This window comes from Lutibacter oricola, assembly GCF_900106565.1.
GTDB lineage: Bacteria > Bacteroidota > Bacteroidia > Flavobacteriales > Flavobacteriaceae > Lutibacter > Lutibacter oricola.
The window spans coordinates 1,095,756-1,148,345 of the sequence record NZ_FNNJ01000001.1 but is presented as its reverse complement, the minus strand read 5'-3'; the positions used below and the strand labels follow the sequence as shown (position 1 = coordinate 1,148,345).

The following is a 52,590-nucleotide window of genomic DNA, read 5'->3' as shown; positions in this document are numbered from 1 at the left end:
AAAAAAAAAAAAAAAAAAAAAAAAAAAAAAAAAAAAAAAAAAAAAAAAAAAAAAAAAAAAAAAAAAAAAAAAAAAAAAAAAAAAAAAAAAAAAAAGAGCTTCCAGTTTGGAAGCTCTTTTTTATAATTAAACCAATTATTAATGCTGATTTAAACGAAAATCTGGATAAGCATCCATACCATGTTCGTGAATATCTAAACCTTCTTGTTCTTCTTGTTTTGAAACTCGTATTCCAACTGTTTTCTTTAATGTATAGATAATTGCAAATGAAGTTAACAAACAAAACGCTCCAACAGACACAACACCTACTAATTGATAACCAAATTGCGACCAACTAGCTAAATCTCCAAAAATACCTACTGCTAAAGTTCCCCAAATACCACAAATTAAATGAACTGCAATTGCACCAACAGGGTCATCTAACTTAATTCTATCTATTAAACTTACAGCTAACACAATTAAAGCTCCTGCTATAATTCCAATAACAATTGAATCCGTAACACTCATTACATCAGCTCCAGCCGTAATACCAACTAACCCACCTAAAATTCCGTTTAAAAACATAGATAAATCATATTGCTTATACTTAAATAACGAAACTAAAAATGCTGATAAACCACCAGATGCAGCAGCAATACACGTTGTTACTAATACTAACGAAGTTGCTCCAGGATCTGCAGATAAAACAGAACCACCATTAAATCCAAACCACCCTAACCATAGAATTAATACACCTGCAGTTGCAAGCGGAATATTATGACCAGGAATAACACCTATAGATCCATCTTTTTTAAATTTACCAATTCTAGCACCTAGTAAATACACAGCTACCAAAGCCGCCCATCCACCAACTGAATGCACTAAAGTTGAACCTGCAAAATCGTAAAAACCTAGTTGATCTAACCAACCTGTTCCCCATTTCCAAGAACCTACTATTGGATATACAAAACCAACATACACAATGGTAAAAATCATAAATGCTCCCAACTTAATTCTTTCAGCAACTGCACCAGAAACTATAGTTGCAGCTGTTGCGGCAAACATACCTTGAAACAAAAAGTCTGTCCAGTACGTATAATTACCATCTGCATATTCTGCAGTTAAACCATTTTCCGGTAACGATAACCCAAAAAGGTCAATAAAATAATCTGGCAATACACCATATATAAATGAACCTGGGTACATTAAATTAAACCCAACAATTGTATACAACAACAATCCTGCAGTTATAATAAATATGTTTTTAAATAAAATGTTAATTGTATTTTTTTGTCTTGTAAGCCCTATCTCTAAAAATGAAAATCCTAAATGCATAAAAAATACCAAAGCGGTACAAATCATCATCCAAACATTATTCACTGTAAATAAACTATCCATGTTTTTATTAGTTAGTTGTTAATTATTATTTTAATGATTCAAAACCATCTTCCTTTGTCCTAATTCTATACGCCTCATCAACCGGAGAAACAAACACTTTTCCATCTCCAACTTCACCTGTATATGCAGCATCTAATATTGCCTTAACAGTTCTTTCTAAAAAAGGTTCTGAAACTACAATAGATAAATATCTTCTTTGAATATCAGACGTACTATAACTAACTCCTCTATATACATGACCTTGTTTTTCGTTACCAACTCCAGTAACATCCCAATAACTAAAAAAGTTTACCTCAATTTGATGCAAAGCCTCTTTAACTTCGCCAAATTTTGATTTTCTAATAATTGCTTCAATTTTCTTCATAATAGATGTATTTAATTAATTATTTGGTTCAAAAATAAAAATATAAAATAAAACCCCCTAATTATATAGGGGGTATTTGATAATTTTTATCACTTTTTGAAAATACACCTCATTTTATTAAGGCTTGTTTATTTTTACTTTTAAAATTTAATTTATATTTTCAATTACATAAAAAATTAAACCCACTTGAATTTCAAGCAGGTTTAACCTAAATAATTAATTAACAACGATCCTGTTTTTCTATAATAATCAGAAGAAAACTGAATAAAGCGTCACCCATTCCCAGGATCAATAAACAAACAACGCCATTTCTTCTATAATACTAAAGCAGCATCGCCCTAGCACAGTAAAACCATTTCTATAATAATATTCTTAACCTAGAACGAGTAAATCGCAGCAATTAAGAAAGATGATAAATTATCCGTAGCCATACCATCAGCATCTACATAAGGAGTAGCATCACCCCAAGTATCTAACCTTAACTCAGGCTTGATTGTTAAATTTTCAACTGTGTAACTACCTGTCAACGTAGTAGCAAACACACTCGATTCTGGATTAACATCAGACATTGTTTCGAAATACTCACCTCTTAATCCTAATGAAAAATCATCAGAAACACTTAACTGAGGGTATAGTGCAGCACCATAGAATCCTTCACCATCATTATCTGCATACGCAGCGTTAATTCCTAAGAAAAATGAATCAGACACATCAAAACCACCAGTATAGTCAATTTCAAAACCTAACGCCTCTCCATTATCATAATATAAATTTAAATATTGACCTGCATACCCTAATTGAGCACCAAGAGAATAGTTACCAGTTAAATTATTATTAACATCTGTAACATTCATAAAAGCCAACATTAAGCTAAATTTTTCAGACAAAGCAAAATCAGCTTTCAAACCTACGTGAGAAAAAGGACCGCTTGAAAATAAATAAGAAGTACTGTAGTTAAAGTTTCCTACCGGAGAAATAACTTCATACCCTAAGAACGTATTAAACCTACCCATTGTTAAAGTAGTACTTTCTGAAACATTTAAATATGCATATAATTGATTTAAATTAAATCCACCAGTAGCATCATCACCTCTTGGACCAAACGTAACATCTGCAACAACACCTGTTTTTTCACCTTCGTAAGCAGCCACAATATTAGCCATACCTAAAGCAAAACCCAACTCGTCTGCAAACGACGTTCCAAAAGATTGCGCATACGTATCTGAAGACGATAAATTTGATTGATAATACGCATCTACCGAACCACTTATACTTATTTTCTTTTTCTCTGCTTCTTTTTCTTGCGCAAACATTAAAGGCGTAGCAAAAAGCATTGCTAATAAAAATACAGCTCTTCTATAATTTAATCTTGTTTTCATCTTGTTTAATTTTATTTGTTATTAATTTTTATTATTTATTCTTATTTATATTTTCGACTAGTTATAAACATTCGATTTATGTTCGTGAATATCTAATCCATCAATTTCTTCTTCTTTAGAAACTCTTAACCCTATTGTTTTTTTCAAAACAAACAACACAATAAAAGCCGTAACTAAAGCCCAAGCACCAATAGCAAAAACACCAATTGCTTGAACACCTAATTGTGCAAATCCACCACCGTAAAGCAATCCGCCATCTGTAGCAAAAACACCAACTAGCAACGTACCTATAGCACCACACACACCGTGAACAGATATAGCCCCAACTGGATCGTCAATTTTAAACACCTTATCAATAGTATCTATAGAGAACACCACTACAATTCCTCCTATAATTCCTATAATAAAAGCACCAACCGGACTTACAGCAGCACAACCAGCAGTAATAGCAACCAAACCTGCTAAAGCACCATTCAATGTCATTGAAATATCTGGTCTACCATATTTTATCCAAGTAACAACCATTGCTGTTACAGCCCCAGCAGCAGCTGCCAAGTTTGTTGTAATTAATATCCCTGCAGCAGCATTAGCACTATCTCCAGATATAGCCAACTCAGAACCAGCATTAAAACCGAACCAACCTAACCATAAAATCATAACACCTAAAGCTCCTAACACTAAGTTATGCCCTTGAATTGCATTTGATTTTCCGTTTGTATACTTTCCTATTCTTGGCCCAACTAATATTGCCCCAACAAGCGCAGCCCATCCACCCACAGAGTGAACAACTGTAGAACCAGCAAAATCGATAAAACCTAGGTTAGTTAACCAACCATCACCTTGCCATACCCAGTGACCAGAAATTGGATATATAATTACCGTCATAATAAACGAGAAAATGATATATGTTGAGAATTTAGTTCTTCCAGCAACAGCCCCAGAAACAATAGTTGCGGCAGTAGCAGCAAATACCGTTTGAAAGAATAAATTGTGCATATCTTCAGTATTACTAAAGAACAGCGTAGGCTTACCTATAAAAGCTCCGATAGACTCTCCGTACATTACAGTGTATCCAACCGCCCAGAATCCGATACTACCTATACACAGGTCCATTATATTTTTCATTATTATATTTCCAGCGTTTTTTGATCTTGTAAAACCAACTTCAACCAACGTAAAACCAGCCTGCATAAAAAACACTAAAATTCCGCAGATAACAATCCACATTAAATCTAAAACAGCATTAGCATCCATAATATTTATATTTTTTTTAATTTGTTAATTAATTTTTAATCCTAGTTAAGAGTTTCTTTACCCTTTTCTTTTGTTCTAATTCTATAAGCCTCTTCAATTGGAGAAACAAATATCTTTCCATCTCCAACTTCACCTGTATAAGCTGACTTTATAACAGCGTTTACGGTAATTTCTAAAAAAGGATCAGAAACGATAATTGATAAATACCTACGCTGAATATCGCTTGTACTATAACTGACACCCCTATAGACATGCCCTTGCTTTTCATTACCAACACCAGTTACATCCCAGTAACTAAAAAAATTAACCTCAATTTGATGCAAAGCCTCTTTTACTTCGTCAAATTTTGATTTTCTAATAATTGCTTCAATTTTCTTCATAATAAAGTGATTTATTTCATTGATTACGGTGTAAAAGTAGTATTATTTTTTTTACCCCCTAATTTTTAGGGGGTATTTTATTTATTTTTATTCTTTTTTCATTTTGAACCCCTATTTTTTTAATGGTCTATATATTTTTAATTGATATTTTATCAAAAATAAGGCTCCAAAAGCAAGGGTAGATTAAAATAAATGTGAATTATACATTAATACATTACATACTTTTGAGTGATTTAAGAGATTAAAATGATATGAATGCAACAAATTAAATGAGGTTATAAAACCCTTAAACAAAAAAAAACTCACCGAAACGGTGAGTTTTTTAACTCTCTATATACAATAGGATACGCTAAATACCCTCTATTAAACTTATTTTTAATCTAAATACTCTAGGCTTTCTTTATAATCGCTCCAAGACCATTTACCTGTAACATCTCCTTTTTCTAAAGTAAGCACGCCTGGATTTGACCTTATTATTGTTTTTAGCATAGTCTCATCTCCAAATAACATTTCGAAATTAAGATTATATTTATTTTTAATTACTTCAAACTCTTCACCCATAGAAGATGTTAACGCATAAACTATATAACCTTGTTTAATTGCCTTATCTGTAACTTCTTTAATTCCAGCAAAACCATCTAAATCACTTTTCTCAAGGTTATAAGCTACCACTAACATTACTTTATCTTTTGTTAGTATATCTTCAGTTAAATCATCACCAGCTAGAGATTCTAAATAAAAGTCGTGAATTGGCGGTTCAACATCTCCAACATATTCCATACCTGCAGGTAAGTTTTTACCAACTGCATATGGTCTAAAATCTATAATAGGTAAATGTATTAATACATAATATGTTATAAATAAAAACACAAAAAATGATAGAAAAGTTGTCCATTTAGCCAAAACTTGACTTATTAAAGGTTTCATATACGTATGCTTTAAAACTAAAAATATAATAAGCACTATTAAAACCACATTCTTATAAAATGTTCCCCAAGCCGTTAATTTAACGGCATCTCCAAAGCACCCACAATCTGTTACTTTATTATAGTAAGCTGAATACCAAGTTAAAAACAAGAACACTAAAATTATACCTAACAAGCTCCAACTTGTTAATTTAGGTTTATAACCTACTAACAGCATTACCCCTAAAATTATTTCAACCAAAATTAAAATAATTGAAAATGGAAGTGCATACGGAATTAAAAACTCTAGATTTAAAACATCTGCTCCAAAATACTCTTCAAACTTATATGTTGAACCTAGTGGATCTACTAATTTTACAAAACCTGAAAAAATAAAAGTTGCCGCAACAACTATACGTGTAATAAATACTAGAATTTTCATACAATTATTATTTATCGTTTAAATGAATTAAAGCAAACACTGCATAATTAATCATATCCTGGTAATTAGCATCAATACCTTCAGATACAATTGTTTTCCCTTCATTATCTTCAATTTGCTTTACACGTAATAATTTTTGAAGAATTAAATCTGTTAACGAGCTCACACGCATATCGCGCCAAGCCTCCCCATAATCATGATTTTTATCTTCCATCAATTGCTTTGTAATAGCCACGTGCTTATCATACAACTCTACAGCAATTTCATTTTCAAGATCTGGCTGTTCTACAACACCTTTTTCTAATTGAATTAATGCCATTACTGAATAATTTATAATTCCAATAAATTCAGAAACTTCACCTTCATCTACTTTTCGGGTAACGTTTTCTTGCAGTTGTCTAATTCGTTGCGCTTTAATAAATATTTGATCTGTTAATGATGGTAACCTTAAAATTCTCCAAGCACTACCATAATCTGTTAACTTATTAATATATAATGAACGACATTTTTCTATAATCTCGTTATATTGTTTTGAAGTTTGTTGCATGTAACTTTAATTAATTCCGTAAATTTCGAACAAATTTAAGGAATTAAAAAATCAATTATTAAATAACTGAAACGTTATTATCACCTAATTTTATTTAAATGAAGAAAATTGCAGTTTTTTGCGGCTCTAGTATTGGCTTTAACAACAACTATAAAAATGAAGCTATTAAACTTGGAAATTATTTAGCCACCAATAATATAGGTATGGTTTATGGCGGTGGAAAAATTGGAATGATGGGAGCAATTGCTGATACTATGTTAAAAAATAATGGTGAAGTTATTGGAATTATTCCTGGATTGTTAAGACATGAAGAAGTTGCTCATAACGGAGTTACCAAAATGGTAGTGACAAAAACAATGAGCAAACGAAAAGTGAAAATTAGCAGACTAGTTGATGGCTACATTGCATTACCTGGAGGTTTTGGAACTTTAGATGAAATTTTTGAAGCGCTAACTCTTGGCCAGCTTGGTATTGAACAAAAACCAATAGGTATATTAAATACCAATGGTTTTTTTAATTACCTTCTAAAACAATTAGACGTAATGGTAACAGAAGGTTATTTAAAACAATCTAATAAAGACATGCTTATTGTAAGTGAATCTGTTGAAGATTTAATTTCTGAAATGAATGCATACAAAGCTCCAAAAATGACTAAGGTTATTAATAAAGTTGTTAAGTAATGAAAAGCATAAATTGTAACGGTAAGTTAATTGACTTAAACCAACCAAAGGTTATGGGTATTTTAAACATTACCCCAGATTCTTTTTTTGATGGTGGAAAATACACCAACGAAAAAGCAATTTTAAGTCAAGTTGAAAAAATGCTAACTAACGGAGCAACTTTTATAGATGTTGGAGCATATTCCTCTAGACCCGGAGCAAAACATATTTCCGAAAAAGAAGAACTTAAACGTATATTACCTACAATTAAATCTCTTATTAAAGAATTTCAACAAATAAAAATTTCCGTAGATACATTTAGAAGTAACGTAGCAAAACAAACTATTTTAGAAGGCGCAAGTATAGTTAACGATATTTCTGCCGGTGAAATGGATAACAATATGTTTAGTACAATTGCTCAATTGCAAGTACCTTATATATTTATGCATATGCAAGGCAATCCAGAAAATATGCAACTAAACCCAACTTATACTAATGTAACTAAAGAGGTTCTTCAATATTTTTCAAAAAAAATTACGCAACTTAGAAAACTTGGAGTTAACGATTTAATAAGTGATGTAGGTTTTGGTTTTGGCAAAACTATTAATCATAATTATGAATTACTAAACAACTTAAAGCTATTTAAAAATCTTGAAATCCCAACACTTGCAGGTATCTCAAGAAAATCTATGCTATACAAGCCTTTAAACATTTCAGCAAACGAAGCTTTAAACGCTACAACAACTGCAAACACAATTGCATTATTAAATGGAGCAAATATTTTAAGAGTACACGATGTTAAAGAAGCTGTTGAAGCAATAAAAATTGTTGAATTACTAAACAAACATTAAAATGAAAAAAGTATTATACCTAATTATAATAGTAACAACTTTATTTAGTTGCTCAAAAACTGAAATAAAAGTTCCTGTGTTAGCTTATGAAGGAATTCAAGAACTACACAACCACTCACAAGTTTGGCTATTTTTTGAAATTAAAAATAACGACACTATTGCAAAAGTGAATAGAAAAAATACCATTAGCACCACACATTGGATTTTTAATATTGATAAAAAATTACCACTAAAAGCAATTACGCCAACTTTAACAAAACTTAAGTATAAGCACGCAAACGGAATTCATTCTAAAGAAGGAATGAGTAATTACTTTAGCTATTCGGATACTATTTCAAAAAAATTATCTTTTATTGAGTTTGATAAAACGGAGTATAAAACCGACAGTTTACAATCTAAATACTTTATAAAAACCAACGCTAAAGACTATTTAAAATACAATAACATTAATATTACTTTTAACCCAAACAACCTATGGATTAACGATGGTAAATTTGAAAAAGAAGATTTTAAAAAATTATTGTTGGAGTATGTAGATTTTTCTGCCGAAGGAAAACAAACAATGCTTCATACTAATTACAATCAGAATCTAACTTATCAAGATTATTTATACTACAAAACCTTACTCTTAAGCATAAACCAACCAGCCATATTAATAAATCCATTAGAATTTGTTTTTGACCCAAATAAAGTTCCAGATTGTGGCTGTGAGTAAACACCATTAAACATCATTTTTTTATTACTTTTACAAAAACAATTTGAATGCTAGATTTTTTAAACTTTAATTTTCTTGATGCTTTAGACATTGTTTTAGTAGCTGTATTGTTATACTACATATACAAACTTCTAAAAGGTACTGTTGCCATAAACATTTTTATAGGTATTGCACTTATTGTATTAATTTGGAAAACTACACAAGCTCTGCAAATGGAAATGCTAAGCGGCTTACTTGGAACATTAATTAGTTTAGGTGCCATTGCCATATTAATTGTTTTTCAACCAGAAGTTAGAAAGTTTTTACTAATGCTTGGTTCAACAAATTTTACAAGCAAACGAAGTTTTTTAAAACAGTTAAAGTTTTTAAAAACCGAAATCCACACCAATATGGATGTAGAAACTATTGTAAAAACCTGTAAAACCTTATCATCTACAAGAACAGGAGCTCTTATTGTTTTAGAACGAACTAACAATTTAGATTTTGTAAAATCATCTGGCGACAAAATGAACGCCGAAGTAAACCAACCAATATTAGAAAGTATTTTCTACAAAAACAGTCCTTTACACGATGGAGCTATTATTATAAAAGAGAACAATATTATTGCTACTCGTATAATACTTCCATTATCCAATAAAGATTTACCTTCTCGTTTTGGCCTTAGACATAGAGCTGCAATTGGTGTTACCGAAAAAACTGACGCGCTATGTTTGATTGTTTCTGAAGAAACAGGAAAACTATCTTATATAAAAGATGGCGAATTTGTGCTTTACAAAAACGATACAGAATTAATTGAAACTATTAGGTACGATTTAAATTAAGAAGCAGACTCGTTTGCAAACTGCATATCGTACAAGTTTTTATAATAACCCTCTTTACCCAACAACTCGGTATGAGAACCCTGCTCTACAATTAAACCTTTATCCATTACAATTATTTTGTCTGCATTTTTAACTGTTGTTAACCTATGTGCAATAATTATTGACGTTTGATGTTTTGTAATTTTATCTGTAGCCTCTTGAATTAATTTTTCTGAATAAGAATCTATTGAAGATGTTGCTTCATCTAAAATTAACACACTTGGATTACTAACATAAGCTCTTAAAAAAGCAATTAATTGACGCTGACCAGAAGATAACATTGCTCCACGCTCTTTAACATTGTAATTGTAATTGTTTGGCAAACTCATTATAAAATCGTGAATACCAATTTCTTTTGCTGCCGTTTTAACTTGTTCTAAAGTTATTTCATCATTACTTAAAACAATATTATTAAATATAGAATCAGAAAACAAAAATACATCTTGCAACACAACTGCAATCTGCTTTCTTAAAGAAGGCAATGTGTATAACTCTATATTATGAGTATCAATACAAATATCTCCCTTATCAATCTCATAAAATCTATTTACTAAATTTATTATAGTAGATTTTCCTGCTCCAGTTGCCCCAACAATAGCAACAGTTTCACCTGCTTTTACATTGAAAGAAATTCCTTTTAACACTTCTTCATTTTCTATATAGCTAAAATGAACATTTTTAAATGAAATATCCCCTTTAAAATTTTCAGCAATTAAAGTTCCTGTTTTTGCAATCTGACTCTCTGTATCAATTACTTCAAAAACTCTATCACCTGCAACCATACCCATTTGAAGTGTATTAAATTTATCTGCTATTTGTCTTAACGGTCTAAATAACATTTGTGACATCATAATAAAAGCAATTATTTGACTTGCCGTAGTTGTTCCAGTACTAACAATTTCTAAACCTCCATACCAAGCAATTAAACCAATTGCAATTGAAGATAAAATTTCAGCTATTGGAAAAAATATTGAATAGTACCAAACAGTACGAACATGCGCATTTTTATGTTTCTCGTTAATGTCTATAAAATTTTTATACTCTGTTTTTTCCCTATTAAAAAGCTGTACAATGTTCATTCCAGTAACACGTTCTTGTACAAAACCATTTAAATTAGCTACTTGTGTTCTAACCTCTTGAAAAGCAGATTTTATGGCAATTTGAAATATTTTTGTTGCATACACTAAAATTGGCAATATTATAAACGCAATTAACGCCAATCTCCAGTTCATCCAAAGCATAACAACCATTACCACCATCATTTTTAATAAATCGCTAATAATCATAAATAAACCTTGACCAAAAAACTGAGCTATTGTTTCGGTATCAGACACCAAACGAGTTACTAATTTACCAACCGAAGAATTATCGAAATATGTCATTTTAAAATGCAACATATGTTTCTGCAGCTGCACCCTAATATCTTTAATAATGTTTTGACCTAACCAATTTACTTTGTAAATAAAAATAAACTGTAGCAATACTTCAAAAAGCAATACTACTAACATTAATAATGAAAAATTTAACAATCCTTTTTCATCTCTGTTTTCATAATATACATCTATAATTCGCTCTAAAATAATAGGTTTTGAGACAGAAACCATCGACAAAAAAATTGCTGAAAGCGTACCAATAATAAATTGGGACTTATAATTTTTTGCAAAACTCATTAAACGCTTAAATATTTTAGCGTCAAAAGCTTTACCTGTTACTTTTTTACTCATTTATAAATATTGTTTTTGGATAAGCAACTTTGGTCAAAAACAAACCTTCAGCTGGTGCTGATGGCCCCGCATTACACCTATCCATACTTTTAATTATTTCTTCAAACTTTTCTATTGAAGTTTTTCCAGTACCCACATCTAATAATGTACCTACAATTGCTCTTACCATATTACGCAAAAACCTATCGGCAGTAACATGAAATATTAAAGATTTATTAGATAAAATCCATTCAGCACGAGTAACCTTACAATTGTAAGTTCTAACATCTGTATTTGAACGAGAAAAGCACTTAAAGTTGGTGTAAGTTACCAAAATTTTAGCCGCCTCATTCATTTTAGCAATATTTAACTTTTTATTAATAACTTGCCAAGTAGTTTCATTAAAAAAAGGATTTCTTCCTAATAATATTCTGTACTCATAACTTCTACCAACAGCATCAAAACGAGCGTGAGCATCTGCTTTAGATTTTAATATTGAATACACCACAATATCTTTAGGCAAAATAGAATTTACTTTATAAATTGTTTCATCAATATTAATTTCTTTTTCAAAATCGAAATGAGCAAATAATTGTTCCGCATGTACACCTGCATCTGTTCTACCTGCACCAACAACTTCAATTTTTTCTCTTAAAACTGTAGAAAAGGCTTTATGTATACATTCTTGAATTGAAATTGCATTGGGCTGATATTGCCACCCATGATAATGTGTTCCTTTATATGCTAATTCTATAAAATATCTCAATTGAAATGTTATTTTTGTACCCGCAAATATAATGCATATTTACTAGTTGACTTTTTATATACTATGAAAAAAATATTACTACTTTCTGACACACATAATTATATAGATAATCAAATTTTAAAATTTGTAAAGCAAGCTGATGAAGTTTGGCATGCTGGAGACATTGGAGTTATAGACGTAACTGATACTTTAAAAAAATTAAAACCTGTTAGAGCTGTTTATGGCAATATAGATAATAGTGTTATAAGGTCTGAATTTCCATTAGATCAAAAATTTAAGATTGAAGAAGTTTCAGTTTGGATGACACATATTGGTGGCTACCCAAATAGATACGATGGCAGAATTAAAAACGAAATAGCTCAAAATCCTCCTAAAATATTTATTAGTGGACATTCACATATTTTAAAAGTAATGTTTGATAAAAAACTAAATCTTTTACATTTAAACCCAGGCGCAGCAGGAAAACACGGTTTTCATAAAGTTAGAACTATGCTTCGATTTGAAATAAACAAAGATAAAATTGAAAACCTTGAAGTTATAGAACTTGAAAAACGCTAATAAACAATAGGTACAGAAATAAATACTCTACTTCCATTTTCTTCAGCGTTATTAAACTTAATTAAGCCTCCTAAAGCACAAATTCTAGCTTCAACTTGACTTAACCCTACTCCATCTTTTATTCTAACCTTATTAATATCAAAACCAATTCCGTTATCTATAACAACTATTTTTAAATCTCCATTTAATTGCTCCAACTTAATAAGCCCTTTAGATGCATTGCTATGTTTTAGCATATTATTAATAAGTTCACTAATAACGTTAAACATTTTTATTTCAAAATCTTGATCAAACCTACTAATATTAACGGCCTCTGAACTTAATCTAATTTTCGAGTTAGATGATTTTTCGCATAAATCATTAATTGAAATATCTAACCCGAATTTTAGAAGCACTGTAGGAATTAATGTGTGTGATAAATTTCTTATACTTTCTGAAGCTTCAGAAATTATACTTTGAGATTTTTCTATTTCTTCAGGGATTTCACCTTTAATTTTTTTTCTACTTGCAAACAGATGTAGATTTGCAGCCGACATCAATGCACTAATATTATCATGCAAAACACTTGCAATATTCTTTCTCTCTACCAACCTACCATCTAATGTTGCTGCTAATATTTTAGATTGCGTTTCGCTTTTAATTTTATCTAATTTACTTTGATGAACTAATTGCTTTTGTTGAATTTCAAGTTTTGCATTCTTTTTATTCAATTTTAAAATTTTATACAAAACGTAAATTCCACCAAGTAAAAACAAAATTGCAATTCCTAACGTATAGGACAGATACTCCGCTTTTTGTCTTCTTTCTTTTTCAATTTCTGCTATTTTTTCTTTGGCAGCTACATTATACTTAGACTCTATTTCTGCAATTTCTTTATATTTTAATTCTTGATGAAGCGAATCATTTAATTCTAAATAAACATCTTGATTTTCATAAGCCTCCTTATACCTACCTAACCCACTATAAGCATAAGCAATATTTATATAGGATACATTCCTAGCTTGTTTTTCTAGATCACTCTCACCATCTTTAACAATCTCAAGAGCACTTTTAAATGATTTTAAAGCTTCTTTATATTTTTCTTGTCTACAATATATAGTACCAACATTATTTAATAAACCTGCTTCTATAGATTTGTTTCCTAGCTTTTTTTGGTAATTTGCTGCAATTTTCGAATGTTCAATTGCTTTATCATAATCCTCTTTTAAGTAATAAATACCCAATAAATTACCGTGAATTTTCGCTTTTAAATCTTCGTGCTTTAAAACTTTCTTTCCAATTTCGACTGCTTTCTTGTAATTTACAAAAGCACTATCTACTGCCCCATCTCTTTGAAAATTTGCTCCTTTTTTAAAAAATACCCATTGAAGTTTTTCATAGTCATTTTTTATATAAGGCAAAATCTGATCATACATTAAAGTCGACTTCTTAAAATCTCCATTATCCTGTAAATAATCGCCCAAAACTATAGTGCCATCAACATAATTTAAAGAATCTTTTTTATTTACCTCTATATAGGTGTATAATTTCTTTAAGGCATCTATAGACCCAACACCTTTTAATGAATCTTGTATTTGCTGCAACCTCTTATCCATTGGAAACTTGTTTACAAACAAAGCTTCTTCAAAATTATTAGCTACAATACAATTAAAGCTTAAGAATAAAATCAAAAACAATCTTAGAAATTTCATAAAAATTAGAGTTATTTAAACTAGATTATTTTTAGCAGCATAAACAGCTAAACCAGCCACATTTTTTACATTTAACTTTGAAATCAATTTTTTTCGATGCGTCTCTACCGTATTAATACTTATATGAAGTTTTTCACCAATTTCTCTCGTATTAAATTGCTGAGCTATTAATTGAAGTACATCAACCTCTCTAGGAGTTAATGAGCTAAAAAACGAACTGTATTCTGAATACTCTCCTGTATTTGAATAATCCGAAGAAAAAGTAGCCAAAAGTTTACTTTGAATACTTTCACTAAAATACTGTTTTCCATTATAAACCACATTAATAGCGTCTACAATGTTTTCAGCAGCACATTTTTTAGCTAAAAAACCACTTGCGCCAATTTTTAAAACCTCTTGAATTAATTTTGTATCATCATAGCTTGATAAAATAATTACCTTTTGGTTTAATTTGCGCTTTTTAAAATTTTGCAACACAGCTATTCCATCAACTATAGGCATACTAATATCTAGTATTAATACATCCGCTTGGTTTGACTCAAACCAAGTTATAACATCTTCTCCGTTTAAAGAAAATCCAACGGTTTCAATATTATCTTCAGAAGACAGTACTGCTTTTACCCCATCAATTAATAGTTGATGATCGTCTGCAATATGAACTTTTATCTTTTTCATGATTTTCCCTTTTCAAAAGTAAATGAATATTCATTATTAAACTATAGCCAAAAGTAGTGATATTTTTCATCACGGAAAACCGTTAGAAACAAAAAACCATCTCAAGTAATTGAAATGGTCTTTGCGCACTAAATATACTAAGATGTTAGGTTTACCTTAATCTATCTACAGATTTTACAAGTTCCTCATCCTTTTTAATTGCTTTATTAGCTAGAACTACTAAAACAATTGATAAAAGTGGAATAAGCAACCCAATACCCTTCTCCGAAACCGAAATTTCTCCAGATAAGTTTTGTACATAATATATAAGTATTCCTAATAAAATAAAATTGATCAAAATTGATAAACGCCCTAAAACAAATTGTAGCTGTCTGTTTTTAAACATTAAAATAGCTATAAACGTTATAATGGCCGATACAAAAAACAAACTTGTCATTACTTTTAGTAATATACTTTCTGTACCAAAAGAATCTATTGCAAAAAACTTAATTTGCTCATTACTAACCCATAAATTTAATACAAAAATTAAGCCTCCTGAAAGTACAGTGGCTAGTAATAAATATATGGTTTGAATTCTTTGTAACATATTAAATAATAATTACTGCAAAAATACGTTTTATTTTTAGAGAAATAAAAAGAATTATATATAAAATAATTTATTATATTTGCAATGTCCTACTATTTAGCAAAATAGGAACTTCAACTAAAAATATAATTACCCTCTTTTAGTTACGATAAAATAAATTCTGTTCAGAATTATATAATAACACGATACATTAACAAAAATTACCAATAAACATAATGTTTGAAATTTCCCAATTAAAGGCGAAAACACTCGATGAGTTAAAAGAAATTGCAAAAAAGATTGGAGCCAAAAAATACAGTCAGTTAAAAAAGCTAGATTTAGTTTACGCTATACTAGATATTCAAGCTGCAACTCCTAAAGCAATAAAAAAAGAAACACCTACTGATTCTGGTGCTAAACCAAAGCGCAAAAGAATTGTTTCAAAAAAGCCTACATCAAATCAAAATAAACCTGCTCCTAAAGCAGTAAAAGAAAAACAACTTGAACTTGATGTGAAGCCTGAAGTTACTAAAACTTCAGAAAAAAGAGAAAAAAAACCTTTTCCAAAAAAACAAAAGGCAGCTACTGAGCCTGTAAAAAAAGAAGTTGTACAACCAATAAAAAAGGATGAACAACCTGCAAAAAAAGAAGTAGCACAACCAGCTGTAAAAGTTGAGCCTAAGAAGAATGAGCATAAAAAACCTGTTCATAATAATAAGCAAAACCCAAACCAGAACAAACAAAACTCTGGACAGCCACACGCTAACAAACAAAACAACAAACAAAGAGATAACAAAAATCAACAAAATAATAGAGGCCCTCAACGTAAGCAACAGGGCAACCGTTATAGAGATCCTGATTATGAGTTTGATGGAATTATTGAAAGTGAAGGAGTACTAGAAATGATGCCTGATGGTTATGGCTTTTTAAGATCTTCTGATTATAATTACTTATCTTCTCCAGATGATATTTATTTATCTCAATCTCAAATTAAATTATTTGGTTTAAAAACTGGAGATACAGTCAAAGGTGTAGTAAGACCTCCTAAAGAAGGTGAAAAATATTTCCCTTTAATTAGAGTTTCTAAAATTAACGGATTACCACCAAATGTTGTTAGAGATAGAGTTTCTTTTGAACATTTAACTCCTTTATTTCCACAAGAAAAATTTAATTTAGCAGGAAAATCAAGTACATTATCTACAAGAGTAATGGATTTATTTTCTCCAATTGGTAAAGGACAAAGAGGTATGATTGTTTCGCAACCTAAAACAGGTAAAACAATGTTATTAAAAGACATTGCGAACTCAATTGCATCTAACCATCCAGAGGTTTATCAAATTATTTTATTAATTGATGAAAGACCTGAAGAGGTTACTGATATGCAACGTAATGTACGTGGTGAAGTAATTGCTTCTACTTTTGACGAACCTGCAGACAAACACGTTAGAGTTGCTAATATTGTTTTAGAAAAAGCAAAAAGATTAGTAGAATGTGGACACGATGTTGTTATACTATTAGATTCTATTACTCGTTTGGCTAGAGCTTATAATACAGTTGCTCCTGCATCTGGAAAAATTCTTTCTGGAGGTATTGACGCAAACGCTTTACACAAACCAAAAAGATTCTTTGGTGCGGCTCGTAATATAGAAAATGGAGGTTCATTATCTATTATTGCTACTGCTCTTACAGAAACTGGTTCTAAAATGGATGAGGTTATTTTTGAAGAGTTTAAAGGTACTGGTAATATGGAACTTCAATTAGAAAGAAACATTGCTAACCGTAGAATTTACCCTGCTATTGATTTAGTTAAATCTAGCACACGTAGAGACGATTTATTGTTTGATGCTAAAACAGTTCAACGCTTATGGGTATTACGTAAATACTTAGCAGATATGAACCCTGTTGAAGCAATGGAATTTATTAAAGATAAAATGCAATACACCAATTCTAACGAGGAGTTTTTAATCTCAATGAATGGGTAAAAGATAAAATACAAATCCTAGATAATAACTTATCTAGGATTTTTTACATAAAAAAAGCGAGCTAAAATTAGCTCGCTTTTTTTATGACTTATATTTTCTTTTTACTAAAAGAATTTTGCTCTGTTGTCAACAACATCTGCAGTTTCTGTTAGTACTTGATTTAATTGGTATGATCTACCTTTTAATTGACCAACTAACTTTTTACGGAAATTATCGTAGTTATCTAATTTAACAGCATCTTCACGCTTAGTAACTTTTACAATAAATACTCCTTTAACACCTTCAATTAATTCTGATGTAGCATCAATTGGTAATGTAGACATTGCTCCAACAACTCCAGGCTCATTTCCAACTCCAGAAAGTAAAGGACTTGATAATGTAACTGCAGACGCATTACGCACAACAGTAGCATTCGCTTTAGCTATTTCTTCTAAAGAAGAACCTTTCATTTTATCTTTAATTATTTCAGCTTTTTTCTGATTTACTAAAATAGGGCGAACTTGAGAAATAATACTACTACTTAATTCAGCACCATCTTTTTCAGTTTTTCCAGTTAAAGCAACAACAGCATAACCTCTTTTACCATTTAAATCAACATCGAATCTTTTAGAATCTCCAACTTCAGTATTTGTATTAAATGCCCAAGTTACTATTTGACGTTGGTTATTTAATCCTGGTACATTTTCTTCTAAAGCTTTTAAGTTTAAACCAGAAAGTACGCTATAGTTTTTCTCTTTAGCTAAATCGTTTAAATCCTTACCACTAGCTAAACCAGCAGCTAAAGTTTCAGCATTTTCAAAAATTATATTTTCTGTTTCTTCTGAAGCTTCAATTAGCATACCGTACGTAACTAATTTTACAGCATCTTCATAGCTAGTTTGCTCGTCAATTCTAATAACATGAAAACCAAATGCAGTTTCTACAACTTTTACACTACCAGCTTTATTTTTGTAAATAAAATCAGCAAAGTCTTTATCAAATCCTGCGCTAAACGCTTGGTCTTTTCTTACCCAACCAATTTCTCCACCTTTACCTTTAGTACCATCAGAATTAATAGCATCTGCAATTTCAGTAAATTTAGCTTTGTTGTTTTTTACTAAAGCATAAACACTATCAATTGTTTTCTTAGCCTCTTCTTTTGTTTTAGTTGAAGTTGAACGAGTAGTTCCAGCATAAGGCACAACAATATGACTAGATTTTACTGAATCTGGTAATTTAATAGTTTCAACTACTTTAGAAATTTTAAAGTACTCACCTTCTTTATAAGGTCCTACTACCGCATTTAAATCTGCAGCAAAAACTTCATCAGCAACTTCTTTAACTAATTGACTTTTAAATTTATAACTATTATCAATAGCTAAATCTGATTTGTTATCATTTAAAAAAGCAACATAATCTGTAGCATTTTTTAAACCTGCTAATTGAACTTTAGATTTAGCAGCATTACTATACTCTTCTCTATCATTAATAAAACCAGCAACTTTTTTGCTTACTTCAGCTTCATCAGCTTTAGAAGGCTCTATATTAAACTTTACAAACTGTACAGAACGAGTAGCTTCGGCTTTATACTTTTTAGCATTATCACTAACGTAGTTTACCAATTCACTTTTTTTAATTTTAGCGATACTATCTGGAATACTAGCGTAAGGAACATACACATATTGCGCATCTACTTTAGCATTGTTAAAAGCATAATCTCTTTCACCTTCTTTTAATGAAGCTCCTAATCCAGCAGATACTAATGAAGTATATGCTTGACGTTGTAAGTTTTTCTTTACATTAGATTCAGTTTGCAACCAACCAATCCAAGCAGCATCATCCCCATCTTCAGCGTCTGCTTTCATATTAGCGATATACTCTTTTAATTTTTCTTCATCAAAAAGATTAGCTTCGTTTTTAAATAATGGCGAGTTTTGAACGTCTGGCATAGAAACCATTGCATCCCAAATATCTTTTTCACCAACAACAATACCGGCTTTTTCTAATTGATCTTCAAATATTTTTTCGCCTAACATACTGTTCCAAACAGTATTTACAGCTTGCATTTGAGAAGTTCTTCCTCCAGATTGAGATCTGTAAGATTCTACTTGACGTGCAAATTCTTCTCTATCTATATCTTCACCATTAACGGATCCAATAGAGTTTATTTTTGAAGAACTAAAAAAGCTTTGAATTGAGCTTGGATCCAATACAAATGCAAAAAGTGCTAATCCTACAATAAGGATTAAAAACATTGATCGATCTCTAATTTTTGATAAAATTGCCATTCTTATTATTTCTTTTAATTATAGTGTGCGAAAATACAATTTAGTATTTAATAATAAAAGTGAAATAAGTATAATTATAGGGTAAAAAAGAAGATTTTTAATTTTTAATTGGCTTTATCCAAAACTTTTACATAAACCTCCATAATTCTAGATGAATCTACCTTGAGCATTTTGCAGTAAAGGTTGTCGATTTCAATAATTTCATTTTCTTTTGGAATGTCTTCATTATGATAAACAATAAAGCCTCCTAAAGTTTCGTAAGCCTCATTTTCTTCAAGGTTTAGATCGTATGTTTCGTTTAAATAATCTACCTCTAACCTTGCCGAGAATTCATACTCACGATTGTTTATTTTGTTTTCTAATAGTTTAAAAGTATCGTGTTCATCAACAATTTCACCAAAAAGTTCTTCAACAATATCCTCTACGGTAACAATACCTGCAGTACCCCCAAATTCATCTAAAACAACAGATAAACTTTTTTTCTTTTTAATTAAGGTATCTAACACGTTATTTATCATCATACTTTCTGGTATAAACTCTACAGGAAGTAATATAGATCTTATATTTTTAGGCTTTTTAAATAATTCAAAAGCGTGTGCATACCCTAAAACATCGTCTAAAGAACCTTTATATACCAAAATTTTTGAATAACCAGTTTCTACAAAAAGCTTTTTTAAATTAGGTATTGTTTCATTTATATCTACTGCAACAATTTCTGTTCTAGGAATCATTATTTCCCTAGCTTTTACATTGTCAAATTCTAGTGCATTCTGAAATATTTGAATTTCAGAATCTACTTCTTCGGTATCTTTTGAATTTTCTAGCTGCTCCGTAATATAATTACCCAGTTCTTGTTTGCTAAACTCTTTCTGTTCTTCTCCTTTAGTAGTATTAAAAAATGTTTTTAAAAAAAAATCAGATATTGACGAAATAAAAATAGAGATAAAATAGAATAACAAATAAAAAACATATGCCGGAACTGCAAAAAATTTAAGCATTTCATTTGCATAAATTCTAAATATTGCTTTGGGTAAAAACTCTGCTGTTACAAGTATTATTAGTGTTGATATAACGGTTTGAATAAGCAGTATAGTAAACTCATTCCATTCTGCTATTGGTAAAAACCCAACAATTAGTTTTCCCATAAAAAAACTATAAATTACCAACGCTATATTGTTTCCAACAAGCATTGTTGTAATAAATTTAGAAGATTCTGAAGTTAATTTACCAAGTACTTTTGCTATAAAGCCTTCTTTCTTTTTCTCTAGCTCAATTTGAAATTTATTTGCCGAAACATAAGCAATCTCCATTCCTGAAAAAAAAGCGGAAAGCAATATTGAAATTAATATGATAGCAATTTGAAATTCCATTTATTTCTTGGGACGATTTTCGAACTTTTTTCTAAATCTTTTTCTAAAAAAGTACATAAACACAGCCAACGCAGAAAACAATAGCATTAAATAAGCTCTTTCTCTATTTTCTGTCCAATTTAAAACTGTTTCAACTAAAAAAATTATTGCCACAATTAAATAGCCATATTCAAATATTTTCCAAACTTTTTTCATTATTGTCTAACTCGTATTACCCCACTTTGGTTTTTAACCCACCATTTTTTTAAATCTTCTGAAGCTTCAAACCCTACACCTGTTATAGTATCCATTTTAGTGTAAAACGTAAACTTACTTTCTGTAAAAAAGTAATGTGTTTTCTGATCCCAATAAATTTGGTCGGTTATTAACTTATGATTTTCTGCATAGTTGAAAATTACAACATTATTTTTAATTTCAGAAACTTCTGTTTTAGTGAAACTTTTAGAGTAATCTCCTTCTATAGTTAAAGAATCACCATTCTTTTCTATAGTTGTAATTTTTATCCCTTCTGGAAACTCCGAATATGGATGTTTTTTTCTATTACTAAAATCTAGCATTATTGGTGCCTTCATTTTAATATCTACCCTTCCAGAATCTGTATGCTTATGATTTATATTATATGCTTCACCAATAGGTAAATTTTTATCAGCTAAAAAATCTTTAACTTCTTTTACACTATTAGTACATGAAAAAAACATTGCGGCTGAAAATACAACCGCAATGTTTAAATATTTATGTACAATTGATTTTGTCATTCAACAAATATATCAATTTTTAATATGTTATTAGTCTTTTGTTCTAACTCTAACAGATTCTCCAATCCAACAACCAATTCTGTGAGTTGATCCCGCAGTAATTCCTTTGTCTGAAGTAAATAAATCTTTTTTAGATGGCATATTAGCTGTATAACTTCTAATGTATTTATTAGCTAAGCTACTAATACTTGGATCTACTTGTTTTGCTTTTAATGCTTTGTTTGCAGCAGCAACATATACTAATCTTTTTGTTACAACATCTGTTCCACAAGAGTTAGCACTTGAAGCATACATACCTGCAACTAATAAATAAGCTTTACCCATTGTTGGTGCAAATTCTAATGCTTTGTAAGCATTTGATCTTGCTTCAGATTTTCTTCCTTTTTTACTTAAAATTTGAGCAACTTTTAACAAGTTTTTCGCTTTTTTATAAGGATCTGTTTCTTGATCAATTGCTTGATTAAAGTAATCCATTGCTTTATTAGTTTCTCCATTCTTCATTAAGATACCTGCGTAAAATACAGATGCTTGTGGAGATGGATCAGCTTTTACATAAGCTTCAACTAAAGTATCGTAAAAAGGATCATCTGTACATTCTTTATTATACATTCTTGATACTGCTCTTTTTAACCAAACTGGATCATTCTGCTTATCTGCAAAATACTTTTTATTTAAAGGTATTAAGTTTTCGCAAGTAGATATTTCAGAAATTTTAGCATCTAACCCTGTTTCAGCAATTGTTAAATTTGTTAAAATTTGTTGGTATATTCTTCTATTTTTTTGGTCTCTAGAACTTAATGTTGTAGAATCTTTAGCATTAATTGCTTCAATTTTTTTACCGTAAGCTGCTCTTTTTAATTCTACACCTTCTCCAACCTCGTCATAAGTATCAAATACTACTTGTGGATTCGTACTTTTATTACGTTGCATAATTACATCGAAATACTTGTACATATTTTTCACAGACATTGCTGTAGGATCTTCTTTAAATGATTTTTCTAATAATTCAAAAACCTCATTTTCAGATGCTCCATTTAACTGTCTAAAAGTAGCCCAATCGCTATACACTTTACCTAAATCTTTTGGGTAATGCTCTAAACGTTGTGTAAATACTCTTTCTACAACAGCTCCTGCAGCAGCTTTTTCTCCAGCGGCAGCTTTTGTATATTTATCCATTGCTATTTTGTAACCATACTTGTATATGTTTACAGATAATTTTGGACAGTTATCCATACACCACAACCAGTTTTCGTATGCTGCATCGTATTTTTTTGCTGAATAGTCTCCTTTAAACAAATTGTATTTAATACTACAATCTGCATTTGCTTGACCAAAAGCTACTGGTGTAAAAACCATTATTGTTAATAGTGCTAAAAGTAGTTTTGTTTGTTTCATCGTCTTTCTTTTTTATTAAAATATTTCTCGTTTTTTAAACCATTTATCGTTTAACGACAGGCCTAATCTAAAGTTTACGTAATTCTCTTGTATTAATCCATTTTTGGCTTTTCCTCGTTTACCAAACTCAAATCCAAAATTTAAATTTGATAATTGTTTGCTAACTGGTAATCCTACTCCAAAAGATATGCCAAAATCGTTTATTTCAGAAAAATTAGATGAACTTCCTGAAGGATCAATCATTAATCCTGTATTTTCGAATTTAACACCAGCTCTATAAGTTACTCTTTGCCAATAACTTGTAATTGAATTCATTTTTGGTATGTAATAACCTCCTAAAGATATTCTTGAATAATCTGTATACTTAACTTTTGTATAGCTATTAAAAAATGTACCTTCTAATTCAATTGGTTTCTGTTTAGCATAATCTAATCCCAAATACCATTTGTTCTCTTTTCCTAAACCTACACCTACTGTAGTTTTTAATGGGTTTTTAATATATCCTGTTCCTTCTTCACTTAAAATAGTATCCTTAGCAACACCTGAACTTCTAGAAATAGAATATAAATACTCATTTCCTTTGGCTCTAATTTCATTACTTAATTCAAAATTACCACCCACACTTAATTCAAGATCATTTTTTATTTTTTTCTTATATAAAAATCCTGTATTAACCGCAAAAGAGTTTAAACTAGAGTTTGATTCATACTTTGTAGCTAGCGAATTAGTAATATTCTCATTTAAAATTGAGTTTTCTATATCTCCAAATATATAATTACCTTGAACACCAACACTTAATCCTTTTACTACTTCATACCCAAAACCAAAGAATACTTTATTCGATCCGCCATTACCTTCATAAAGAGTTCCTTTAACAACATCTCCATCATCATTAAGTTCATCATTACTTATTAAAGAGTAACCAACAGTTGTATTTGGCATTAAACCAAATGTAAATGAAGCACCTTTTCCTAAAGGAATACCAACTGCCATATAAGATAAATGAGTTGTTGAAGCACTTTCCTTACTTACACCATCATCTGCAGAAATATTTCTAGTTTCTCCTCCTAAAGAAAAAGTTGTAAAAAATAAAGATGTATTGGCTGCAGGATTTAACAAATTTATATGGTAAGCATCGCTTAAAGTTGCCCCTATACCACCCATACTAAATTGATCTGCTGTTATAGATTTATTAGTTTCACCTATTCCATAAAAAGAATATGCTGATGTATTACTTTTTTGAGCAAAACTAATTACATTTAGAAATAATGTAATAATTACTATTATTTTTTTTATCATTTAACTATATATTATATGTCAAAATTGAGTTTAATCCTTCTAATAAAAAATTAGGATTGGCAAATATGCTATTTTTTACGTTCTTAGCCAAGAAATTAACATCTCCTCCTGTTAAAACTATTGTTAAATTTCTATTTTTTTCTTTATACTTATTAATAAAACTATCAATTTCGTTTATAACTCCACCTGTAACACCAATATGAATACTTTCATTTGTAGAATTACCCATTAAACTATCTACAAAACCAATTTCAAGCTCTGGTAATTTATTAGTATAATGTTTAAGGCTTTTGTATCTCATTTTAATTCCTGGAGAAATTGCTCCTCCATAGTAATTAGCTTCTCTATCAACAAAATCGTAAGTTATACATGTACCAGCATCAATAACTAGAACATTTTTATTAGGGTATTTTGAAACTGCAGATGCAACTAAAGCAATTCTATCCACTCCAAGAGTTTTTGGAGTGCCATATTTATTATTAAATGGAATTTTTGTTGATGAATTCAACGCTATCAAGTCAATTTTAGAATTTATTTCCTCTAAAATATTTTTTTTTATTTTTTTTACTGAAGAAATAATTGCCCTATTACAGCTATATTTTTTTGCGATTTTTTCAATTTCAAAAACAACCAATTCTCCTGTAAATATTTCAATATGAATTAATTCGCTCGCATTAAAAACCGCACATTTAATTCTTGTATTCCCAACATCAATTATTAAGTTCATTTCCTTTTTTTATGAAGTTTCAAAAATACACAGATTTTTTTTCAAAATTGTTTGGATTAGTTAAAATAATACTCTTATATTTGCAACCGCTAAGGCAATGGTACCTTAGCTCAGTTGGTAGAGCAAAGGACTGAAAATCCTTGTGTCCCTGGTTCGATTCCTGGAGGTACCACGAAAAAACCCTTGTTAATCTTAAGATTTTCAAGGGTTTTTCATTTCTCAAAAACTTCAATTTCTTCAACAATACATTATTAAATTATCTCCTTTTAACACTATTATTCAGCACATTAAACTAATACATAGAAATTAAAACCCAATTATAATTATCTACAAAAATTCCACAAACCAACTTTAACACACTAAAAATAGCTGTAATTTTTAGAAACAACTACATTAGTTTACCCCATCTAAAGCAAAACATTAATTTTTTTTCGTTTTCTTTTAACTAAAAAAAAGTTATTTCAACTAAAAATTAGAATTTTAAATTATTTACTTTCTTTTTTCAATATTTAAATAGCATATTTATATACAAATAATAACTTTTATTTCTTTTAATAAAAAAAATAACATAATTTTACGTGTGCGAACACGATAAAACAAAAAAACAAATTAATTTCAATATGAGAATTTCAAAAATTTTACTATTACTACTAGTTACTTTCTCTTTAAGTAACTGTGCCCAAGACACTAAAACACCTTGGAAAAACTTAATTAAAGGAAACACTTTAGATGGATGGAATATTAAAGGTGGTAAAGCCTTATATGAAGTAGAAGATGGAATTATTATTGGAACAACGGTTTCAAATACTCCAAATACCTTTTTAACTTCAAACAAAATGTATGGAGACTTTATTTTAGAACTTGATTTTTTGGTAAACCCTCATATGAATTCTGGAATTCAAATTAGAAGTAATAGTTTACCTGAATATAAGAAAGGTAGAGTTCACGGTTACCAAGTAGAAATAGATCCTTCAGAAAGAGCTTGGAGCGGTGGAATTTTTGATGAAGCACGAAGAGGTTGGTTGAATGATTTAGAAGATAATACTCCCGCTAAAAAAGCTTTTAAACAAAATGAGTGGAATACTTATAGAATTGAAGCCATTGGAGACACTATTAAAACCTGGGTAAATGGAACACCTGCTGCTCACCTAGTTGATAATATGACGCAAACTGGCTTTATTGGTTTACAAGTACACAGTATTGGCAAAGGAAAACCAGGTTCTCAAATAAAATGGAAAAATGTTAGAGTTATTGATGAAAACGTTAGAAAATACGCTACAAAATCTCCAATTCCAGTTGTTTCAAAAAGAAATACATTAACCAAAACAGAAAAAGCTGATGGATGGAAAATGCTTTGGGATGGAAAATCTACTAAAGGTTGGAGAGGAGCAAAATTAACTGAGTTTCCTAAAAAAGGTTGGCTAATTAAAAACGGTATTTTAACTGTATTACCATCAGGTGGTGCAGAATCTGCTGCTGGTGGAGATATTGTAACTACAGAATTATATGGTGATTTTGAGTTTAAAGTAGATTTTAAATTAACTCCTGGTGCCAATAGCGGAATTAAATATTATGTAGATACTGAAATTAATAAAGGTCCAGGGTCTTCAATTGGATTAGAATATCAAATATTAGATGATGCTTTACATCCAGATGCAAAAAAAGGAAATCACGAAGGTAGTAGAACTGTTTGCTCTTTATACGATTTAATTCAAGCAGACGTTAACAAACCTATAAAACCTATTGGAGAATGGAATACTGCGTATATCATTTCAAAAAACAACCACGTAGAACATTGGTTAAACGGTGTAAAAGTTTTAGAATACGAGCGTAAAAGTAAAAACTTTTTAAAACTTGTTTCTGAAAGTAAGTACAAAAAATGGAAAGGTTTTGGAATGCTAGATAAAGGTCAATTATTATTACAAGATCACGGAGACAGAGTATCATTTAGAAACATTAAAGTAAAAACATTATAAATACCAATTATGACAACAAGAAGAGATTTTTTAAAAAAAACAGCTAAAGGAAGCGCAGGCTTAGCAGTTGGAAGTTTATTAATGCCAAACCTTGGTTTTGGTAATATTTTAGGAGCAAACGAACGTTTAAATGTTGCTGTAATTGGTGTTCGTAGTAGAGCAAAATCATTAATGCAAGCCATTGCAAAATATTCTGACGCAAAAATTATTTACACTTGCGATGTAGATGATAAAATTATAGAAAAGAATAATGAATGGATGGTAAAAACTATTGGTTACAAAGCCAAAGTTGAAAAAGATTTCAGAAAAATATTAGACAATAAAGATGTAGATGCAGTATTTATTGCAACACCTGAACACTGGCACGCACCTATGGCTATATCAGCCTTACAAGCTGGTAAACATGTGTATGTTGAAAAACCTTGTAGTCATAATCTTTTTGAAAATGAACTATTGGTTAAAGCTCAAAAAAAATACAATAAAGTTGTACAAATGGGTAACCAACAACGTTCTGCAGAAACTAGTAAATTAGCCGTACAAGAAATTAAAGATGGAATTATTGGTGAAGCTTATAAAGGTGAAGCCTATTATTCAAACAACAGAGGTTCTATTGGTATTGGTAAAAAAGTTGCTGTACCAAGTACTTTAGATTGGAATTTATGGCAAGGACCAGCTCCTAGAGAAGATTACAGAGACAATGTACATCCATACAACTGGCACTGGTTTAAAACTTGGGGAACAGGAGAAGTTCACAATAATGGAACACACGAAATTGATGTTTGCCGTTGGGCTTTAGGATTAGATATTCCTAAAAAAGTTTCTTCTTTTGGAGGTAAATATACGTACCAAGATGATTGGGAGTTTACAGATAACCAAGAAGTTATTTATGAATATGACGATGATAAAATTATTAAATGGACTGGACATAGTCGTGGTAAAGTAATGCCTTCTCAACCTGGTCGTGGTGCTACAATTTACGGTAGTAAGGGATCTATTATGTTGAGTAGAAATAGTTACCATCTATATGGCTTAGATGGTAAATTAATTAAAAAAGTAAATGAAAAAGAAAGAAGTGCAACATTAAACACTGCTGGAGCTGGTGGTTTAGATGTTAGACATATTGCAAACTTTTTTAACGCAATTAGAATTGGCGAAAAACAAAACTCTCCAATTGCAGATGCTAGTATTAGTACTATGATGTGCCACTTTGGTAATATTGCTCAAGAGGTTGGTAAAACCATTAAAATTGACACTAAAACAGGCCGTATAAAAGATAAGAAAGCAATGAAACATTGGAAACGTGACTACGAAAAAGGTTGGGAACCAAAATTATAATAACATAAAAAGAAAAGAAAATGGATAGAAGAGATTTTATAGTTAAAGGAGGAGCAGCTTCAGCAGCATTATTAGCATCAACCTCAATGTTAGGAAATATTACAGCTGGTTCAAAACCTAAAAGAATCGGTGTTATTGGAACTGGAGGAAGAGGACAAGGGCTTATTTCTGTAACCAATAAAATTGAAGGTATGGAAGTTATTGCTTGTTGCGATACGTTACCTTTTAGATTAGAAGAAGGATTAGCTAAATGCGAGAAAAAAGCAAAAGGTTATTCAGACTATAAAGATTTATTGAAGAATAAAAAAATTGACGCTGTTATAATTACAGCTCCTTTTGGTCTTCATTACCAAATGGCAGTAGATGCTATTGACGCAGGTAAACACGTATATTGCGAAAAAACAACGGTTAAAGGCTACGAAGCTGTACATAAATTAGTGAAAAAAGTTAAAAATTCAGATCTAATTTTTCAAACAGGCCATCAATATCATAGTTCTCGTATGTACACACATATTGTAGATTTAATTAAAAATGGTAAAATCGGTAAAATTGCAGCTTTTGAATGTCAATGGAATCGTTTTTCTAACTGGAGAAAACCAGTACCAGATCCAAAATTAGAACGTGATATTAACTGGAGATTATACAAAGAACTTTCTGGAGGTTTACCAGCAGAATTATGCTCTCATCAAATTGACTTTGTAAACTGGGTTCTAAATGCAACTCCAGATAAAGTAATGGGAATTGGAGGAATTGATTATTGGAAAGATGGTAGAGAAACTTTTGACAACGTGCACTTAATGTACAATTATCCTGAAGGTGTTAAAGCAAAATTTACCTGTATTAACAGTAACAAAAGAGATGGTTACCAAATAAAAGTAATTGGAGATAAAGGTACTTTAATTATAAAACCTAAAAGTGCTGTATTTTTCCCTTCGGAAGTTAAAAAGAGCTTAATAAAAAAAGAAATTGATGGTTACTCTGGAGCAACTGTTCAAGGTCAAATGAAATATGGAGAACAAATTAAGGTAAAACATACAGAGCCTACTAAACAAGCTTTAATTGATTTTAGAGAAAGTTTAATCACTAATACACAGCCAATATCTGATGTAATTACAGGTTGCAAAACGGCTATTTGTGTTCAAATGGGATTAGACGCTATGTACAATGAAGAAATTGTACACTGGAAACCAGAATACAATATTTCATAAAAATTAATTATACTTTTTTTTGATTGATACTCAAATAAGCAGCTGCATCTATTATTGCAGCTGCTTTTTTTTTGTTTAACACTTAAATGTATTCCTTGGTAATTTTATACAATTAATGGTAAAAATTGATATATATAAAGATTATACAACTACCAAACCACCTATGATTATAAGTATATTTACGCTATTAAAGAAATAACAACAACCTCTAACTTCAATACCGATTAAATAAATATTTTAAATGTTTAAAATTCGCTCAACAAAAAATAAAACTATAAAACTTCTTTTTGCTTTTAGTTTTTTAGCTCAAATAATTTTTGCTCAAGAACCCTCTATAAAAGGAATTGTTGTAGACGATGTAAATACACCTCTTGAATTTGCTTCTGTTGCTTTACTAAAACCACAAGATTCGGTAATGGTTAGTTACAGCATAACAGATAGCAAAGGACAATTTGAAATTTTAGATAGCCCTTCTGGAGAGTTTTTAATGCAAATTTACTTTTCTGGTTTTCTACCCTATTACACAACTATAAATTTTAAAAATGAAGTCATTGATTTAAAGTCTATTCAATTAAAATCTAATGTTGAAAGTTTAAATGAGGTTACTATTACCGCCGTAATTCCTGTGCAAATTAAAAAAGATACTATTGCTTATAACGCTAATTCTTTTAAAATACATCATGATGATAATATAGAAGATTTGTTAAAAAAATTACCTGGTGTAGAACTTGACGGAGAAGGTAACTTAAGCTCTCAAGGAAATGAAATAACTAAAATTTATGTTGACGGAAAAGAATTTTTTAGTGGAGACCCAAGTATTGTATTAAAAAACTTATCTGCAGATGCTATTAATAAAATTGAAGTAATCGATAAAAAAAGTGACGAGGCTGAATTAACAGGTGTTAGTGACGATCAAAAAAATTATGTTATTAATTTAACACTTAAAAAGAGTAAAAAAAGAAATGGTTTTGGAAAATTATCAGGTGGTATTGGTTTAGACAACAAATACTTTTCAAATTTAAACTACAATAAATTTTCTCCTAGAACTCAAGTTTCAATTATTGGAAAATATAATAACATTAATGTTACCGGTTCAAATATAAAAAACTTTTTATCTGCCAATGGTGGCTTAACTGATGATTCTGATGATAATGGGTCTACTTCTTCATTTGACAGAAGAAAAAGAAGTTTAAGTGGTAATTTAACATCTGGTGTGGGTGGGTTTCATATTGGTCATGAATTAAAAGATAAAGAAGTTATTAATGCCGATTATTTTTATAATTATTTAGAAAACGTTGGTACATCTATAACTAAAAGAACTTCTTTTACAAAACTTAAAAACTTTCAATCTGATATAAATGATGACAACAATAAAACTACTCACAACCAACACCTAAACTTTAACTATGAAAATAAAAGAAATAGTACAAGCAGGTTACTTGTTAAAGGAAATTTTACCACAGAAAAAACAAAAAGTGATTTAAATAGAGATGTTTTTTACTATAATGAAGATGGAGAATTAAGAACTTTTAATGATATCAAATTTTTTGATGATCGCAGAAGAGATAATGGAAATGTAAGAATTAACTATTATAAAAAATTAAATGAGAACAAAAGAAATTTTAGTACAGGTTTCTCTTTTAGTTCTAGTAAAAATGAAAATTTAAAAGATCAATACAATTTAAACACCAACAACTCAAATAATAAAACTACTGAAACAACAATTTTAAAAAATGAACTTTTTAAAAACAACAATATAAATTTCAACTTTAATTATACAGAACCTTTAGGCGGAAATCATTTTCTTAAAGTACAATCTTTATTTTTTGTTAAACATGGTTCAGAAAAAACTGATCAAGTAAAGTTTAGAAACAGTGTTGAACAAACACCATTAAATTATTCAATAAAAAATAAAGAAGAAAGCTACAACTCTAAACTATCTTACAACTATAATACGCCAGTTTTTAACTTCAACATAGATTCTGAAATTCAACATTTATATAGAAGCTTTGGTTTAGTAACTGAAGATTTTTTCAAAAAAAACCAAACTTACTTCAACCCTTCAGCATCTATCCGCTACAGGCCTAAAAAAGGAAGTCAACATTTACTAAGGTATAGAAGACAAATTAGATCTCCAAGAGCATCGCAAACTTCACCAGTAATAAATGATCTAAACCCATATTATATTAGAAAAGGTAACACCGATTTAAAAACCGAAAAAATAGATAACCTAAGTTTTAACTCTAACATTCATAATTTCAAATCATCTCTAAGTTTTTTTACCAAAATAAATTATCAACACACGCAAGACGCTATTATACAAAGCCTAGTTATTGATGATGATTATGTACAAACTAGAAGTTTTTTAAACAAAGGAAGTCAAGATAGACTAACCGCAGAGCTTAGCTTAAATAAAAGAGTTAAACAATTAGGGTTTAGATACAATTTAAAAACTAAAGGTACTTATAGAACTGCAAACTCTATTATTGAATTAGAATTAAACGATGTAACAACTAAAGAATATTTATTAGGCGCATCGATAGAAAACAATAGAAAAAGTATATTCGACATTAAATTTGGTGCTAATTACACTATAAATAAAACGGAATTTTCTGTTGTTGAAGGTTTAGATAGAGAATATATAAAACAACATTATTATTCTAAATTTGATTATGACATTTCAAAAAAACTAAATGTAAATACACAATTCGATTATTACACGTATAGCGATAGCAATTTTGAATCTAACCAAAATATACCTTTTTGGAATGCAAGTGTTTCCTACACCTTCACAAAAAACAATAACGGTATTTTAAAGCTACTATTAATCGATATTTTAGATAAGAATGTAAATATTGTTAGGCGAAGTACTATTAACTATTTTGAAGAAACTACCAACCAAACATTAGGTAGATATGTTATACTTAGTTTAACTATGAGACTAAATTCTCAGAATGCAAAAAACATGAAAAAGAAGAAGAAAAAAAGGTTTTAAAACTAGATTTTCTCTTATTAATGCAACAACTTAACACAACTTGTATTTACCTTTAGTTTTCTAAGAACACCTAATTTCATTTATACAGAAATAGAATATTGTTTCAAAACCACACACTAAACTAGATTAATTTATTGCAGCAGCAATATTCCTAAACACTTTAAAACTAAGCAGGCTATAACTTATAAAAGTAGCTTTCTAACAAATTAAATATTAACACATAAAAAAAACCGCTACAAATATTGTAACGGTTTTTTATATATTGAATTTAAATCTATTTACTTATAGTAAGACTCAGATTTTAGTTCCAGAACATAGCATATAATGCAACTAATATTAACATTACTGCAAAGGCTCCTATATTAAACAAAGGACTTGTTTTAAACAACTCTTTAGTAATATCAATACCTTTTTCATCATCTTTTCCTTTATGTTGAATTAAACTTGCAATAACAATAACAACCATTGTTAACACTGCAGTTAACCCCATTTGATCCATCCAAGGCATAGTAGTTGCTTTAAATGCAACTGCAATTGGAATTGACGCTAACGCACCAATAATTGCTGCTTTGTTTGTTGTTTTTTTCCAGAATAAACCTAACATAAATACAGCTAAAATACCAGGAGAAACAATTCCTGTATACTCTTGAATAAATTGGAAAGCTTGGTCAATACCACCTAAAAGTGGAGCCATAATACAAGCAATTACCAATGCTACAAATGCAGATATTCTACCCATATTAACGGTAGCTTTATCACTTGCATTTTTGTTAATGTATTGTTTGTAAATATCCATTGTAAAAATGGTAGAAGTTGAATTTAACATAGAAGCTAAAGAAGATACGATTGCTGCTGCTAATGCTGCAAAAGCAATACCTTTCATACCTGTTGGTAAAAATTGCAATAACCAAGGATACGCTTTATCTGCCTGGTCTAAAGATGGTAAATTTTTCATACCAGCTTCACCTAAACGAGCCATAATTTCAGGATCATTTACCATTACATAAGCAGCAATACCAGGAACTACAACAATTACTGGAATTACTAACTTTAAAAATGCAGCTAATAAAATACCTTTTTGAGATTCTTTTAATGATTTAGCAGCTAAAGTTCTTTGAATAATATATTGGTTGAAACCCCAATAGTATAAGTTTGCTACCCATAAACCACCAACTAAAACACCAATACCTGGTAAGTTTTTAAATTCTGGGTTAGATTTATCTAAAATCATTGCAAATCTATCTGGAGCAGCTTCATAAACTGTTTTAATACCTTCAATAACTCCTTCTCCACCTGAAACAGTATTTAAAGCTAGGTAAGTAGTTACTAAACCACCTAACACTAAAAATACAACTTGTATAACATCTGTCCAAGCAACTGCTGATAAACCTCCATATAAAGAATAAGCCGCTGCAAATAATGCTAAACCAATAACACCATATATCATAGGCACTCCCATAATAGTTTCCAAAGCTAAAGAACCTAAGTATAATACAGAAGCTAAGTTAACAAACACGTATAAAGCAATCCAAAATACTGCTAATATTGTTTTTAAGTTGGTTGAAAATCGTTTTTCAACAAATTCTGGAATTGTATATAATCCTTTTTCAATAAAAATTGGTAAAAAGTACTTACCAACAATAATTAATGTTAAGGCAGCCATCCACTCGTAAGAGGCAATTGCTAAACCTAAAGCAAAACCAGAACCAGACATACCAATAAATTGTTCTGCTGAAATGTTTGCTGCAATTAATGAGGCACCAATTGCCCACCAAGGTAATGATTTACTTGCTAAAAAATAATCTTCAGCGTTTTTTTCATGTCCCTTCTTATCTCGGGAAACCCATAAACCTACTCCTAAAATTAAAACGGCATAGGCTACAAAAATGAAGTAGTCCCAAAAGTGAAAATCTGTATTCATCATAGTTATCTAGTTAAGTTAATTATTTTACTAAAGAAGTTCCACCACTCGGGTTTGCTTCAAAAGATGTTAGTTTTATATTAAATTTTTCAAAATATGCTTCTGAAGCTGCTTTTGCAAACGCTTCAGCTTTATCTTCGTGTATAATATTAATGGTACAACCACCAAAACCACCACCCATCATACGCGCTCCAATTACCTCATCATAGTCTTTAGAAAAGTCTACTAAAAAGTCTAATTCTGGACAACTTACTTCGTACAATTTAGATAATCCTTCGTGAGTTTCATACATATTAGCTCCCATAACATCTAACTGATTGTTTTTTAAAGCTTCTACAGTATTTAATACTCTTACTTTTTCATCTACAACATATGAACATCTATTGTAAGTAACAGCATCTAATTCTTCTTTAAACTCTTCTAACATTTCTGGAGTAACGTCTCTTAAAGATTTTACCTCAGGATATTTTTTCTGAATAACTGCTACTCCACCTTCACACATAGCTCTACGCTTGTTGTACTCACCATCTGCCAAGTTGTGAGATACATTTGTATTTAATAATAATATTTTATAAGGTTTAATTTGAATAGGAACATACTCATACTCTAAAGATTGACAATCCAGTAAAATTACATGCCCTTCTTTACTCATTACAGACGCAAATTGATCCATAATACCACATTTAGTTCCAACGTAGTTATGCTCAGCCATTTGACCAATTTCAACCATTTTTATTTTTGACAATCCTAAGTCAAATAATTCATTTAAACCAAAAGCAACACCACATTCTAATGCTGCAGATGAGCTAATACCAGAACCTACAGGAATATTACTGTCTAAAACAAAATCAAAACCTTCTAACTTGTCACTTTCTTTTTGAATTCCATCAATTACACCTAAAACGTAATTTGCCCATTGCTCATCACCTGGCGCAACTTCATTTAAATCGAAAGAAAAATTTGTATTAAAATTAGCACTGTGTATATTACACGTTGTTGGCGTACCGTTTTTTCTAAATTTGAATTGAATTTTTTTATCAATTGCAGTTGGCAAAACAAAACCGTTATTATAATCAGTATGCTCTCCAATAATGTTAATTCTACCTGGTGAATCTACAATTATATCGTATTTGGTTGATTCCGTGTTTAAATTACTCACAGCTAATAAGTTTTAAATTAAAATAATAAGTGTCAAATTTACATTTATTATTTTTAAATTAAAAATGTTTCTTGAAAATTTTCAAACAAATGTGACCTATTTAATATAAATGTATTTCGTACATTTGTTAAATTAATACTAATGTAGTATTCTTAAAATCAAATATAAATTAAATATAATTCTTACCCTTGAAGAATCTATTTAAAAAATCAACAAAACAGAATGAATTCTTTTTTGAATAATATAAAATCTTACATACTAACTTTTTCAGGAATTTTATTAATTTCTATTACAATATCTTGCAACAACAATAATACTAAAACAACTAAGTATACAGAAATAGAACCTGTTGCGTCTACATTTGTTGGTGGAAGCTCTTGTAAAACCTGCCACGAATCCGAATACAATTCTTGGAAAGATTCTCACCACGATCAGGCTATGAAATTAGCAGACTCTGTTTCTATATTAGCCAACTTTAATAACACCAAGTTTACACATAAAGGAGTTACAAGCAAGTTCTACAAAAAAGATGGAGATTTTTATGTAAATACCCAAGGTGAAGATGGTAAATACCACGAATATAAAATTATTTACACATTTGGTTTTACACCTCTTCAACAATACATTGTAAAATTCCCTGATGGAAAATACCAATGTTTATTGACAGCGTGGGATTCTGTTAAAAATAAATGGTTTCATTTACAACCAAAATTAGATATTCACCACGAAGAATGGATGAATTGGACAGGTGGTTCTCAAAATTGGAATACCATGTGTGCAGATTGTCACTCAACAAACTTGCACAAAAACTTTGATGGTGAAACAGATATCTACAAAACAACTTTTGACGAAATTAATGTGAATTGTGAAGCTTGCCACGGTCCATCAAGTGAACACGTAGCTTTTTACGAAAAAGAAGATCAAACCGGTACTCCTCCAAAAATGCATATGGAAACGGGTATGGATTCTAAAGAGTTAGTTCAAAAATGTGCAAGATGTCATTCAAGAAGAGCTCAAATAACAGATTTTTACGATTATAAAGGTCACTTTTTAGACCACTACGATCCTCAGTTACTTACATCGCCTACTTATTTTGAAGATGGTCAAATTTTAGATGAAGATTATGTATATGCTTCATTTGTACAAAGTAAAATGTACTCTTTAGGTGTTTCGTGTAGAGATTGCCACGATGTACATTCTATGAAACTTAAAAAAGACGGAAACGACCTTTGCTTAACTTGTCACGTACCCGCTAATTACAATACTCCTAAACATCACTTTCATAAAGAAAACACAGAAGCTTCGCAATGTATAAATTGCCATATGACTGGTAGAATTTATATGGGTAATGATTTTAGAAGAGATCATAGTTTTAGAATACCTCGACCTGATCAAAGTGAAAAATATGGTACTCCAAACGCTTGTAATGGATGCCATACAGATAAAAGCGCTAAATGGGCTGCAGATTTTGTTATTGAAAAATATGGAGATGAAAGAGCTGATCATTTCTCTGATCACTTATTAAAAGGTTACCACGAAAATAAAGATGGTTTTAAAGATGTATTTTCAAACGAAAACTATCCAGAAATTGCAAGAGCAACGGCTATTAATCAATATGTTAATCGAGCAATTACGGAAGAAGATGTAGTTAACTTATTAAGCTATTTAAAAGATCCTTCAATTTTAGTTAGAACAGAAACTGTTAGGGCGTTAGAAAAAACTCAACTACCTAATTACTCTAACAATGTAATGCCACTATTGCAAGATTCTTTAAGAATTGTACGTATTGCTGCTGCAAGGTATTTTAATATGGCAAAAATTGATATGAGTACCAATGAAGACTTCAAAAAAGCAAATAAAGAGTATTTAAACCAATTAGATTTAAACTTAGACTTTGCTTCCGGACACCATCAAAAAGCTCTGTATTACCAAGCAAAAAACAATACAGAAGCAGCAATAAAATCATACGAAAAAGCAATTAAAATAGACAGTTATTATAATATGTCTAGAATGAACCTAGCCTTATTATACTATCAATTAGGTGAACCTAAAAAAAGTGAAAAATTATATTTAAAAGTAATTGAACAAGAACCTGATTTCGCTTTATCTTACTATATGTTAGGTTTACTTTATAATGAATTAGGTGATAATGAAAACTCTTTAAAATATTTAAAACTCTCTAGCGAAAGAGAACCTGCTAGTGTAAATTCTTTTTACAATTATGCTTTAAAACTACAAGGAATTAAAGATTACAAAGAATCAATACTTGTATTAAATAAAGGATTGAAGGAATTCCCAAATGATGAACGATTACTACATATTAAAGCCATTGCGCTTGTTAATTTAAATAAGCTCAGTGAAGCTTACCAAATAGCTGTAGATTTAACTAAAATAAATCCAAACAACCCTAATTATCAACAATTACTACAAAACATACAGGTAACTATACAGAATAATTAATTAAAATTGCGAAAGAACTTATGAAATTAATAGATAATGCACACATATATAATACGCAACAAAAAATTTTAATTGCAGTAGACTGTATTATTTTTGGCTTTGTAGCCAATAAATTAAAGCTACTTTTATTTAAACGAAAAATAGAACCATTTAGAGGTGACTGGTCTTTAATTGGGGCTTTTATAAAAAATGATCAATCTATTGATGATGGTGCAAAACAAATATTATTTGAAACCACAGGCTTAGATAATATCTATTTAGAGCAATTAAAAACATATGGTTCAGTTTATAGAGATCCTGCAGAAAGAGTAATATCAGTTACTTATTATAGTTTAACAAGTGTTACAGAATTTGAACTAGAAAGTGTAGAAAAATATGATGCACATTGGTTTGATTTAGATGAAATTCCTGAATTAATTTTTGACCATAGCGTTATGGTTCAAGACGCTATAGAAAGTTTACGTCAAAAAGCAAAACACCAACCTATTGGCTTTAACTTATTACCTGAATTTTTTACTATTCCTGAATTACAAACGTTGTATGAATGTATTTATCAAAGACCTTTAGACACACGTAATTTCAGAAAAAAAATACTTTCGTTTGATATTTTAAACAAATCGGATAAAAAAGATAAATCTGGTTCTAAAAAAGGAGCTTTTTTATATAGTTTCGATAAAGAAAAGTTTGAAACATTGATTGCTAAAGGTGTAAATTTCGAAATTTAATTACCATAAATTTCAATTCAACTTAATTAACTTTAAAATAACACTTTTTTTATTAAATGTATTTTTTACATTTAATATATTTTCTTATATTTGATAAAAATTTAGTCAGCTAAATAGACACATTATGAACGATAATTTTTCATCAACACCACACCGTAGATACAATATTTTAACAGGAGAATATGTTTTAGTATCGCCACACAGAACTAAACGTCCTTGGCAAGGAAAAAAAGAAAGCGCAGCAAAAAAAGAGCAAATTAAGCACGATCCTGATTGTTATTTATGTGCTGGAAACACTAGAATTAATGGAGAAGTAAATCCAAATTATGAAAGCACTTATGTTTTTCAAAACGATTTTGGAGCTTTATTAGAAGATAGTACTCCGTTTACATACAACGAAGGTTTACTAAAGGCTGAAGACGAAACTGGAATTTGTAAAGTTATCTGTTTTTCACCAAATCATTCTGAAACTTTACCTGACATGGAAATTTCAGCAATTGAAAATGTAATTTCTGTTTGGCAAAAAGAATATAAAGAGCTAGGTGCAAACCCTGCTATAAATCATGTACAAATATTTGAGAATAAAGGAGCTATTATGGGTTGTAGTAACCCACATCCACACGGGCAAATTTGGGCTCAAAAATCTATTCCAAATGAAGTAATTAAAAAAACTGAAAAACAAGAAGAATATTTCAATGCAAAAAACCAAAGTTTATTGGTTGATTACGTTAAACAGGAAATAGAACTTAATGAAAGAGTTATTTTTGAAAATGAAACTTTTGTAAGTGTTGTTCCTTTTTGGGCTGTTTGGCCATATGAGGTTATGATTTTACCAAAACGTCAAATTCAACATATTGGTTTATTAACAGATGCTGAGAAAAAAGATTATGCTGAGCAAATAAAAGTTGTAACTCAAAAGTACGATAAGTTATTTGATTGCTCATTCCCATATTCTGGAGGTATTCACCAAGCTCCAACTGATAAAGAATATGATTCTTGGCATTTCCACATGAGTTTTTACCCTCCATTATTACGTTCTGCAACTGTAAAGAAATTTATGGTTGGTTATGAAATGTTTGGTATGCCTCAACGCGATATTACAGCAGAAATTGCAGCTCAAAGTTTACGAGAGCTATAGATTTATATTAAGTTAATTATAATAAAAAAAGCCGCTGAATTAATCAGCGGCTTTTTTTTATTAATCTATATTTTAATCATCGTTTAAATCAATATCGTCAACTTTTATTGAGTCATCAATTTCTAGTGAATCTTCTTCTTCGTGGTTTTCCATACTATCTACAAGTTGATCACTAATTTTAACCATATACACAGTATCATCGGTTTTTACCTCAACAGCTTCTATATACTGACCTTTATGATTTGTAAAATGAATTACATCTCTAATTCCGTACCCGTCAGGAAATTTTTCGACTAACAAATTTAAAATTTCAGGGGTTAGCTTTTTAAAATCTACTATTATTCTCTTCAAAATAAATTAGTTATAATTGATTATTTATTAATAATTTTTGGTTGCTATTCTCTATAACTCCCTCATCAAATATAAAAAAATATTTTTATCAAAAAAGAAAAAATGATTTGAAAAAACCCTTAATCTTCAACACGTGTATAAGTTTTTACTTAACTTAACACATACATAACATTACAACATTTTTAAATTGTTTACCTCCATTTCGGTTAAATGTCTCCAATGTCCACGCGGTAAATTTTTCTTTGTTAAACCAGCAAAAATAACTCTATCTAATTTTACAACGGCATAATTAAAGTGTTCAAAAATTCTACGTACAATTCTATTTCTACCTGAATGAATTTTTACACCTACTTCAGATTTTGGTTGATTTTCTATATAAGAAATATCATCTACTAAAACTCTTCTTTCATCTAGCATAAAACCATCAGAAATTTTATGCAAATCAGACATTGCTAATTTTTTATCTAACGATGCGTGATAGATTTTTTGAATATTATGTTTTGGGTGTGTTAGTTTTTTAGCTAACTCACCATCATTTGTAAATAACAATAACCCTGTAGTATTTCTATCTAATCTACCAACAGGGTAAATACGCTCTTTAGTTGCATTTGAAACAAGCTCCATTACAGTTCTTCTTCCCCTATCATCTTCCATAGTAGTGATAAAGTTTTTAGGCTTATTTAACAGAATGTACTGCTTTTTTTCCGGGCTTATTAAAACATTATCAAAACGAACTACATCAGTTGTCATAACTTTATAACCCATTTCTGAAACAACTTTTCCGTTTACTGTTGCACTACCCGCTGCAATAAAAACATCTGCTTCTCTACGTGAACAAATACCTGCATTTGCAATATATTTATTTAAACGTATTCCTTCATTTTCACTTTTTTCTTGTTTTGGAGCTGCAGGCTTAGATGGTTTTGAAAATTTGCCCTTGTTATCAAACTTTCTTTTTGAAGTATTTGACGTTTCGTAATCTCTTTTAAATGGTCTTTTGTGGCCACCTTCACTAGAACTTGAAGAAGATTTACGCTTATCATCAAATTTTCTATTTGTTGATTTTTGAGGATTTTTCTTTCCTTGTTGTCGTCCTCTCGACGAGTTTTTATTTGAATTCATTATTATATTTTTTGCAAAATTACTTTTATTCTGCATATAAAAAAGAAAACAAAGAACTATTTAAACTAATCTATTGATTATTACCGAGTAATCAATTAAAGCTAAGCTAAAAACACCTGCTAATATTAGCAGTTTTAATAACAAATGTAAAATTGAGTATTGTTTCTTTGAATTACCAAACCATAAACCAATTGTAAAAATAATTAACACCACAATACTTGAGTAAAAATAATACTTCATACCTCCTATTTCTGGATATTTCATTAGAAAATAAATAGGATTTAATGTTAAAACTGCTATAAAGCTTACCAATATTTTAGTAAAATGTTCGCCATACTTAACAGTAATTGTTTGATAATTTTGAGTAAAATCTCCTTTAATCCGCCCCAAATCTTTAATTAACTCTCTAATTAAAAGAATAAAGAATAAAAACGCTGCATGTGTAAATATTATTTCTGAAAAGTTTTTATAGTAAACAAAAACAGCAAAAAAGGGTAAAATTGCAAGTGTAGCTGCAGAAAAAAAGCCAAGTAGCGGATACTTTTTTAATTTATGTGAATAAAACCAAATTAAAAAAATATAAACTGAAAAAAAAACAAAAGCTTTCCAAGAAACTAAAAAACTAAATACAGCACCTATAAAATTAAGTAGAAAATAAATTCTTAATTTAATTTTTTGACTAACTATTGCGTCTATTTTAGATTTAACAGGCTTATTAATTCTATCTGCCTCTGAATCGTAAAAATTATTAATAATATATCCTGCTGCAATAACACATATTGTAGCTAATACAATAAAATATAGATTTAAATCTAAAAGTACTAATTTCAATGATTTTTGTGGTGAAAAAATAAAGATAGAAGCAAGATACTGAGCTATAACAATAAGAAAAATATTGTAACCTCTAACTACAGAAAATAAGCTTAAAATTTTAATATACAAAGGCCTATTCTTCTTTGCATTGTTTTTTGAAATCTCAAGTAAATCCATTGAAGTAATCTCTACTTTAAAAAATTAGAATCTATAAACTAATTCTAACTTAAAGTTTTTAAGAATATTTTTAGTCTTTTCAAAATCTTCTGTAAATCCTAAAATATAACCTCCACCACCTGAACCGCAAAGCTTTAAATAATAATCGTTAGATTCTATTCCTTTTTGCCATACATTATGAAATTTTTGAGGAATCATAGGTTTAAAGTTATCTAAAACAACTTTCGATAAACTTTTAACATTGCCTAAAAGAGATTTTACATTTCCGTGTAAAAAATCATCAATACAAGCATCGGTATGTTTTGCAAAATCTTCACTCAACATCTTTCTGAAACCTTCATTTTTCATTTTATTCATAAAGATATTAATCATTGGTTCGGTTTCACCAATAATTTCAGAATCTAATAAAAAAACAGCACCTTTACCTTCTTTTTGGGATGGAATACCTGTAGCTTCTAAATTATCTTTTGAATTTATTAAAATTGGAATACTTAAATATGAATTTAAAGGATCTAAACCTGAGCTTTGTCCGTGAAAAAAAGACTCCATTAATGAGAAAATTTGTTTCAACTTCAACAATTTATCTCTTGTTAAATTTTCTAAAACTGTAATTTTATCTTCAGCATATTTATCATAAATTGAAGCAACTAAAGCACCAGAACTCCCTACTCCGTAGCCCATTGGTATACTAGAATCAAAATACATTCCATCTTCAATGTCAGCCTTAAATTCATCTAAATTAAACACCACCAAATCTGTATTTAACTGTGATAAGTACTTATAAAACTTAGCTAAGTTCTTTGTTGAATTTATGGCTTCTTTTGAAGGGTTTTCAGACTTTTTTAAAGCTCCTTGATAACTATTATATGGTATAGCTAATCCTTTAGAATCTTTAATAATTCCGTACTCTCCAAAAAGTAAAATTTTCGCGTAAAAAAGTGGTCCTTTCATCTTACAATTAAAAATGTATAATGAAAAATTAAAAAATTATGATTTCTAATTTTTCGCTGATTTTACAATACTAACCAATATTTTTATAATTTCAGAAGATTGTAATTTATATTTTTTATAAATATCGCTATTTATATAATCTGTTTTATGTAATAATTCTAGCCAATAATCAGTTTCGTTTGCTTCTTTTAAACTAATTGACATTTTACTGATAAAGTCTGGTTTACTCTGAGCAAACTCGGCTTCCCTAACATTAGCCCCAATTGATGTTCCAGATTTCAGCAATTGTCTAGACATTACATATTCCTGCTTTGATTGAGATAATTCCTTATACAGCCGAACAATTTCAATTGCAAAGGTAAAGCTTTTGGCTTTAATTATATTCTCTTTCTTCATTATAGCAATTATGTAAATTAAAAGAGAACAATTTAATTATTCCTTTTTAATTATAACTTTTTCATTAATTGAGCCCCTGTTCCAACTCTATCGCAAATATAGTGATTTTCTTGACAATATTGAATTAACTCTCTTGTTATAAAATTGTTAACCTGTTCCTTTTCTGCTTCTGGAAACAAAATATGTACGTTTGCACCAGCATCTAGTGTAAAACAAATGTTACTATTTGTCTCAGCTCTAAAAGCCCAAATTTTATTTATAATTTTTAATGTATTTGGTTTCATTAATATAAAATAAGGGTTGCTTGTCATCATCATTGCGTGCAAGCTTAACGCTTCACTTTCAACAATAGCAATAAATTCTTTTAAATCTCCATTTTGAAGTACTTCTGATATTTTTGAAATATTATCATTCGCTTGTTTAAAACGTTGTTTTGCAAAAGGGTGGCCGTACATTAATTTATGACCAACAGTACTTGAAACTTGTTTTTCACCTTCATCTACCAACAAAATAGTATCGTGATAGTTTTTAAAATTCTTATGAACTTGAAATGGGAATTTCACTCCAAACAAATCTGAACTTCCATTAATTTCTTTGTGATTTCCCCAAACAATTAATTCTCCTTCTACACTTCTACAAGCACTTCCAGATCCTAAACGCGCTAAAAACGATGCTTTTCTATTGAAATACTCTTCAGTCATTTCTGGATTTAACTGCTTTTCAATACTCATAACACACAAAGCCAAAGCACTCATACCACTTGCCGATGATGCAATACCACTACTATGAGGAAATGAGTTTCGTGATTTTATAACTAAATCGAACTCTTTTAAAAAAGGTACATATTTTTCAACTCTTTCAAAAAATGTTTTAATTTTTGGCTTAAAACTATCCTTTTTTTCACCTTCAAAATACACCTCGAAACTGAAATCACTAGGATGAGATTCTGAAACAAGTTTAGAATTACGTTCTTTTGATTTATACTCTAAGGTAGTTAACGTAAAACAAGCATCTAGTGTAAAACTTATTGAAGCATTTTCCGGTAATTGCGGATCGCGTTTACCCCAATATTTTACTAAAGCTATATTACTTGGAGTTTTCCAAGTAAACTCGCCATTATTTATAAGTTCAGAATTATAATTTTCTAAAATAAAATTGGTTTCAGTCAAAACAAAAATTTTGAGCAAAGATAACTAATTTAGATATTAGATTTGAGAATTTAGACATTAGATATTTTGTTCAAAATTTAATAAAATTAAACAATTAACTACTTATACATTTTCCAGTCTAGAGAGCACGTCTTTTTTATAACTTCTGCTAATTGGTAAAGCCTTTTTATTAATCTCGATAAACTCATTTGTAAAAGACTCTATTTTAGGTATTGAAACTATATAAGAACGATGTATTCTTAAAAAATCTGCTTTAGGTAATTTAGCTTCAATACTAGAAATTGTTTCTCTAGTAACTACGACTTTTTCATTTAAATGAAATTTTAAATAATCGCTAAAACTTTCGATATAGTTGATTTCAGAAAAGTTGATTTTCACCATTTTTCTATCGGCCCGAACAAAAATAAAATCGTTCTTCTCTGGCTTAATTTCTATTGAATGATGCTCAATCTCAACGTTATTTTCTCCTATAAATTTGTTAACTGCTTGCAATAAACGTTCAAAAGAAATTGGCTTTAATAAATAATCAACTGCCTGTAAGTCAAATCCGTCAATTGCATATTCTCTGTAGGCAGTGGTAAAAATTACTTTAATACTTTTATTAATAGATTTTGCAAAAGAAAGCCCTGAAATTTCAGGCATATTTATGTCTAAAAAAATTAAATCTATTTGATTTGAATTGATTTCGTTAAAAGCTTCAACAGCATTTTTACAAGTTGCAATTATATTTACAGCTGCTACTTTTTGTAAGTGATTTTCTAAAATTTCACGTGCAACTGGCTCGTCATCAACTATTATACAATTTACTATTTTACTCATTTTTAAATTGTTTTAAATTATCAATAGTTAATTTCACTTTAAAAAATGAATCGGTTTGAAAGGTTTCTAAAGTATGTGAATTTGGATATAACATTTTCAAACGTTTTGCTATGTTTTCTAGCCCAATCCCATTATTGGTTTTATTTTCTTTTATTGAAGTATTCTCAATTTCAAAAAACAATTTATTGTTATCCGTTTTAATTTGAATTGAAACATATAAACTTCCATTAATAATATCTCCATGCTTAAATGCATTTTCAACAAAAGGTATTAATAACATTGGGGCAATTTGAATATTTTTACTAGAAATATTAACGGTTGTTTCTACTTCCAAGGTGTCGTGAAACCTCATTTTTTCTAATGAAACGTAGTCTTGCAAATGATTTATTTCATCCATTAAAAAAACCTGAGGTTTTTCAATTTGATATAAAATATAATCTAACAAATTAGAAAGCTTTAATATCATTTCTGGTGCTTCATCTTTTTTATTTAAAGCAAAACCATAAATGGTATTTAATGAATTAAACAGAAAATGCGGATGAATCTGCATTTTCAGAAACCTTAATTCCTGATCTTTAATCTGTAATTGAGTTTCTAATATTTTATTCTTCAAGTTCTCGTTACTTACAATAGATTTATAGTTGTACATTATTAAACTAAATGACACAAAAATTAACACTACAAAATAGACACCTAAAATAATAAATGGCAAGGTTTTAGTTAAAGGAACAGTACCCATTTCTTTAAACCCTTCAGAATAAACCAACCCATATAAAATGGATACAAGAATTATAAATACAGAAAGAATAAAGGTGTAAATACTGTACAAAATAAAGTACACATACTTTTTTGTGAGTAAATAATTAGGAATTAAATAATAAACAAAAAAGTAGCTAACTAAAATAGTTACAGGCATTAAAAAACCTGAAAACTTATTTACATACTTGGTATTTGAACTTCCATAACCCAAAAAATATGCATAAAAGTAATAGATTACTATCCAAAACAGTATATGGCTACATATGGTTAAAATGTGTTTTAAAATGGATCTGTTACTTATCATAAAGTGCAATATGCAAATAATGTTAAAGCTACATTTATTTTAGCGACCGAAATAGAAAAAAGGACCTCTTTTTACCATTTTTCAACTTTATTCTACAAAATTCTCTTTTAATCAGTCGATTGTCGTAACTTTTTAGTTAATTATCGCATTAATAAAATAAGTAATTGTAAACAATTTACTTTTGGTTTATAAATTTAAAAAATCATATTATGTTATTAGCACTTCACAGTTTTATTCCTTTAGTTGGAAATCCTTTTATTGATAGATTAAATGAAGGTGGACCATTATTTATGTACACAACACTATTTTTACTAATAGTAATTTTAGCCTTATTAATTAGAGGTTTTGTAAAACCTACAGCTAGAGATAAAACCGTTACATTGGTAAGCTCCATTAGTTTATTTGTATTAGTTTGGGGGTTTTTAGGACAAATGTTAGGTTTTATATCTGCTTTTGATGCAGTTCAAGCTGCAGGAGATGTTTCGCCTGCAATGCTAGCTGGAGGAATAAAAGTTGCAATTCTTTCACCATTATTTGGAATGATTGTATTCTTAATTGCACGTATTGGAATTATAATTTTAAACATTCTGAAGAAATAAATTTCTTTCTTATCTGCCTTTTTAGTTACTTTTACAAAACATGAAAACTAAAAAGGCTTTTATTTTATTAAACGGTTTGGAACCTTCTGTTTTTCCAGACTTATCTGCATATGATATTGTGTGTGCTATTGATGGTGCTTACAATCATTTTGAAAAAAATAATATGTTACCTGATTTAGTTACAGGAGATTTTGATTCTATTCATAAAATTCCAAAAACGGTAGAAGTAATAAATACACCTGATCAAAATTATACAGATTTTGATAAAGCTTTAATGATTTTAAAAGAACGCGGTTTTTTTAATATTGAAGTTTATGGTGGTAGCGGAAAAGAACACGATCATTTTTTGGGAAACATTAGTACAGCACTTCAATGGAAATCAACTTTAAATATTTCTTTTTTTGATGATTTTGGCACCTATTTCTTTATTGAAAACAATATTCAACTTAATAATTTAAAAGGTAGAAATGTATCTTTAATTCCTTTTCCATTTGCCGAAGGTATCAATACGAATGGGTTATATTATCCCTTAAAAAATGATTCTTTAGTTTTTGGAGAACGCATTGGAACTAGAAATAAAGCTAGTGAAAACACTGTTGAAATTTCATACAAAAAAGGGAACCTTTTAATATATGTAAGTAATGAATAGAAAATTAAAATTGATCTGGGATTTTCGCGGTCCAGCTTCACAAAAAACAGCAGAACACCATTGTATTCATCTAAAAGAATTTGCTACAATAGAAAAACTACATTATTATGAAGTAGACTTAAATGTAGTTTCTGAAATGCACGCTATAGCTTTTATAACAGTTGACGAAGTTGATATGAAAATTTATAGAGATGCTTTAAAACCTCATCGTGGGCAGTTAGCGTAATTTTTCTTTAATAAACTTTGCTGTAATTTCATGTAAATAATTTGCGCTATTCTGCATTGCATCTTCAAGATTTGACGTTCTTTCAATAACTGAATCGGCATATGAAATTCTCATATTCTCTAATTCTTTTTTATCAATTGTAATGCTTCCACAAAAAACAGCAACATTAATACTATGCCGTCTTGAAGACTCTAAAACTCCTTGAATTGCCTTACCAGACATTGTTTGATTGTCCAATTTTCCTTCACCGGTAATTATCCAATCTGTATTACTTAAGTTTTCATCGAACTTAGCCAAGTCTTTTATTAGCGTTATTCCAGAAACTAATTCTCCTTTTAAAAACACTTTTGAAGCAATTCCCATTCCTCCAGCTGCACCTGCGCCAGCAATATCTTGAGGATTAATTTTAAACTGTGTTTTTATAAGCTTCGAAATATGTTGTAAACCTTTATCTAACTGTTCAATTTCTTCTTTTGAAGCTCCTTTTTGAGCCGCGTACACATAAGCTGCTCCATTTTCTCCATACAACGGGTTGGTTACATCGCAAGCAACTTTAAAAGTTACTTCTTTTAAAAGAAGATGTACTTTTGAAGTTTCAATATATTTTATGTTCTCTAAATTTTTACCAATTGGCTCAACTTGGTCTCCACTAGCGTCTAAAAACTGATAACCTAAAGCGGTTGCCATTCCAATACCACAATCGTTTGTTGCACTACCACCAATACCTAAAATAATTGTTTTTGCTCCTTTTTCTAGTGCATCAATAATTAACTCACCTGTTCCAAAAGTAGTCGCCTCCATACAGTTCAACTCTTCTTTTTGAAGCAGTTTAATTCCTGAAGCTTCAGCCATTTCAATAAAAGCTGTTTTAGATTTTTCAGAAAACAAATACGAAGCTTTAACTGGTTTAAAAAACGGATTATTTACAGTAACATCAACAAACTTACCTTGTAAATAAAAGTCAGCCACCTCAATGGTTCCATCTCCTCCATCGGCTAACGGAAGTTCCAAAACTTCAGCATTTGGATTAAAAGCCAAAATATTCTTCTTCACAATATTGCAAAACTCAACACCGGTTAAAGAACCTTTAAACTTATCTGGAGCTACAACTATTTTCATTCTAATTTAAAATATATAAGGTATAAAATAACTCACTATTAAAATAACTACAAAAAACCCAGATAAAATATAAACCTCTTTAATCATAAAGTCTTTTTTCTTTATTTTTATATCCATTCCTTCAATATGTTTTACTGGTACATTTTTAGTGAATGCTGAAACTAGATACGCAATTACTAAAGCTAAAATTACACCTGTAAAGTTTAACCAAATCCAGAAAATATCAATTCCTAAATCTATATTAAATATTTCTTGCATTGTTTTTGAAAACACTAAATTTATTAATACTGCACTAATTATCCCCACATTCATACCAATATGATTCACTTTTTTAGAGAAAAATGCTAATAAGAATGTTACTAAAACTGGTCCATAAAACACGGATCCAATTGCATTAATAATTTCAATTACTGCACTTTTACTTCCACCAAATAAAAACGAAGCGGCTATACAGATAACTCCCCAAAATACAACTGCTCCTTTAGAAATCATCATATATTTTTTTGATGAAAGTTTTCCTTTACTTAAACCTCTATTAAAAAAATCTTCAACAGTTACAGCAGATAATGAATTAACAGTAGAACTTAATGATGACATTGCAGCAGATAGAATACCTACCATTAAAATACCTATTAAACCGTGTGGTAAATATTTAATAATAAATACTGGCACCATTAAATCTGCTTTTACACCGTGAGTAGCAAATTGTTCTGGAAAATGTTTTTGAGTAGTTACCGCTATTTCATTTAAAAAATCTGGAGCTAACGTAATTAAACCTCCTAATATTAAACCCATTGTACAGTAAACTAACACTACCGGAAACCTCAACAATCCGTTTGCTAATAATAAGGTTCTAATTGTTTTTTCATCTTTGGCTGAAAGTAATCTTTGTGCCTGCGTTTGATCGCAACCATAATACGAAACATATAAAAAGAAACCTCCAAAAATCATTGGTAATAATCCGTATTCATTACCTTCTCCTAGCCCTAAATTATAATCTATAACTTGTAAACGTTCTGGATCAAAACCATTAGCTAAACCTCCGTGTTCTTGTAACAAATCCCATCCGTAAAACAAACAAATAATTAAACCTGAAAAAAGAATTATCATTTGAATAGCATCTCCCCAAACAACAGCTTTCATACCTCCTTGCCAAGAATAAATTATAGTTATAACGCTAATAATTAAAATAGTATACACATAATCTATATCTAAAACAGCTTGTAATATTATGGCTATCGTATACACCATAACACCGGTACCTAAGGCTCTACTTATTTGAAAAACAATACTCAAAATTAAACGTGTTGAAGCGCTAAAACGTTTTTCAACATACTCATAAATACTTACAACACCCGATCTAAATAAAGGTGGAATTATAACAACCATTATAAAAATCATTGCTAATGGAACGGCAAACTCAAACGTTAACCATTTCATACCTCCACCTAATTTAAGTCCAACAAATGCTGGTGCCGAAATAAAACTTATGGCAGATAATTGTGTTGCCATTGTAGATAAACTCAACGGAAACCACCCCATACTTTTACCTCCTAAAAAATAGTCTTTCGAATTTTTATTTTCTTTAAAAAAATATCCCATTCCTAAAAAGAAAATAATATATACTAGTACAATACTATAATCGAGCCAATTCATACGTTTATTTTATTCGTTTAGTAAATCTAAAATTAATGCTGCGCTCCAAGAAAAATTTGCACCTCCACAACCTTCAACTTCATTATTATAATTTTCTTTTCTACAGTCAAAATACTCAAAAAAACCTGCTTTTTCTACTAATTCTATTGAATCCTTTTTTATTCGTTTTGCCAAATCACTGTATCCATAATTTTTAAAACCTTTATAAAGCATCCAATTTAAATTAATCCATACTGGACCACGCCAATAACGTTTTGGATCGAATTTTTTATGAGTTGGATCGAACGATGCACATAAATAAAACTCTTCACCACCAAATTTATCTAACATTGTACCCATTAAATCTGCTGCTCTTTCTTTTGAAGGTACTCCTGCAAAAATTGGAGTAAAAGAAGAAGAGGAAGCATATTCTATTTGTCTATCATTTACCAAATCGTAATGCACATAGGCTTTTAAAGCTTCATTATATAATTTAGAATTTAGGGTTGATTTACCTTTTTTTGTCCAATGTTTTAATTGATCTATTTTATCTTGATTACCTCCTAATAATTGGTATAAAGTTATTAAACTCTCATTAGATTTAATTAATACTGAATTAAACAATGGGTCTTGCACCAAAAAAGGTGAATTTTCAGCAATTTTTTCATCTGAATAATTGTACTTTTTAGCAATCTCAATTATATGCAAATAATGATCATACTCTCTTTTACTTGGTCTTTCAGCAGCGTCTACTAGTGAAGTATCTCTTCGTTCAAATTTATAATCAGGTGGATTCATAGTTTTCCAAACATCATCCCAAATTGGAGAATTATCGGTGCCAGATTCCCAATTGTGATAAATATAGACTAAACCTTCATTATTAACATCTCTATTATTATAAAAATATTCGTGATTAAAATAGACTTTATCAATTTGAGATTCAATAAATTTTAATGCCTCCGCCTTGTTTTTCGCTATATTATATATTTCTTCTAATACAAAACCAGTTACCGGAGGTTGTGTCATCCCAGTTGAACTGTATTTTGCTGAAGATTGAGGATGTAAATCTGCTCTGTGAAATTCTGGTCCTGGAAAATA

General features: G+C 29.7%; 48 protein-coding genes and 1 tRNA gene (1 of these 49 cut by a window edge). 17 read left to right on the top strand and 32 right to left on the bottom strand.

Annotated elements, in window-relative coordinates; all coding sequences use genetic code 11:
• Nucleotides 1-138: 138 nt before the first annotated feature.
• The 7 genes from BLU40_RS04740 to BLU40_RS04710 all read right to left on the bottom strand — a co-directional run bounded on the left by BLU40_RS04740 (nucleotide 139) and on the right by BLU40_RS04710 (nucleotide 6,648).
• Nucleotides 139-1,377, bottom strand: a complete 1,239-nt coding sequence (locus tag BLU40_RS04740) for an ammonium transporter (protein ID WP_090120249.1) — start codon at nucleotides 1,375-1,377, stop codon at nucleotides 139-141.
• A gap of 25 nt (nucleotides 1,378-1,402) precedes the next feature.
• Nucleotides 1,403-1,741, bottom strand: coding sequence for a P-II family nitrogen regulator (locus tag BLU40_RS04735; protein ID WP_090120246.1), 339 nt, complete (start codon nucleotides 1,739-1,741; stop codon nucleotides 1,403-1,405).
• A 377-nt stretch (nucleotides 1,742-2,118) separates the two neighbouring features.
• On the bottom strand, nucleotides 2,119-3,120 hold the full coding sequence (locus BLU40_RS04730; RefSeq protein ID WP_245729895.1) for an outer membrane beta-barrel protein: 1,002 nt from the start codon (nucleotides 3,118-3,120) through the stop codon (nucleotides 2,119-2,121).
• A gap of 57 nt (nucleotides 3,121-3,177) precedes the next feature.
• The gene (locus BLU40_RS04725; RefSeq protein WP_090120244.1) at nucleotides 3,178-4,374 is read right to left on the bottom strand and encodes an ammonium transporter; all 1,197 of its coding nucleotides are present in this window, start codon (nucleotides 4,372-4,374) and stop codon (nucleotides 3,178-3,180) included.
• Between the two features lie 41 nt (nucleotides 4,375-4,415).
• Nucleotides 4,416-4,754, bottom strand: coding sequence for a P-II family nitrogen regulator (locus BLU40_RS04720; protein WP_090120242.1), 339 nt, complete (start codon nucleotides 4,752-4,754; stop codon nucleotides 4,416-4,418).
• A 375-nt stretch (nucleotides 4,755-5,129) separates the two neighbouring features.
• Nucleotides 5,130-6,101 (bottom strand): BT_3928 family protein, encoded by a 972-nt coding sequence (locus BLU40_RS04715; RefSeq protein ID WP_090120241.1) that lies wholly within the window; start codon nucleotides 6,099-6,101, stop codon nucleotides 5,130-5,132.
• Nucleotides 6,102-6,108: 7 nt separating this feature from the next.
• Entirely contained in the window at nucleotides 6,109-6,648 is a 540-nt protein-coding gene (locus BLU40_RS04710; RefSeq protein ID WP_090120238.1) for a DUF1599 domain-containing protein, read from the bottom strand.
• A 98-nt stretch (nucleotides 6,649-6,746) separates the two neighbouring features.
• On the opposite strand from BLU40_RS04710, the gene BLU40_RS04705 reads away from it, so the two are divergent.
• Genes BLU40_RS04705 through cdaA form a run of 4 tightly spaced genes read left to right on the top strand, consistent with a single transcriptional unit; the run spans nucleotide 6,747 to nucleotide 9,694 of the window.
• Nucleotides 6,747-7,328 carry an LOG family protein gene (locus tag BLU40_RS04705; protein WP_090120236.1) on the top strand — a complete coding sequence of 194 codons (582 nt, stop codon included), beginning with the start codon at nucleotides 6,747-6,749 and terminating at the stop codon, nucleotides 7,326-7,328.
• The gene (gene folP, locus BLU40_RS04700) at nucleotides 7,328-8,158 is read left to right on the top strand and encodes a dihydropteroate synthase (RefSeq protein WP_245729894.1); all 831 of its coding nucleotides are present in this window, start codon (nucleotides 7,328-7,330) and stop codon (nucleotides 8,156-8,158) included. Before BLU40_RS04705 ends, folP begins: the two co-directional genes overlap by 1 nt.
• Before the next feature lies 1 nt (nucleotide 8,159).
• Complete coding sequence (locus tag BLU40_RS04695) at nucleotides 8,160-8,873, top strand: hypothetical protein (RefSeq protein ID WP_090120233.1); 714 nt, start codon at nucleotides 8,160-8,162, stop codon at nucleotides 8,871-8,873.
• A gap of 47 nt (nucleotides 8,874-8,920) precedes the next feature.
• On the top strand, nucleotides 8,921-9,694 hold the full coding sequence (gene cdaA / locus BLU40_RS04690; RefSeq protein ID WP_090120231.1) for a diadenylate cyclase CdaA: 774 nt from the start codon (nucleotides 8,921-8,923) through the stop codon (nucleotides 9,692-9,694).
• On the opposite strand, the gene BLU40_RS04685 is transcribed toward cdaA, so the two are convergent.
• Nucleotides 9,691-11,457: an ABC transporter ATP-binding protein gene (locus BLU40_RS04685; protein ID WP_090120230.1), complete on the bottom strand. Its 1,767-nt coding sequence runs from the start codon at nucleotides 11,455-11,457 to the stop codon at nucleotides 9,691-9,693. The genes cdaA and BLU40_RS04685 overlap by 4 nt on opposite strands.
• On the bottom strand, nucleotides 11,450-12,202 hold the full coding sequence (gene truA, locus BLU40_RS04680) for a tRNA pseudouridine(38-40) synthase TruA (protein WP_090120228.1): 753 nt from the start codon (nucleotides 12,200-12,202) through the stop codon (nucleotides 11,450-11,452). The genes BLU40_RS04685 and truA overlap by 8 nt, the downstream gene beginning before the upstream one ends.
• A 63-nt stretch (nucleotides 12,203-12,265) precedes the next feature.
• Between truA and BLU40_RS04675 the strand changes: the two genes are divergently transcribed.
• Complete coding sequence (locus tag BLU40_RS04675; protein ID WP_090120226.1) at nucleotides 12,266-12,760, top strand: metallophosphoesterase family protein; 495 nt, start codon at nucleotides 12,266-12,268, stop codon at nucleotides 12,758-12,760.
• Here the strand turns inward: BLU40_RS04675 and BLU40_RS04670 are convergent.
• The 3 genes from BLU40_RS04670 to BLU40_RS04660 form a co-directional block, all read right to left on the bottom strand.
• A complete protein-coding gene (locus BLU40_RS04670; protein ID WP_090120224.1) occupies nucleotides 12,757-14,451 on the bottom strand; it encodes a tetratricopeptide repeat-containing sensor histidine kinase in 1,695 nt (564 codons plus the stop codon). The two genes, BLU40_RS04675 and BLU40_RS04670, sit on opposite strands and share 4 nt — an antisense overlap.
• A 15-nt stretch (nucleotides 14,452-14,466) precedes the next feature.
• The gene (locus tag BLU40_RS04665) at nucleotides 14,467-15,126 is read right to left on the bottom strand and encodes a response regulator (RefSeq protein ID WP_317040119.1); all 660 of its coding nucleotides are present in this window, start codon (nucleotides 15,124-15,126) and stop codon (nucleotides 14,467-14,469) included.
• Between the two features lie 151 nt (nucleotides 15,127-15,277).
• Entirely contained in the window at nucleotides 15,278-15,712 is a 435-nt protein-coding gene (locus BLU40_RS04660; protein WP_090120219.1) for a DUF4293 domain-containing protein, read from the bottom strand.
• A gap of 215 nt (nucleotides 15,713-15,927) precedes the next feature.
• Between BLU40_RS04660 and rho the strand changes: the two genes are divergently transcribed.
• On the top strand, nucleotides 15,928-17,673 hold the full coding sequence (gene rho, locus BLU40_RS04655; RefSeq protein ID WP_090120216.1) for a transcription termination factor Rho: 1,746 nt from the start codon (nucleotides 15,928-15,930) through the stop codon (nucleotides 17,671-17,673).
• 104 nt (nucleotides 17,674-17,777) lie between these two features.
• Here rho and BLU40_RS04650 read toward each other — a convergent pair whose 3' ends face one another.
• The 7 genes from BLU40_RS04650 to BLU40_RS04620 form a co-directional block, all read right to left on the bottom strand.
• Nucleotides 17,778-19,940, bottom strand: coding sequence for a peptidylprolyl isomerase (locus BLU40_RS04650; RefSeq protein WP_090120214.1), 2,163 nt, complete (start codon nucleotides 19,938-19,940; stop codon nucleotides 17,778-17,780).
• A 104-nt stretch (nucleotides 19,941-20,044) separates the two neighbouring features.
• The gene (locus BLU40_RS04645) at nucleotides 20,045-21,310 is read right to left on the bottom strand and encodes a hemolysin family protein (protein ID WP_090120211.1); all 1,266 of its coding nucleotides are present in this window, start codon (nucleotides 21,308-21,310) and stop codon (nucleotides 20,045-20,047) included.
• On the bottom strand, nucleotides 21,311-21,505 hold the full coding sequence (locus tag BLU40_RS04640) for a hypothetical protein (protein WP_090120209.1): 195 nt from the start codon (nucleotides 21,503-21,505) through the stop codon (nucleotides 21,311-21,313).
• Nucleotides 21,505-22,065 (bottom strand): LPS export ABC transporter periplasmic protein LptC, encoded by a 561-nt coding sequence (gene lptC / locus BLU40_RS04635; protein WP_090120206.1) that lies wholly within the window; start codon nucleotides 22,063-22,065, stop codon nucleotides 21,505-21,507. The genes BLU40_RS04640 and lptC overlap by 1 nt, the downstream gene beginning before the upstream one ends.
• A 30-nt stretch (nucleotides 22,066-22,095) precedes the next feature.
• Entirely contained in the window at nucleotides 22,096-23,460 is a 1,365-nt protein-coding gene (locus tag BLU40_RS04630; RefSeq protein ID WP_090120204.1) for a tetratricopeptide repeat protein, read from the bottom strand.
• Between the two features lie 15 nt (nucleotides 23,461-23,475).
• Complete coding sequence (locus BLU40_RS04625) at nucleotides 23,476-24,759, bottom strand: BamG family beta-barrel-assembly machinery protein (protein ID WP_090120202.1); 1,284 nt, start codon at nucleotides 24,757-24,759, stop codon at nucleotides 23,476-23,478.
• Nucleotides 24,760-24,763: 4 nt separating this feature from the next.
• Nucleotides 24,764-25,486 (bottom strand): type III pantothenate kinase, encoded by a 723-nt coding sequence (locus tag BLU40_RS04620; protein WP_090120200.1) that lies wholly within the window; start codon nucleotides 25,484-25,486, stop codon nucleotides 24,764-24,766.
• A 99-nt stretch (nucleotides 25,487-25,585) separates the two neighbouring features.
• Here BLU40_RS04620 and BLU40_RS04615 point away from each other — a divergent pair.
• From BLU40_RS04615 to BLU40_RS04595, 5 genes are all read left to right on the top strand, one after another.
• A tRNA-Phe gene (locus BLU40_RS04615) sits at nucleotides 25,586-25,658 on the top strand.
• A 448-nt stretch (nucleotides 25,659-26,106) separates the two neighbouring features.
• Complete coding sequence (locus tag BLU40_RS04610; protein ID WP_090120393.1) at nucleotides 26,107-27,462, top strand: 3-keto-disaccharide hydrolase; 1,356 nt, start codon at nucleotides 26,107-26,109, stop codon at nucleotides 27,460-27,462.
• Between the two features lie 9 nt (nucleotides 27,463-27,471).
• The gene (locus BLU40_RS04605; RefSeq protein WP_090120198.1) at nucleotides 27,472-28,797 is read left to right on the top strand and encodes a Gfo/Idh/MocA family protein; all 1,326 of its coding nucleotides are present in this window, start codon (nucleotides 27,472-27,474) and stop codon (nucleotides 28,795-28,797) included.
• Between the two features lie 20 nt (nucleotides 28,798-28,817).
• Entirely contained in the window at nucleotides 28,818-30,005 is a 1,188-nt protein-coding gene (locus tag BLU40_RS04600; RefSeq protein WP_090120195.1) for a Gfo/Idh/MocA family protein, read from the top strand.
• Nucleotides 30,006-30,246: 241 nt separating this feature from the next.
• A complete protein-coding gene (locus BLU40_RS04595) occupies nucleotides 30,247-33,000 on the top strand; it encodes an outer membrane beta-barrel protein (RefSeq protein WP_090120193.1) in 2,754 nt (917 codons plus the stop codon).
• Between the two features lie 301 nt (nucleotides 33,001-33,301).
• Here BLU40_RS04595 and BLU40_RS04590 read toward each other — a convergent pair whose 3' ends face one another.
• Together BLU40_RS04590 and galK are read right to left on the bottom strand one after the other, a co-directional pair.
• Nucleotides 33,302-34,921: a sodium/sugar symporter gene (locus tag BLU40_RS04590; RefSeq protein ID WP_090120190.1), complete on the bottom strand. Its 1,620-nt coding sequence runs from the start codon at nucleotides 34,919-34,921 to the stop codon at nucleotides 33,302-33,304.
• Nucleotides 34,922-34,943: 22 nt separating this feature from the next.
• Nucleotides 34,944-36,080: a galactokinase gene (gene galK, locus BLU40_RS04585; RefSeq protein WP_090120188.1), complete on the bottom strand. Its 1,137-nt coding sequence runs from the start codon at nucleotides 36,078-36,080 to the stop codon at nucleotides 34,944-34,946.
• A gap of 222 nt (nucleotides 36,081-36,302) precedes the next feature.
• On the opposite strand from galK, the gene BLU40_RS04580 reads away from it, so the two are divergent.
• From BLU40_RS04580 to BLU40_RS04570, 3 genes are all read left to right on the top strand, one after another.
• A complete protein-coding gene (locus BLU40_RS04580) occupies nucleotides 36,303-38,540 on the top strand; it encodes a tetratricopeptide repeat protein (RefSeq protein ID WP_090120185.1) in 2,238 nt (745 codons plus the stop codon).
• A gap of 20 nt (nucleotides 38,541-38,560) precedes the next feature.
• Nucleotides 38,561-39,265, top strand: coding sequence for an NUDIX hydrolase (locus tag BLU40_RS04575; protein ID WP_090120183.1), 705 nt, complete (start codon nucleotides 38,561-38,563; stop codon nucleotides 39,263-39,265).
• 124 nt (nucleotides 39,266-39,389) lie between these two features.
• The gene (locus BLU40_RS04570) at nucleotides 39,390-40,403 is read left to right on the top strand and encodes a UDP-glucose--hexose-1-phosphate uridylyltransferase (RefSeq protein WP_090120182.1); all 1,014 of its coding nucleotides are present in this window, start codon (nucleotides 39,390-39,392) and stop codon (nucleotides 40,401-40,403) included.
• Between the two features lie 72 nt (nucleotides 40,404-40,475).
• Here the strand turns inward: BLU40_RS04570 and BLU40_RS04565 are convergent, their stop codons facing one another.
• The 8 genes from BLU40_RS04565 to BLU40_RS04530 form a co-directional block, all read right to left on the bottom strand.
• Nucleotides 40,476-40,754 carry a hypothetical protein gene (locus tag BLU40_RS04565; RefSeq protein ID WP_090120180.1) on the bottom strand — a complete coding sequence of 93 codons (279 nt, stop codon included), beginning with the start codon at nucleotides 40,752-40,754 and terminating at the stop codon, nucleotides 40,476-40,478.
• A gap of 171 nt (nucleotides 40,755-40,925) precedes the next feature.
• Nucleotides 40,926-41,876 carry a pseudouridine synthase gene (locus BLU40_RS04560; RefSeq protein ID WP_090120178.1) on the bottom strand — a complete coding sequence of 317 codons (951 nt, stop codon included), beginning with the start codon at nucleotides 41,874-41,876 and terminating at the stop codon, nucleotides 40,926-40,928.
• A 60-nt stretch (nucleotides 41,877-41,936) separates the two neighbouring features.
• The gene (locus BLU40_RS04555) at nucleotides 41,937-42,866 is read right to left on the bottom strand and encodes a geranylgeranylglycerol-phosphate geranylgeranyltransferase (protein WP_090120175.1); all 930 of its coding nucleotides are present in this window, start codon (nucleotides 42,864-42,866) and stop codon (nucleotides 41,937-41,939) included.
• Nucleotides 42,867-42,890: 24 nt separating this feature from the next.
• Nucleotides 42,891-43,817 carry a mevalonate kinase family protein gene (locus BLU40_RS04550; RefSeq protein WP_090120173.1) on the bottom strand — a complete coding sequence of 309 codons (927 nt, stop codon included), beginning with the start codon at nucleotides 43,815-43,817 and terminating at the stop codon, nucleotides 42,891-42,893.
• Between the two features lie 45 nt (nucleotides 43,818-43,862).
• A complete protein-coding gene (locus BLU40_RS04545; RefSeq protein WP_090120171.1) occupies nucleotides 43,863-44,213 on the bottom strand; it encodes a four helix bundle protein in 351 nt (116 codons plus the stop codon).
• A gap of 50 nt (nucleotides 44,214-44,263) precedes the next feature.
• Nucleotides 44,264-45,382, bottom strand: coding sequence for a diphosphomevalonate decarboxylase (locus BLU40_RS04540; RefSeq protein ID WP_090120169.1), 1,119 nt, complete (start codon nucleotides 45,380-45,382; stop codon nucleotides 44,264-44,266).
• 102 nt (nucleotides 45,383-45,484) lie between these two features.
• Nucleotides 45,485-46,201 (bottom strand): LytR/AlgR family response regulator transcription factor, encoded by a 717-nt coding sequence (locus BLU40_RS04535; protein ID WP_090120166.1) that lies wholly within the window; start codon nucleotides 46,199-46,201, stop codon nucleotides 45,485-45,487.
• A complete protein-coding gene (locus BLU40_RS04530; protein WP_090120164.1) occupies nucleotides 46,194-47,264 on the bottom strand; it encodes a sensor histidine kinase in 1,071 nt (356 codons plus the stop codon). The genes BLU40_RS04535 and BLU40_RS04530 overlap by 8 nt, the downstream gene beginning before the upstream one ends.
• A 209-nt stretch (nucleotides 47,265-47,473) precedes the next feature.
• On the opposite strand from BLU40_RS04530, the gene BLU40_RS04525 reads away from it, so the two are divergent.
• Genes BLU40_RS04525 through BLU40_RS04515 form a run of 3 tightly spaced genes read left to right on the top strand, consistent with a single transcriptional unit; the run spans nucleotide 47,474 to nucleotide 48,738 of the window.
• On the top strand, nucleotides 47,474-47,863 hold the full coding sequence (locus BLU40_RS04525; RefSeq protein WP_090120162.1) for a MotA/TolQ/ExbB proton channel family protein: 390 nt from the start codon (nucleotides 47,474-47,476) through the stop codon (nucleotides 47,861-47,863).
• 40 nt (nucleotides 47,864-47,903) lie between these two features.
• Nucleotides 47,904-48,512, top strand: a complete 609-nt coding sequence (locus BLU40_RS04520) for a thiamine diphosphokinase (protein WP_090120161.1) — start codon at nucleotides 47,904-47,906, stop codon at nucleotides 48,510-48,512.
• Nucleotides 48,505-48,738 (top strand): hypothetical protein, encoded by a 234-nt coding sequence (locus BLU40_RS04515; RefSeq protein WP_090120159.1) that lies wholly within the window; start codon nucleotides 48,505-48,507, stop codon nucleotides 48,736-48,738. Before BLU40_RS04520 ends, BLU40_RS04515 begins: the two co-directional genes overlap by 8 nt.
• Here BLU40_RS04515 and BLU40_RS04510 read toward each other — a convergent pair.
• The 3 genes in view from BLU40_RS04510 to BLU40_RS04500 are tightly spaced (at most 9 nt apart) and all read right to left on the bottom strand, a layout consistent with a single transcriptional unit that may run on beyond the window.
• Nucleotides 48,730-49,857, bottom strand: a complete 1,128-nt coding sequence (locus tag BLU40_RS04510) for a glycerate kinase (protein ID WP_090120156.1) — start codon at nucleotides 49,855-49,857, stop codon at nucleotides 48,730-48,732. The two genes, BLU40_RS04515 and BLU40_RS04510, sit on opposite strands and share 9 nt — an antisense overlap.
• Nucleotides 49,858-49,863: 6 nt before the next feature.
• Nucleotides 49,864-51,513, bottom strand: a complete 1,650-nt coding sequence (locus BLU40_RS04505) for a sodium:solute symporter family transporter (RefSeq protein ID WP_090120154.1) — start codon at nucleotides 51,511-51,513, stop codon at nucleotides 49,864-49,866.
• Between the two features lie 9 nt (nucleotides 51,514-51,522).
• A protein-coding gene (locus BLU40_RS04500) for an MGH1-like glycoside hydrolase domain-containing protein (protein ID WP_090120151.1) crosses the window boundary here: on the bottom strand, nucleotides 51,523-52,590 show its 3' portion. It continues 228 nt past the right edge of the window; the window shows 1,068 of its 1,296 coding nt (coding positions 229-1,296); its start codon lies beyond the right edge, outside the window — the gene reads right to left on this strand; the stop codon is at nucleotides 51,523-51,525.

Coding starts and splice junctions, on each gene's coding strand:
- BLU40_RS04665 (WP_317040119.1), bottom strand. CDS start 15,126: ATGAAAAAGATAAAAGTTCATATTGCAGACGATCATCAACTATTAATT.
- BLU40_RS04570 (WP_090120182.1), top strand. CDS start 39,390: ATGAACGATAATTTTTCATCAACACCACACCGTAGATACAATATTTTA.
- BLU40_RS04695 (WP_090120233.1), top strand. CDS start 8,160: ATGAAAAAAGTATTATACCTAATTATAATAGTAACAACTTTATTTAGT.
- cdaA (WP_090120231.1), top strand. CDS start 8,921: ATGCTAGATTTTTTAAACTTTAATTTTCTTGATGCTTTAGACATTGTT.
- BLU40_RS04685 (WP_090120230.1), bottom strand. CDS start 11,457: ATGAGTAAAAAAGTAACAGGTAAAGCTTTTGACGCTAAAATATTTAAG.
- BLU40_RS04535 (WP_090120166.1), bottom strand. CDS start 46,201: ATGAGTAAAATAGTAAATTGTATAATAGTTGATGACGAGCCAGTTGCA.
- BLU40_RS04595 (WP_090120193.1), top strand. CDS start 30,247: ATGTTTAAAATTCGCTCAACAAAAAATAAAACTATAAAACTTCTTTTT.
- BLU40_RS04530 (WP_090120164.1), bottom strand. CDS start 47,264: ATGATAAGTAACAGATCCATTTTAAAACACATTTTAACCATATGTAGC.
- BLU40_RS04670 (WP_090120224.1), bottom strand. CDS start 14,451: ATGAAATTTCTAAGATTGTTTTTGATTTTATTCTTAAGCTTTAATTGT.
- BLU40_RS04545 (WP_090120171.1), bottom strand. CDS start 44,213: ATGAAGAAAGAGAATATAATTAAAGCCAAAAGCTTTACCTTTGCAATT.
- BLU40_RS04550 (WP_090120173.1), bottom strand. CDS start 43,817: ATGAAAGGACCACTTTTTTACGCGAAAATTTTACTTTTTGGAGAGTAC.
- BLU40_RS04520 (WP_090120161.1), top strand. CDS start 47,904: ATGAAAACTAAAAAGGCTTTTATTTTATTAAACGGTTTGGAACCTTCT.
- BLU40_RS04740 (WP_090120249.1), bottom strand. CDS start 1,377: ATGGATAGTTTATTTACAGTGAATAATGTTTGGATGATGATTTGTACC.
- BLU40_RS04580 (WP_090120185.1), top strand. CDS start 36,303: ATGAATTCTTTTTTGAATAATATAAAATCTTACATACTAACTTTTTCA.
- BLU40_RS04630 (WP_090120204.1), bottom strand. CDS start 23,460: ATGAAACAAACAAAACTACTTTTAGCACTATTAACAATAATGGTTTTT.
- BLU40_RS04705 (WP_090120236.1), top strand. CDS start 6,747: ATGAAGAAAATTGCAGTTTTTTGCGGCTCTAGTATTGGCTTTAACAAC.
- BLU40_RS04610 (WP_090120393.1), top strand. CDS start 26,107: ATGAGAATTTCAAAAATTTTACTATTACTACTAGTTACTTTCTCTTTA.
- folP (WP_245729894.1), top strand. CDS start 7,328: ATGAAAAGCATAAATTGTAACGGTAAGTTAATTGACTTAAACCAACCA.
- BLU40_RS04645 (WP_090120211.1), bottom strand. CDS start 21,310: ATGGAATTTCAAATTGCTATCATATTAATTTCAATATTGCTTTCCGCT.
- BLU40_RS04720 (WP_090120242.1), bottom strand. CDS start 4,754: ATGAAGAAAATTGAAGCAATTATTAGAAAATCAAAATTTGACGAAGTA.
- BLU40_RS04660 (WP_090120219.1), bottom strand. CDS start 15,712: ATGTTACAAAGAATTCAAACCATATATTTATTACTAGCCACTGTACTT.
- BLU40_RS04640 (WP_090120209.1), bottom strand. CDS start 21,505: ATGAAAAAAGTTTGGAAAATATTTGAATATGGCTATTTAATTGTGGCA.
- lptC (WP_090120206.1), bottom strand. CDS start 22,065: ATGACAAAATCAATTGTACATAAATATTTAAACATTGCGGTTGTATTT.
- BLU40_RS04600 (WP_090120195.1), top strand. CDS start 28,818: ATGGATAGAAGAGATTTTATAGTTAAAGGAGGAGCAGCTTCAGCAGCA.
- BLU40_RS04715 (WP_090120241.1), bottom strand. CDS start 6,101: ATGAAAATTCTAGTATTTATTACACGTATAGTTGTTGCGGCAACTTTT.
- BLU40_RS04620 (WP_090120200.1), bottom strand. CDS start 25,486: ATGAACTTAATAATTGATGTTGGGAATACAAGAATTAAATGTGCGGTT.
- BLU40_RS04525 (WP_090120162.1), top strand. CDS start 47,474: ATGTTATTAGCACTTCACAGTTTTATTCCTTTAGTTGGAAATCCTTTT.
- BLU40_RS04560 (WP_090120178.1), bottom strand. CDS start 41,876: ATGAATTCAAATAAAAACTCGTCGAGAGGACGACAACAAGGAAAGAAA.
- BLU40_RS04555 (WP_090120175.1), bottom strand. CDS start 42,866: ATGGATTTACTTGAGATTTCAAAAAACAATGCAAAGAAGAATAGGCCT.
- rho (WP_090120216.1), top strand. CDS start 15,928: ATGTTTGAAATTTCCCAATTAAAGGCGAAAACACTCGATGAGTTAAAA.
- BLU40_RS04575 (WP_090120183.1), top strand. CDS start 38,561: ATGAAATTAATAGATAATGCACACATATATAATACGCAACAAAAAATT.
- BLU40_RS04710 (WP_090120238.1), bottom strand. CDS start 6,648: ATGCAACAAACTTCAAAACAATATAACGAGATTATAGAAAAATGTCGT.
- BLU40_RS04650 (WP_090120214.1), bottom strand. CDS start 19,940: ATGGCAATTTTATCAAAAATTAGAGATCGATCAATGTTTTTAATCCTT.
- BLU40_RS04505 (WP_090120154.1), bottom strand. CDS start 51,513: ATGAATTGGCTCGATTATAGTATTGTACTAGTATATATTATTTTCTTT.
- BLU40_RS04675 (WP_090120226.1), top strand. CDS start 12,266: ATGAAAAAAATATTACTACTTTCTGACACACATAATTATATAGATAAT.
- BLU40_RS04725 (WP_090120244.1), bottom strand. CDS start 4,374: ATGGATGCTAATGCTGTTTTAGATTTAATGTGGATTGTTATCTGCGGA.
- BLU40_RS04735 (WP_090120246.1), bottom strand. CDS start 1,741: ATGAAGAAAATTGAAGCAATTATTAGAAAATCAAAATTTGGCGAAGTT.
- BLU40_RS04605 (WP_090120198.1), top strand. CDS start 27,472: ATGACAACAAGAAGAGATTTTTTAAAAAAAACAGCTAAAGGAAGCGCA.
- BLU40_RS04510 (WP_090120156.1), bottom strand. CDS start 49,857: ATGAAAATAGTTGTAGCTCCAGATAAGTTTAAAGGTTCTTTAACCGGT.
- BLU40_RS04625 (WP_090120202.1), bottom strand. CDS start 24,759: ATGATAAAAAAAATAATAGTAATTATTACATTATTTCTAAATGTAATT.
- BLU40_RS04590 (WP_090120190.1), bottom strand. CDS start 34,921: ATGAATACAGATTTTCACTTTTGGGACTACTTCATTTTTGTAGCCTAT.
- BLU40_RS04730 (WP_245729895.1), bottom strand. CDS start 3,120: ATGAAAACAAGATTAAATTATAGAAGAGCTGTATTTTTATTAGCAATG.
- BLU40_RS04515 (WP_090120159.1), top strand. CDS start 48,505: ATGAATAGAAAATTAAAATTGATCTGGGATTTTCGCGGTCCAGCTTCA.